This window comes from Streptomyces sp. L-9-10, assembly GCF_004151105.1.
Lineage (GTDB): Bacteria > Actinomycetota > Actinomycetes > Streptomycetales > Streptomycetaceae > Streptomyces.
In genome coordinates, this window is sequence record NZ_PHRF01000005.1 from 377,040 (window position 1) to 426,826 (window position 49,787).

Genomic DNA, 49,787 nt, shown 5'->3' on the forward strand with positions numbered 1-49,787 from the left:
CGGCCTGATCCAAACGAAAGACCCTAGGGCCTTTCAAGCGGCTGCGGCGGATTCCGCACGTCCCGCCCGTCGGCGGAAGCAGGTCCCATCCCAGGGGACGCCCGCGCGGGCAGGACAGAGCCAACCACAACAAAGTGGATCGCCCGGCCCGGCCACCACGGTCACCCCGGGTCTCACGCCGCGTCGGGCATCGCCTCGGTCCTGCCCCGGAAGGCCGGGTGGTCGCCGAGGCGGCGTACGTAGTCACGGAGCCGGGGGTACGAGCCGAGGGTGCCGGCCGGGCCGAGATGGACGAGCGCCACCCACAGGTCCACGTCCGCAGCCGTCAGATCTCCGCCCAACACGTAGGGATGCGTGGTGAGTTGACGGTCCAGCAGGCCCAGTGCCGCCGATCGTCCCGAGGACTGGGCAGCCGGGGTGATATCCCGGTCCAGCAGGTCGCGGAGGGCGTCGATGTCCGGAGCGAGGGCCGGCGGGCCGAGGGGGGAGGGGCGGGCTTCGTCGTGGCCGGAGAACAGGCTCGCGAGGTCGCGGAGGATACCGTCGGTGTCGTTGCTGACGATGCGTCCGCTCCAGCGGTCGCGCAGCGCGGGCGCTGTCAGCGGCCCGTCGTAGTGGTGCACCGTGGCCTCGTACGCGCCGCGCAGCGAGGCGAAGGCGTCGGGCGTCTCGGTGGGGTGTGTCAGGAGTGTGGTGCCGACCGTGTCCTTCAGGCCGAGCAGGTCGAGGGTGATCGAGATGCGCAGTGAGCGGGGACAGCACGCCGACAGGTAGAGATCGTAGCGGTGCGGCGCCGGGTAGAAGCCGCCGGCGAGACCGACGCCGATCCGGCTGTGGAAGCGGTGCGGGCGGGGCGACGCGGTGGCTCCCCTGGGGCGAAGCCTCGAAGCGGACGAACTCTGGTGACAGCCACCGGAGGTGGCCGTGCTGGAACTGCGCAAAGCTGTCTCGGGCATGACTCTCCCTTGGGGAACGAGGAAGCCACCGCCGCCTTGTGGGCACCAGCGGCCGGATGCGGAGCGACTGCGCCTTTCGCACGGGTCCGGATCGCACAGGTCCGGGATCGTACGGATCCGGATCGCACGGACCGTCGGCGGATCAGTAAGCGCTGGAGACACGCAGCAGATCGATGTGCAGGCGCCTCGTCAAGCCGTTCCTGGGCATTGCCACCCGTTCCCACCTCCGGGGCTCGCGAGACGCGAGACCGCGCTTGCCCCGCCGCGCCGGCGGGACCCGGTCGTCACCCGGAGCACCCCGTCGCGGTGGAAGGGTTGCCTGTCGGCGGGCCGGGGCCGATGACCACATGAGCGGGCGAACCCGCGCCGTGGCGCTGACAATCGTGACCGTCCACATCAGTCTCGGTGCGCTCCGTGACGCCGTCAAGAAAGCCGGGCGCGCGGTCTCACCTGATGGTCACTCGCATGGACACGCGGCAGGCCGACGGAGCGGTCCTTACCCACCCCGACCACCCATGGGCGCGGCCCGGGACGGAGAAGAAGAACGGAGAAGAAAACCCGACGGCCGGAAGAAAGGGAATAGCCGCGCCGTTGTCGTTGTTCCGTTCCGTGCGGCGTGCCCTGAGGGAGCCGCGAGCGTGAGGCCGACAAGGCCCCGGGGCCCTGGGGCCGCCGGGCCGGAAGGGCGGAGGTGAGGTACATGCGTCCCGTGTCCCGCCGCCGTGCCGTGAAACCCGCCCTGCCCCGCCGTCTGCATCTGTACTCCCGGACACACATCGACCTGCTGCGCGTGGCCGGCGCGCTCTGTTGCTCGTGACCTGTTGTCCTCCAGCCGCACCCTGAGTACGGGTGCCGGCTCCCTCGTACGGCTGATCAGGAAGGCGTCACTCCCTTGTCCTCGTCACCCTCCCCGCTGCACCTCGCCGTTGCCCTCGACGGTGCCGGCTGGCACCCGGCCGCCTGGCGCGAGCCCGTCGCCCGCCCCGGTGAACTGCTCACCGCCGCCTACTGGACCGACCTCGTGACCGAGGCCGAGCGCGGTCTGCTCGACTTCGTGACCATCGAGGACGCGCTCGGCCTCCAGTCCTCGTCCTTCACCGAACCCGACGGCCGCACCGACCAGGTCCGCGGCCGCCTGGACGCCGTCCTCATCGCCGCGCGGGTCGCCCCGCTCACCCACCACATCGGTGTGGTGCCGACCGTCGTGGCCACCCACACGGAGCCGTTCCACATCTCCAAGGCGATCGCCACCCTCGACTATGTGAGCACCGGCCGCGCGGGCCTGCGCGTACAGATCACGGCACGCCAGAACGAGGCCGCGCACTTCGGACGCCGTACGTTCCCGCCGTTCCGCCGGGAGGACTACGACACGCCCGTTGTGCGTGAAGTCGTGGACGATGCCTTCGACGAGGCAGCGGACTACGTCGAGGTCGTGCGCCGGCTCTGGGACAGCTGGGAGGACGACGCGGAGATCCGGGACGTCGCCACCGGCCGCTTCATCGACCGGGCCAAGCTGCACTACATCGACTTCGAGGGCAGGCACTTCAGCGTCAAGGGTCCCTCCATCACGCCCCGCCCGCCCCAGGGCCAGCCGCTCGTCAGCGCCCTGGCCCACGCGACCGGCACCTACCGGCTGGTGGCACGGGCCGCCGACATCGGATACGTCACCCCGTCCGACGCCGGCCAGGCCCGAGCCGTCGTCGAGGAGATCCGCGCCGAGCAGACCGCGGCCGGCCGCGCCCACGAGATCCTGCACGTCTTCGGCGACCTGGTGGTCTTCCTCGACGACGATCCCGCCGAGGCCGCGGCCCGCCGGGAGCGCCTGGACGCCCTCGCGGGATCCCCGTACACCAGCGACGCCCGGATCTTCACCGGCACCGCCGCCCAACTCGCCGATCTGCTACAGGAACTGGAGTCGGCGGGGCTGTCCGGCTTCCGGCTGCGTCCCGCCGTCGCCGGTCACGACCTTCCGGCGATCACCCAGGGCCTGGTCCCCGAACTCCAGCGCCGGGGCGCCTTCCGCCGCGCGTACGAGGCCGACACCCTGCGCGGGCTGCTCGGGCTCTCCCGCCCGGCCAACCGCTACGCCGTCGCCACGACCGCCTGAGCCCGAAGGAGCCTCCTCCCATGAGCAAGCCGCTCAAGCAGATCCATCTCGCGGCCCATTTCCCCGGCGTCAACAACACCACCGTGTGGAGCGACCCCGAGGCCGGCAGCCACATCGAGTTCAGTTCCTTCGCGCACCTCGCGAAAACCGCCGAACGCGCCAAGTTCGACTTCCTGTTCCTCGCCGAGGGGCTGCGGCTGCGCGAACAGGGCGGAAAGATATACGACTTGGACGTCGTCGGCCGCCCCGACACCTTCACCGTCCTCGCCGCGCTGGCCGCCGTCACCGAACACCTCGGCCTGACCGGCACCATCAACTCCACCTTCAACGAGCCCTACGAGGTGGCCCGCCAGTTCGCCAGCCTCGACCACCTCTCGGGCGGACGGGCCGCCTGGAACGTGGTCACCTCCTGGGACGCCTTCACCGGCGAGAACTTCCGGCGCGGCGGCTTCCTCCCGCAGGAGGAGCGCTACTCGCGTGCGAAGGAGTTCCTCTCCACCGCCAACGAACTCTTCGACTCCTGGCACGGGGACGAGATCGTCGCCGACGCGGAGACCGGCACCTTCCTGCGGGACGCGCGGGCCGGAGCCTTCGTCCACCAGGGCCGGCACTTCGACATCCGGGGGCAGTTCAACGTCCCGCGCAGCCCGCAGGGCCGTCCGGTGATCTTCCAGGCCGGGGACTCCGAGGAGGGACGCGAGTTCGCCGCGTCGGGCGCCGACGCCATCTTCAGCCGGTACGCCACCCTCAAGGAGGGGCAGGCGTTCTACGCCGACGTCAAGGGCCGCCTGGCCCGGTACGGCCGCGGCCACGACCAGCTGCTGATCCTGCCCGCCGCGAGCTTCGTGCTCGGCGACACCGACGCCGAGGCGGAGGAACTGGCCCGGGTGGTGCGCCGCCAGCAGGTGAGCGGGGCCACGGCCATCAAGCACCTGGAGTTCGTCTGGAACCGGGACCTGTCCGCGTACGACCCGGACGGCCCGCTGCCCGACATCGACCCCGACCTCGGCGAGCACACCATCGCCCGCGGGCGCGCCCAGGTACGGATGTACCGCGACCCGCTGGCCACGGCCCGCGAGTGGCGCGAGCTCGCCGCCGCCAACAAGTGGTCGATCCGTGACCTGGTCATCGAGACCGGCAACCGGCAGAGCTTCGTCGGCTCCCCGGCCACCGTCGCCGAGTCCGTCAACGACTTGGTCCAGGCCGATGCCGGCGACGGCTTCATCCTCGTCCCGCACATCACCCCCGGCGGCCTCGACTCCTTCGCCGACCAGGTCGTCCCCCTGCTCCAGGAACGCGGTGTGTACCGCACGGAGTACGAGGGCACCACGCTGCGCGAGCACCTCGGCCTGGCCCACCCGGACGAGGTGCGCGACGAGCGTGCGGCGTCATGAAATTCCTCGCCATCACCCTGATCGTGCACGCCCCGCACCCGGTGACGGGCGTACGGAAATCCACCCAGGAGCGCTTCCGCGAGGTGCTCGACAACGCGCTCCTCGCCGAGGAGCTCGGCTTCGACGGATTCGGCGTGGGGGAGCGGCACGAGCGGCCCTTCATCTCCTCGTCGCCGCCCGTCGTCCTCAGCCACATCGCCGCCCTCACCTCCCGGATCCGGCTGTTCACCGCGGTCACCACGCTCAGCCTGCTGGACCCGGTGCGGGCGTACGAGGACTACGCGACCCTGGACCATCTCTCCGGCGGACGCCTTGAGCTGATCATCGGCAAGGGCAACGGGGCCGCCCAGCGGGACCTGTTCCGGGTCACCCCCGAGGACCAGTGGGACCGCAATGCCGAGAGCTACGAGGTGTTCCGCACGATCTGGCGCCAGGACAAGGTGACCGCCGCGACCCGCTTCCGCCCGGGACTCACGGACGCCGAGGTGTGGCCCCGGCCGTTCCAGCAGCCGATCCGGGTCTGGCACGGCAGCGCCACCAGCGAGGAGTCGGTCGATCTGGCCGCCCGCTACGGCGACCCGCTCTTCTCCGCCAACGTCACCAACCCCATAGAGCCCTACGCCGAGTTGATCCGCTACTACCGCGAGCGCTGGGAGCACTACGGCCACGATCCGGCGGCCCTCGCGGTCGGTGCGGGGACGGCCGGCTTCTACGCGGCCCGTACGTCCCAGGAGGCGATCGCCGCCTACCGGCCCGTGTTCGAGGGGAACCTGGCGTTCCAGAAGCGGCTGGGCCTGGAGCCGGTGTTCCCGACCCTGGAGGACTTCGTGGAGCGCAGCTCGGCGCTGATCGGCAGCCCCCAGCAGATCATCGAGAAGGTACGGCGCTACCACGAACGGTTCGGGCACACCGTGCTGCATCTGCACGCGGACGCAGGAGGACTGACGGACCGTCAGCATCGCGACTCCCTCGAACTCTTCCAGTCGGACATCGCTCCGGTACTGCGCCGTGAGATCCCCGATCCGCCGTTCTCCTGGGGACCGGTCCTCGCGGAGCCCGTCGCCGTCTCCGCGCCCGCCGAGCACTGAGGAGCCTCGCACATGTCCGACATACCCCTCGGCGTCCTCGACCTGGTCCCGGTCTCGTCCGGTTCCACCGCCACCGAGGCGCTGCGCAACTCCATCGACCTGGCCCGGCGGACCGAGAGCTTCGGCTACGCCCGCTACTGGTACGCCGAGCACCACCTCAACCCGGGCGTGGCCGGTACCTCGCCCGCGGTCGTCCTCGCCCTGACCGCCTCCGCGACCTCGACCATCCGGCTCGGCTCCGGCGCCGTGCAACTCGGCCACCGCACCGCCCTGTCCACGGTCGAGGAGTTCGGTCTGATCGACGCGCTGCACCCCGGGCGCCTCGACCTGGGCCTCGGGCGCTCCGGCGGCCGGCCGCCCGGCGGGCCCGTCACTCCGCCGCCGACCGCGACCCCCGTGGTCGACGGCCGTACCCCGGGCGGCCTGCGCATTCCCGCCCGCTTCTCCTTCGAGGGCCTGCTCGGCTCACCGCGTATCGCGCTCCAGCGGAAGCTGCTCCTTCTGCCGAACGCCGAGTCGCAGGCATACGGCGAGCAGGTCGACGACATCCTGGCGCTGCTGGCGGGCACGTACCGCTCCGGGGACGGCGTCGAGGCGCATGTCGTGCCGGGAGAGGGCGCCGACATCGAGATCTGGATCCTGGGCAGCAGCGGCGGCGAGAGCGCCGAGGCCGCGGGCCGGGGCGGTCTGCGGTTCGCGGCGAACTACCACGTCAGTCCGGCCACGGTGCTGGAGGCGGTGGAGGGCTACCGCGCCGCGTTCAAGCCTTCCGACGTCCTCGACAAGCCGTACGTCAGTGTGTCCGCGGACGTCGTGGTCGCCCAGGACGACGAGACCGCCCGCGAACTCGCCACCGGCTACGGCCTGTGGGTCCGCAGCATCCGTACGGCCGAGGGCGCGATCCCGTTCCCCACGCCCGACGAGGCACGCGCCCACGCATGGTCCGACGCGGACCGGGCGCTGGTCCAGGACCGTGTGGACACCCAGTTCGCCGGCTCCCCGGGCCGCGTCGCCGACCAGCTGGCCCGGCTCCAGGAGGCCACCGGCGCCGACGAGTTGCTGATCACCACGATCACCCACGGCCACGCGGACCGGGTGCGGTCCTACGAGCTGCTGGCCGAGGAGTGGCGCACGAGGTAAGCGGGCGCCGGACGGACCGTGTCGGGCACCGCGTCACCGCGCGGTGCCCGCGCACCGCTCACGGCCTCACCGGTGGACCATCATGTGGGACGCCCGGTCACCCGCCGCGCACACTTCGCTGCGCTGGGGTGTGGATTCGCGAGAGCGTACGGTCTCTCGCGAATCTGCACACCGGTCACGCGGGCGGCACATCATCTCCCGGTGGGCTTCGCGCTCCGGTCCGGAAGTCCGCGTGTTGGTATGGAATGTCTCGTTCCGTCGCCGAGGGGGAGCCCAGTTCGCGGGACATCACGCCCGCGAAGACGTGGGGATGCTGCCACCACTTCATGAACACGCCTGCACACCAGACCGTTTCGGCGCCGCGATACGTCGCGATCGGGAACGATGCGATTGGCAAGGCGGCGCGACCCCGTGCTTTCATCCTTCGCACCGCGGCAACCGCACAGACGGAAGGCCCCGTTCCGGGGCCCGACGGAGCGCGTGACCGCTGTGGAAATTCCGAGATATCAGCGCGAAGGGAAGCAAACATCATGTCCTTCACCCCGCAGGTCGAGACCCAGGAAATCTCCGACAGCGACCTGGACAACGTGTCCGGTGGCCTCGTCGACGGTCTGGTCGGCACCGTCATCTCCACCGCTGACTCCGTCGCCCCCGTCTCGGAGATCGTCGGAACCGCCACCGGTGTTGTCGGCGGCCTCACGGCCGGCCTCCCGGTCGGCGTCGGCGTCAACCTCTGAGTCGGTGAAGTGCCGCTGAGCGGCACGGCCTCGCGTGGTGACAGCCACGCGCGGTGACCACGGCGCGTCGGCTTTCCCCGGCCGACGGACCGCGCCCTATGCCCCGGTGCCGCTCCAGGTTCCGGGGCATACGGCCGCCCGAGACCCGACCGAGACCCGACCGAGACCCGGCCAGGACCCAACGGCCGGGAAGGAAGAACGGCCCGGAAGGGAGGAGTGTGTCGTGCAGTTCCGCCAGCAGGCGCTCGCCAAGCTGCGGTCGCCGGAGGAAATAGACCTGCCGGTGCGCTTCGCCCGGCCCCAGGGCTGTCTGGTCCTCGCCGTGACGGTCGTGGTCATGGCCGCCGCCACCGTCTGGGCGGTGACCGGCTCCCTGTCGTCCACCGTCGGCGCCGCCGGAATCCTCACCCACGGGCAGGGCAGCTACGTCCTGCAGAGCCCGGTCGCGGGCCAGGTCACCGAGGTGCTCGTCGAGGAGGGCAAGCGCGTTCCCGCCAACACACCGCTTCTGAAGGTCCGTACAGCGGGCGGGACCGCCGTCGTCCGCACGCTCGCCGCGGGCCGGGTGACGACACTCGTCGCGACGATCGGCTCCGTGGTCACCACCGGCACGGACGTCGCGGCCGTGGAGCGGATCGACGGCCCGGACGATCCGCTCATGGCGATGTTGTACCTGCCGGCCGACAACGGTTCCGAGATCGCGGTGGGAGCCTCGGTCGATCTCACCGTCCAGTCCGTGCCGGCCAAGCGGTACGGCGTTCTGCGCGGTGAGGTGACGTCGGTGGGACGGACCGGACTGACGGCCCAGCGGATCGCCGGCGCCCTCGGCAGCAACCAGCTGGGCGAACACTTCTCGAAGGACGGACAGCCCGTCCCCGTCCTCGTACAGCTGGACCGCTCCTCGTCCACCACGTCCGGATTCACCTGGTCGACTTCGGACGGTCCGCCGTACGCGGTCGACTCCATGACGCTCGCCGACGGCACCATCCACCTGGCCGAGCAGCGTCCGATCGATTGGCTGCTGCCGTGACCGTACCGAACACCTCGGCGACGCCGGACGAGCGACCCGGATCACGGGAACGGCCCGCGCCGGCCGGGCACGGCCGGCACCGCCCCGGGCCCGCCCGGCCTCCGCGGCCCGGACGGACCGCCAAGCCCGCCAAGCCCGCCGAGTCCGCCGAGTCCCCCAGGCCCTCGAAGTCCGGCAGGGCCGCCAAGCCCCCGAAGCGCTCCCGGGGCGCCAGGTCCGCCGCGACCAAGCAGCCGAAGGCCGTACGCACGCCCACCATCCTCCAGATGGAGGCCGTGGAGTGCGGCGCCGCCTCGCTCGCCATGGTGCTCGCCCACTACGGGCGCCACGTCCCGCTCGAAGAGCTGCGCATCGCGTGCGGTGTGTCCCGCGACGGCTCCCGCGCGAGCAACCTGCTGAAGGCCGCGCGGAGTTACGGTCTCCAGGCCAAGGGCATGCAGATGGAACCGGCGGCGCTCGCCGGGGTGCGGCCACCGGCCATCCTCTTCTGGGAGTTCAACCACTACGTCGTCTACGACGGCACGGGACACAAACTGGGCCGTCGAGGGGTATACGTCAACGACCCCGGCAAGGGCCGCCGTTTCGTCTCCCCCGAGGACTTCGACACCAGTTTCACCGGGGTCGCGCTCGTCTTCGAGCCGTCGGCCGACTTCCGCGAGGGCGGCCGCAAGCAGGGCGTGCTGGGCGCGGTACCGGCGCGGCTGCGCGGCACGACCGGCACGCTCCTGGCCGCCCTGTTCGCCAGCCTGCTCCTGGTCGGAGTCGGCGCGGTGGTGCCCGCGCTGAGCCGTACGTACATCGACATGTTCCTGATCGGCAAGCAGACCTCGCTGCTCGGGCCTCTGTTCGCGGCGATGGCGGCGATGGTGATGCTCACCGCCACACTGACCGGACTGCAGCAGGCCAATCTGCTGCGCGGACGCATCATCTCGTCGACGCTGAGCAGCGCCCGGTTCCTGCGCCACCTGCTCCGGCTGCCGGTCACCTTCTTCGCCCAGCGCGGCCCCGCCGATCTGGTCCAGCGGCTCCAGTCGAACGACACGGTCGCCGAAACACTGGCACGGGACCTCGCGGCGGCCGGCGTGGACGGGGTGGTGGTGATCCTCTACGCCGTCCTGCTGTGGACGTACGACCCACAGCTCACCGTCGTCGGAGTGCTGATCGCGCTGCTCAACGTGGTCGCGATGCGGATCGTCATCCGGCTGCGCGCCACCCACACCCAGAAACTGCGTGCGGACAGTGCCCGGCTGACCAACACCTCGTACACCGGCCTCCAGCTGATCGAGACCCTGAAGGCCACCGGCGGCGAGAACGGCTACTTCCGCCGCTGGGCCGGCCAGCACGCCACCACACTGGAGGTGCAGCAGCGCCTCGGCGTACCCACCGCCGCCCTCGCCGTCGTCGCACCGGCCCTCGCGACACTCAACAGCGCGCTGATCCTCTGGATCGGCGGACTGCGCGCGGTCGAGGGCCATATCTCCATCGGCCTGCTCGTCGCGTTCCAGGCCCTCGTCACGCGCTTCACCGCGCCGATCACCCGGCTGAACGGAGTCGCCGGCCGGGTCCAGGACTTCGCCGCCGACGTGGCCAGGCTGAAGGACGTCGAGAGCTTCCCGGCCGACGAGCTGTACACGCGCCCGACGCCGGACGACCCGAACACCCGCAGACTGACGGGCCATGTGCGCCTGGAGAACATCACCTTCGGCTACAGCCCGCTGGACGCGCCGCTGCTCAAGGACTTCTCCCTCACGGTCGGCCCCGGACGGCAGGTGGCGCTCGTCGGCGGCTCCGGCAGTGGCAAATCGACGGTGTCCAGGCTGATTTCGGGACTCTACCGGCCCTGGGAGGGGACGGTCCGTATCGATGGGCAGCGGCTGGAGGACATCTCCCGCGGCGCGCTGGCCGCCTCGGTCTCCTTCGTCGACCAGGACGTCTTCCTCTTCGAAGGGACCGTCCGCGACAACGTGGCCCTGTGGGATCCGTCCATACCGGACGACGCCGTTGTCGAGGCGCTCAAGGACGCCGCGCTGTACGACGTGGTCGTCCGGCGCCCCGGAGGCGTCCACAGCCGGGTCGAGCAGGACGGACGCAACTTCTCCGGCGGGCAGCGGCAGCGTCTGGAGATCGCCAGGGCACTCGTCAGGCGACCGAGCATCCTCGTTCTCGACGAGGTCACCAGCGCTCTGGACGCGCGGACCGAGCGGCTGGTCATCGACAATCTGCGACGGCGGGGCTGTGCGTGCGTGGTGATCGCCCACCGGCTGAGCACGGTGCGGGACAGCGACGAGATCGTGGTGCTCGACCACGGGGCGATCGCCGAGCGGGGGCGGCACGAAGACCTCGTCGCGGCCCGCGGTCCGTACGCCGAACTCGTCAAGGAGCACTGAGATGGCGTCCGTTCCCCCGCCCGCGGACGGCACCGGCGCGGTGATCCACGCCCTCGGCGCCCTCGGCGCGCCACTCGACCACACCGGTCTCGGCAGCGTGCCGCTGGAAGGGCCGCATGTGCTGTGGCTCGTCATGGACGGGACGCTGGACCTCTTCGCCGTCGACGCGGCCGAGCAGGGCCACTGGCACTATCTCGGCCGCCTCGAAGCGGGTGCGCTGCTGCTCGGCCCGGTCGACGGCGCACAGCACACCCTGGCGGGCAAGCCCTCGCAGGAGTGCCTGCTGCGCCGGATCCCGCTGCGCGAGCTGTACCGCGCGGAGTACGAGCAGCGGTACGACCCGTACGCCCAGTACGACCCGTACGAGCGGCAGTACGACCGGTACGGGCAGCATGACCCGCAGCAGGATCAGCGACAGTCCGGGCCGTACGCGCAGCCGGGCGCGGACGGGACCTGGCCACCGGCACCGACTCCGCTGGAGCACGCGTTCGCGCTCGGTATCGGCCGCGGTCTGGGTGTCCTGCTGGAAGCGCCGTTGGACGGCCGCCCCGGTGGCGACGACGCTCTGACCGACGATGACGACCTGCTGTGGATGCAGGTCCCGCCGGGCAGCGTGGCGTACGGCGCCGCGTACAGCGCCGAGGCGGCCGGTGACCTGCTGGTCGACGGCGCGCTGTGGCAGCGGATGGTCAACCAGCAGCACCGGCTGCTGTCCGCGGTCGACCGGTGGATCGAGCGGCTGGAGAACGCCCACGCCGATCGGACCGCGGCCGGTATCAAGGCAGGTGAGGCGGTACGCGCACAGGCGGACCAGGCGTTGATCGCCTCCATCGACGGGCCCGCCAGAACCGGTCGGAGCGCGACGGGAAAGCCCGGGACGGGCGGTGACGAAGCCGCCTTCGCCATCTGCCAGGTGGTCGCCGAAGCCGGTGGCATCACCCTCTCGGGACCGCCGAGGAGCGGTCCGGTCAACGATCGCGTCGGTCCCGTCGAACGTATCGCCGTCGCCGCCCGGATCCGTACCCGTGCGGTCCGGCTCGACGGGAACTGGTGGCGTACGGACGCCGGCCCGCTGGTGGGCCACTGGGCCAAGTCCGGCGCGCCGGTCGCGCTGCTGTGGCGGCGCGGCCGGTACGAGGCGGTCAACCCGGCCTCGGGGCTGCGGATGCGGCTCGGCCCGCACAACGCCGGGGAACTGGAGCCGCGTGCCGTCATGTTCTACCGGCCGCTGCCCGACCGGCCCATGACACCGGTGCGGCTCATGCGCTTCGGACTGCGCGGCAGCGGCGCCGACGCCCGGAATCTCGTGCTGAGCGGGCTGGTCACGGTCGGCCTCGGCGCGCTGGTACCGATCGCGACCGGACAGGTGCTGGGGGTCTTCGTACCGAACGCCGAGACGAGCCTCATCGCGCAGGTCTCGCTGGCCGTCATGATCACCAGCGTGGTCGCCGCCGCGTTCGCGCTGCTCCAGAACCTGACCCTGCTTCGTCTGGAGGGCCGGATCGAGAGCGTGCTTCAGCCCGCCGTCTGGGACCGGCTGCTGCGGTTGCCCGCGAGGTTCTTCACCGGCCGTTCCACCGGCGAACTGGCCAGTGCGGCCATGGGGATCAGCGCCATCCGCCGGGTGCTCTCCGGCGTCGGCCCGGTGGCCGTGCAGGCGGGCACGGTCGGCGCGATGAATCTCGTACTGCTGCTGTGGTTCAGCGTGCCGCTGGCGCTGGCGGCGATCGCCATGCTGATCGTCATCGCGGCCGTGTTCCTCGGGATGGGACTGTGGCAGGTGCGCTGGCAGCGACGGCTCGTGGAGCTGAGCAACAAGCTCAACAACCAGGCGTTCCAGACCCTGCGCGGGCTGCCCAAGCTGAGGGTCGCGGCGGCGGAGAGTTTCGCGTACGCGGCGTGGGCCGACGAGTTCGCCCGCTCCCGCGAACTGCAGCAGCGTACGGGCCGGATCAGAAACCTGACCACGGTCCTCGACGCGGTCTATCTGCCGCTCTGTTCCCTCGCCATGTTCATGCTCTTGGCGGGTCCGGCGCGCGACAGCATGTCGGCGGCCGAATTCCTCACCTTCAACACCTCCATGACGATGCTGCTGACCTCCGTCACCCAGCTGACCGGGGCGTTCGTCTCGACGGCAGCCGCACTGCCGATGTTCGAACAGATCACGCCGGTACTGGACGAGCCCCCCGAGGTCCGCTCCGCCAGCACCCAGCCCGGTGTCCTGTCCGGCGCGATCGAGGCCCGGAACCTCTCCTTCCGCTATTCCGCCGGTGGTCCGCTGATTCTGGACGACGTGTCACTGGAGATCCGGCCGGGCGAGTTCGTGGCGATCGTCGGCCCGAGCGGCTGCGGAAAGTCCACCCTGCTCCGGCTCCTCATCGGCTTCGACCAGCCGCTCTCGGGCAGTGTGCTGTACGACGGCCAGGACCTGGCCGCTCTCGACCAGGCGGCCGTGCGCCGACAGTGCGGGGTCGTCCTGCAGAACGCGCAGCCGTTCACCGGGTCGATCCTGGACTGCGTCAGCGGCGCCGAGACGTTCTCCCAGGAGGAGGTGTGGGAAGCCGCGGAGATGGCCGGTCTCGCCGACGACATCAAACGCATGCCCATGGGCCTGCACACCCTGATCTCCGGCGGCGGCGCGATCTCCGGCGGGCAGCGCCAGCGCCTGATGATCGCCCAGGCCCTGATCCGCCGTCCCCGCATCCTGTTCTTCGACGAGGCCACCAGCGCCCTGGACAACGCGACGCAGCGCGTCGTGACCGAGAGCACGCGCAGACTCCGTGCCAGCCGCCTCGTGATCGCCCATCGGCTGTCCACCGTCATGGACGCCGACCGCGTCTTCGTCATGGCGGACGGCCGCGTCGTGGAACAGGGGCCGCCGGCCGACCTGCTCGCCGACACGAACGGCCGGCTTCACGAGCTGGTACGGCGCCAGCTCACCCATTGACCGCCACGTCAGCGGCGGGGGCCGACGGCCGTTCAGCGGCTTCGCCACGCCACGGGGCTTCGCGGGGCGTGGTCAGTCCCGCGCCTCGGCGGTGTCGTTCACCGGCCGGAGATGGCGAAGGAAACCGTCGACCCGGTCGCCGAGGCGGACGCCGTCGCGGGCTGTCCAGTGGCGGCGCAGTACGCGGACACCCACGCACGTATTGACCGTCGTCACCTCGGGGAAGGCCCCGAGATCCGTGGTGATGAAGCGGGCCAGGTCCTCCTCGTCACGGAAGACGCCGTAATGGATCACCGACGAGGAGCCGGCCACCATCGACACATAGCGGGCGGAGGGATGGCTGCCCAGGGTGTCGAGCAGGCCCGGGATGGCCTGGGGGAGGACCGTCAACGACATCAGGGCGTTGAGCGGGAAGCCCAGCAGGGTGGGTTCGATCTCCACCCGGGGCCAGAGGGCACCGCACTCCAGAAGTGACTGCGAGGTGCGGTACGCCGTCGAGCGGCTGACGTCCAGCGCGCGGGCGATGTCGGCGGCCGGGATCCGCCCGTTGGCCACCATCAGCTCCGCCGTGCGCCGTTCCAGCTCCGACAACTGCTCCGGCGAGGTCCGCCGTTCCTGCGTGACCTGTACGGCGTGCTCGTGGAGCCGCTCGCTCTGCTCGCCCGTGAGCCGGTGAAGCCGCCAGGTCTGGCCCATGGTGTGGGCGCGCAGGACCAGCTGGGACTCCGTGGAGACGATGCCCGGTATACCGGGCAGGCGGTTGGTCAGCAGATCGAAGATATCGGTCCCGAGCAGCGGGTAGACGCTGCAATAGATGTCGGCGTTGCCGGTCGTCAGCAGCAGCGTCTGCACCTCGGCCAGCTCCAGGATGCGCCGCGCGACCTCCTGGGAGCGTCCCGGTTCGCATGTGATCCACACCTGACGCGGGTTCTCCGTGGTGATCAGTGGCCAGTCCAGTCGGCCGACCACCCGCAGCAGCCGCTCCGTGCGCAGCCGCGACAGACGGCGGGCGACGGTGCTGGGCGAGCTGTCGAGCACCTCGGCGAGCGCGTTGACCGGGGTGCGGGGCGCTATCTGGAGCGCCGCGACCAGATCGAGGTCGACGTCATCGAGCAACCGTTCCTCCGGGCGCGCGGATGACCGTCGCATGGTGACGGTGGGCGAGGGCATGCCTTGATCCTAATCTCTTCACTGTCAGAAAGTTACACGGTCGAAACAGCTGATAATCAAGGGTTCATTGACACATTCACCCACCATGGGATCCCATGGCGAATCAATCCGCCACGCAGGAAGGGGTCGATGTGGTGACCAAGACGACGGTGGAGCGCCCGGCGGGGTCCGTGGCGTTCACGCTGCGGACGCTCGGCGTCATAGAGCGCGTCGGCAACAGGCTGCCGCATCCGTTCTGGCTGTTCGTGATACTCAGCGCGGCCCTGGTCGTCCTGAGCTGGGGGCTGAACGGCCTCGGAGTCTCCGCCGAATCGCCCACGGACGGGGCGACGGTCGTGGTGCGCAGCCTGGTCTCGGACGCCGGCGTGACCATGATGCTCGACGGCCTGATCGACAACTACGCGACGTTCCCGCCGCTCGGGGTCGTCCTCGTCGTCATGCTCGGCGTATCGGTCGCCGACCGGGCCGGGCTCCTCACCGCAATGCTGCGGGCCGCGCTGGCGAAGGTCCCGCTGAGGGCGGTCACCTTCATGATCGCGTTCACGGGGATGGTCGCCCATATCGCCTCCGACGCGGCGTTCGTCGTCATGATCCCGCTGGGTGCGATCGCCTACCGTTCCGTCGGACGCAATCCCGTACTGGGCGCGGTGGTCGCCTTCGTCGCGGTCTCCGGCGGACACGCCGCCAGCCCGCTGGTCACACCGTCGGACGCCACACTGGCCGCGCTGACGACGGCGGCGGCGCACACCATAGATCCCTCGTACACGGTCACACCGGTGGCCAACTACTTCTTCTCGCTCGCCTCATCCGTCATCCTGGCGTTGGTCATCACCCTGGTCGCCGAAACGCTGCTGACCCGCCGGCTGGCGATGATGGCGGCCGACGACACCGCGGAGCCGGAGGCCGCGACCGGGGGCGAGGACGGGACACCGGCGGAGACCGAGGAACTCCCGGACCTGTCGCTGACGGACGACGAACGCCGGGGGCTGCGCGCCGCCGCGTTCACCGCCCTCGCGCTGGTGGTCGCCATCGCCGCGGCCGCGCTGCCGGCCGGCTCACCCCTGCGCGGAGAGCACGGCGCCGTCATCGACTCGCCGCTCGTCCACAACATCGCCGTCTTCCTCTCCCTGCTCTTCTTCGCCACCGGAGTGGCATACGGCCGGGCGGTGGGGGTGGTCCGCGACGCCAAGGACATCCCCGACATGATGGCTCGGGGGCTGCGCGAACTCACCCCCATCCTGGTGCTGTTCTTCGCGATCTCGCAGTTCCTCGCCTACTTCAAGTGGACCGCCATCGGTGAGGTCATGGCCATCACCGGGGCGGGGCTGCTGGATTCCTCCGGGGTGCCGCTCACGGTCATCTTCGTCGGGGTCATCCTCGTCGTCAGTGTGATGAACCTGCTCCTCACCAGCGGCTCCGCCATGTGGGCGCTGATCGGCCCGGTGTTCGTGCCGATGCTGATGCTGCTGAAGGTCGCCCCGGAGACCACCTGGGCGCTGTTCCGGATCGCCGACTCCTGCACCAACGCCATCACCCCCATGAGCCCGTACTTCGTGCTCTGCCTCGGTTTCGTCCGCCGGTACCGTCCCGGCGCGGGCATCGGCACCCTGATGTCGCTGACGCTTCCGGTGGCGCTGGCGATGCTTGTCGTATGGACGCTGCTCTTCATCGCCTGGTACTCCGTGGGCCTTCCGTTCGGCCTTGGAGCCCCGACGAACTGACGCGTCGTACTGCTCCCACATCTTTCAGAGACCCAGACCCAGACCCAGACCCAGACCCAGACCCAGACCCAGACCCAGAGACCCCAGAGAAACAGGAGAAACACGGAGAACATGTCGGCACCCGCATCCGCACCCGCGCCCCTGCCCGTTCCTGACGGCGACGTGCTGTCCCGTATCGCGTCCTGGTGCCGCGAACAGGACCACCGGAACAGCTACCTCGCCGATCTGCGCCGACTGGTCGAACAGGAGTCGCCGAGCGACGACAAGCCACTCCTCGACGCCATCGCCGATCTGCTTCAGGAACTGCTGTCCGAGCGGCTGGGCGAGCCGAGCCGTACCGTACGCCACCGCGAACCTGAGCTCGGCGACGTCATCGAGGCCGAGTACGACGGCACCGCCGACGGCGCCACGGTGACCGTCGTCGGCCACTACGACACGGTGTGGCCGGCCGGGACCATCGCTGAATGGCCGTTCACCCTCACCGACGGGACGGTCTCGGGCCCGGGAGCCTTCGACATGAAGGCCGGTCTGGCGCAGGGGATGTGGGCTCTGCGCGCCCTGCGTGAACTCGGTCTGCCGCGGCCCACCGTGCGTTTCGTGTTCAACGGCGACGAGGAAACCGGCAGCGTCGTGTCCCGGCCGCTCATCGAACGGGCCACCGACGGCGCAGCGGCCACGCTGGTGCTGGAGCCGGGCGGCGAGTGGGGGATCAAGGCGGGCCGCAAGGGCGTCGGCATCTTCACCCTGACCGCGACGGGCCTCGAAGCCCATGCCGGCCTCGACCCGGCGAAGGGTGCCAGCGCCATCCACGCACTGGCCGACGTCATCCGGGACCTGGTCGCCGCCGCCGCTCCGGCACGGGGGACGACCGTCAACATCGGCCGTATCAGCGGCGGTACGGCCCGCAACGTCATCGCCGGCGAGGCGACGTGCCTCGTGGACGTCCGCGTCAGCACGCAGGAGGAGATCGAGCGGGTGGACCGGGTGCTGGCCGGTCTGGTCGCCGCCGACCCCCGGGTCACCATCACCGTGGCCGGCGACTGGAACCGTCCGCCGATGCAGCCCGGCCCCGGCGGCCGCCGTCTCTTCGCGCTGGCCGACGGTGTCGCGACGCACATCCGGGCGCCCCTGGCCGAACTGTTCGTCGGCGGCGGCAGCGACGCCAACTTCGTCGCCGCCCTCGGCCGCCCGGTCCTGTGCGGCATGGGCGCCACCGGCGACGGGGCGCATGCCCGGCACGAACACGTCCTCGTCGCCGACCTCCCCGACCGCGTCGCCCTCACCGCCGGGACGCTGCTGGGCCTGGCGGGAGAACAGGGGGCGGCTCGCGGGTAGTCGCCGCGGCCGACAGGCGGCTCGCCCCCTGGAACAGGTGGCGTCGCCGCTGTGGGGGCCCGCCCGCCGGGCACGGGCGGGCCGATGGCGCCACCGCTACTCCTGGAGCTTCTCCCGGATCGCGGTCAGCGCGGCGGACACGTGCTCCTCGGTACGCGTCTTGTCGATGCCGAGCCCGCTGAGCACGCCCTTGCCGTCCTCCTGTTCCAGCAGCGCCAGCAACAGATGCTCCGTGCCGATGTAGTTGTGGCCCAGCCGCAGGGCCTCCCGGAAGGTGAGCTCAAGGGCCTTCTTCGCCCGTGCGTCGAAGGGTACGAGGTCGGGCACGGGCTCACCGGAGGGCTCCGGCAGCGCCTCGGTCACGGCCTCCGCGACCGTCGCCAGCTGTACGCCCTGGGCGACGAGCACTTGTGAGGCCAGTCCCGCCGGGTCGTCGAGCAGGCCCAGTACGAGATGCCCCGTGCCGATCTGCGTGTGACCGCCTTCGCGGGCCTTGTTCTGGGACGCGACGACGACGCTCCTGGCCCGCGGGGTGAACCTGCCGAAGTCCTGGTTCGCGTCGGGCGTCTGTTCGTCCTTCGTCACAAACCGCTTCTGGACGGCCTGCCGCGTGACGCCCATGGACTTGCCGATCTCGGTCCATGACGCGCCGGAGCGGCGGGCCTGGTCGACGAAGTGGCCGATGAGGTGGTCGGCCACGTCGCCGAGATGGTCAGCGGCGACGACAGCGCTCTGGAGCTGATCGAGAGCGTCGCCGTGCACCTTCTTGATGGCCTCGATGAGGTCGTCGAGGCGGACTGGATTATTTATCTGCGTCGGTTCCACCATGAGGCAACCTTAGGTTGACAGTTCCTCGGGTGTCAACCCGTGGTTGACACCCGTCATGGTGGACACGAGGCCGGTGAGCGGGCCGACAGGCACGGCCGGGATCTTTGACGGGACACCCCTCAGCTCAGATGCTTGGCGATCTCCCAACTGACCGCCAGTTCGACATCACCGTTGATGCGTACGTCGACCACGACAGGGCCCTCCTCGACGGCCAGCGCCCTGTCGATCTCGCCGAGGTCGTCCGGCGTCCGCACCGTGAAGCCCTTGGCTCCGAAGCCGGCCGCCAGTTTCGCGAAGTCGGGCTGCGGCATGTCGGCGTAGGACGGGTTCAGCTTCTTGTGGATCAGATCATGCTTTTCCTGGCCCAGCGCGTTGTCGTTGAACACCATCACCGTGAGCGGCAGCTTGTGGCGCACCGCTGTCTGGAAATCGGCGACGTTCATCATGAACGAGCCGTCCGCGGTCACATGCGTCACGCGCTCGCCAGGGCGCGCGAAGCAGGCACCGATCGCGATGGCCAGTCCCTGGCCGACGGCGCCGAAATCCCAGCCGATGCTCCAGTTCTCCGCGCGCGGCGCGGTGAGGGCCTTCGTACAGACCATGGCCGCGTGGCCACCGTCCAGCACCAGGATGCGGTCGTCCTTCGGCAGCGCGTCCTCCAGGTAGAGGGCCGCCCGGCGCGGATCCGTCGCGTCTCCGTCGGTGAACCGCACGCTCCGCAGCTTCCTGTCCTGCTCCTGGATCCGCTGCGCGAGCCCGGCGTCGGGCTGGCGGGCGGCCATGGTCTCGCCGAGCCGGTCCGCCAGGGCCGCCACGGCTGTTCCGGCATCCGCCGCCATGCCGATGGCGACGCGGGCGAACCAGCCGAAGGCATCGGGCCGGTCATCGATCTGGATGATCCTCTTCCCGTTCTCCAGGATCTTTCCGAAGTGGGTCGTCCATTCGTTCAGGCTGGCGCCCACGACCACCATCACATCGCTCTCGGTGAGGGTGTTCACCGTCAGATCCGAACCCAGTCCGCCACTGATTCCCAGATACTGCGGATAGTCCGCACAGAATCCGGCGGCGAGAACGGTGACGGCGACGGGCGCACCGAGATGCTCGGCCAGTCTGCGGATCTCGGACTCCGCCTGGGCGTTTCTCGCGCCGAGTCCGCAGAGAATGGTCGGGCGTTTGGCCGCCGCGAGCAGCTTGGCCGCCTCTTCGACATCCTCTGTACGCGGCGGCTGGAGGGAATGGGGACAGTACATGGGGCGGTATGACCAGCTGGGGTCCGGCATTTCCGTCTGCTGGATGTCCTGGGGCAGGTTCAGGATGAACGGCCCTTTCCTTACCTTGATCTGACGGAATGCCTCACCGAGGCAGTAGTCCACGTTATGGACGGAATCCAGTCGAACGTTGGCTTCGGTGGTGAGCCTGGCCAGCGCCGACTGGTCCACCATGCCCTGCGGGTTGTACGGATCACGCAGGGAGGTATGTCCGGCGACCACCATCAGGGGTGTGCGGTGGAGTCTCGCGGCCACCAGCGAGGTCGTGGCGTTGGTGTAGCCGGGGCCTTGGGTGACCGACGCGAGACCGGGCCTGCCACTGAACCGCGCGTAACCGTCGGCCATGCCGACGGCGCCGGCTTCATGATGTGCGTGCACGAAGGTCGTGCCATGCCGTTCGCCCAGATCCACGATCACGTCCTGATTCGCGTCCCCCATCACGGCAAACAAGTGGTCGAGCCCCTCCGTGGCGATCGCTTCGGTGACGGCCTGGAATGCCTTCATGGGGGTTTCCCTTTCCGTTCGATTCATGTGAACCAACGGCCGCACTGCTTTCGGGCTGTTGGTCCGTCAGCGTCCTGATCGACCACGGTGTTCGCTGGCGGACCGCGGTACCGGAGGTATTTACTCGCCGAGTGATTCGCCGCACCGTCGCCGGAGAGCCAGAGGGTAATACGCACCCTGACCTCGAACCCGGACGACAGGGGCAGTGGCTTCCCGCAGTCCTGACCTGGTACCGAATCGGCGTAACCGCGCGAGCCGCTCCGACGGCCGGCTGAGCCTCCTCGGGCCGGCCGTACCATTGGGCGGGCCCCAGGGCACCTGCCCGAGTGCGGTGGGGCGCCGCGGTTCCGGAGTGGTCAGAGTCCTGCGCCGGCGTCGCCGATCGCCTGGTCCAGAATCGTCAGGCCGAGCGAAAGCTCGTCCTCGGTGGCGGTCAGCGGCGGTGCGATCCGCATGACCCCGCCCATGCCGGGGAGCTGGACGATGTTCGTGTGCAGACCGAGTTCGAGGCACCGTCGGGTGACCCGTGCGCCCAGCTCGTCCGAGGTCCGCTTCGTCTCGCGGTCGACGACGAGTTCGAGCCCGGCCAGCATGCCCCGGCCCCGGACATCGCCGACGACCGTGTGGCGGTCGGCGATGTCCGCCAGGCCGTCGCGGAGAAACGCGCCGAGGGACCGCGCGCGCTCGTCGAGCTTGTCGTCGATCAGGACGTCGAGAACGGTATTGCCGACCGCGGCCACCAGCGGATCGGCGACGTGCGTGGTGAAGAACAGGAACCCGCGCTTGTGCGCCTCCTGCTCGATCTCGGCGCTGGTCACCACCGCCGCGAGGGGGAGTCCGGCGCCGAGTGTCTTGGACAGCGTGAGGATGTCGGGGACGACGCCGTCGCGTTCGAACGCGTACCAGGTCCCCGTGCGGCAGAGGCCCGTCTGGGCCTCGTCGAGGATCAACAGCATGTCGCGTTCCCGGCACTTCTCCCGCAGCGCGGCGAAATACCCGGGCGGCGGCTCGATGATTCCGCCCGAGCTCAGAATCGGTTCGACGAGGCACGCGGCCAGGCTGCCGGTCGACTGGGCGTCGATCAGGTCGAAGGCGAAGTCGAGCTGACGGCTCCAGTCCAGTGAGCCGTCATCCGTGGTGAAGTCGGGCCGGTACGCGTTCGGTACGGGGATGGCGAAATTGCCGGGTGCGGCCGGGCCGTACCCCTTGCGCCCCGTGCTGTAGGTGGCGGACGCGGCGGCCTGCGTCATACCGTGCCACGACCGTGCGAACGAGATGATCTCGTGTTTGCCGGTGACGAGCTTGGCCATCCGGATCGCGGCCTCGTTCGATTCGGCGCCGGTGGTCAGCAGCAGCGCCTTCTCCAGCGGCGCGGGCAGTGTCCCGGCGAGCCGTCGGGCGAGGTCGACCACCGGTCGGCTGAGCATGCCGCTGTAGAGGTGATCGAGGGCCGCCACCTGCCGCTGGACGGTCGCGACGATCGACGGGTGCGAGTGCCCGAGGAGCGCGCTCATCTGGCCGGAGGTGAAGTCGAGGATCTTCCGGCCGTCCGCGGTGAACAGGAAACTGCCGGCGGCGCGGTCGATGATCTCGCGGGTGAACTCGCCGCCGTAGCGGACGAGGTGCCTTTCGGCGTCGGCCCAGAAGCTTTCGGCGGACGGCGGGGAGGTCGAAGCAGCCATGCTCCCGACGGTAAGCCGCGCCGAGCGACGCGTCCATCTCGCAATGACGGCTTTCCTGTTCGGTGGAACCGCACAACAATATGAGCGTGATGAACCCGTGGAGGCTCAGGCTGCTGAGCCGGCTGGACACGCTGGGCACCATTCGGGCGGTCGCGAAAGCCGCCAATCTCAGCCCGTCGAACGTCTCGCAACAGCTCGCCCTGCTGGAGGCCGAGACACGCACACGACTCCTGGAACGAACGGGACGCCGGGTGCGACTCACCCCGGCCGGGCTGATCCTCGCGCGGCGGGCGCGGGCGATCCTCGATCACATGGACGCCGTCGAGGCGGAGCTGCGCGGATTCGACGAAGAGCCGGCCGGGCTGGTGAGGATGGGGGCGTTCCAGAGCGCGATTCACTCCATGACCGTGCCGGCGGTGACGCGCCTGGCGCGCGAGCACCCGGGTCTCACCGTCGAGTTGCTGCAAATGGAACCCCACGAAAGCATGCCCGCCCTGCGGGGAGGCGACGCGGACATCATCATCACGACCACGAACTTCGACGAGCTCCCCCTGGGACCGGACCTCGATCTCGTGCCGCTGGCCACGGATCCGATCTTGCTGGTGGTACCGCCGGGGCATCCCGCGACCGGACGCGGCACCGTGGACATCGCGGCCTACGCGGACGAGCCGTGGGCGTTCGACATGCCGCAGTCGTACATGGCGAATCTCGCGCTTCGCCTCTGCCGTCAGTCGAGGTTCGAGCCACGGGTGGTGTGCCGGTTCAGCAACTACCTGATGACTCTGCAGCACGTCGAGGCCGGACTGTCGATCGCGTTGCTGCCCGGCCTGGCGGTCGACCCCCGGTATCGCGTCGTCACCAGGGAACTCTCGACTCCCGTGACGCGCACGATCACGGCGGTGATCCGTCGTGGCGCACCACCTCGCGCGGCGGTGCGCGTCGTCCTGGACGCGTTGCGCCACCATCCCCACCCACCGCCGCCGGGCGGTGAGTGACTGTGCACGTGCCGCCACGAGGCTGCCGAGCGGTTGTCAGTACAGGCTGGGGTGGAGTTCCGGTGGTCCGCCCAGGGTGTGGCGCAGGGAGAGTGGGATGCCGCCGTCGATGTCGGTGATACCGAGGTGCGCCCCCAGTTCAGCGCCTATCAGCGCCCTGCCGGAGAGCCGCATGAGATCGTCGGACGCGTAGAGGGCCGCGATCACCCGGCCGGTGAACTGCGGGGATTCGCGCCTGTCGGTCGGTCTGGCCTCAGCGGGCAGTGCGGCGAAGTGTGCGCGTACGCGCTCGGTGTCCAGCCCGCCCATCCAGACCGACACGGCGGCGACGTTGTGCGGGCGTAGCTCCTTGGCCATGTCGGCGGCCATCTTGTCGGAGCCGGCTTTCTGGGCGCCGTAGGCGGGTCCCACGTGGTAGGCCACAGCACCGTAGTGACCTGTGTTGACGATCAGTCCCCGGCGATTGGCGATCAGCAGGGGCGCGGCGTGGAAGCTCGCGACGTAGTGCGACCGCAGGCCGACCGTTATGAGATCGGCTGCCTCCAGCGGCTGTTCCCAGAACCGCCCGGCGGGCGGGGCGTGGACCACCTGGGCCGCGTTGTTGACCAGGATGTCGAGTCGGCCGTGTTCGCGTCCTATCCGGGCGAACAGTTCCGCCACGGCCTCGTCGTCGGAATGGTCGACGGCCACCGCGACGCCCTTGCCGCCGGCTTCGTCGATGAGCGCAGCGGTCTCCGCGATCGTGCCACCGTAGGGAGAGTCGGACGATTGCCGGCTGCGTCCCGTCACGTAGACGGTCGCCCCCGACTGTCCGAGTGCCAGGGCGATGCCCTTGCCGGCTCCCCGGCTGGCCCCGGTGACCACCGCCACTCGCGGCCCGCTGATGATCGACGCTGACATGGCATGCCTCACTGGGTCGGAGAAGGATTGTGTTAGATGCAGATCGAACACTCATCACTGTACGATGGCGATCTAACATGTCAAGCCGAGGAGGGGGCCGCCATGGCCGAGCCGGTCGCGCGCCGTGCCAGAAACCTGGTCCACGCCGACCCGACGGAGGTGACCCTGCAGGAGGCACTCGATGCCCTCGCCGATCCGGTACGGCGTTCGATCCTGCGCGAGTGCGCCGGTGAGCCGGACTTCAGCCGGGCATGCGGGACGTTCGACCTGCCGGTGTCGAAAGCGACCGCAAGCCACCACTTCGCGGTACTGCGCGCCGCCGGACTGCTGGAGCAGGTGGACAAGGGGGCACGCAGGCTCAACCGGCTTCGGCGGTCCGAGTTCGACGCGCGGTTCCCCGGATTGCTGGGACTCGTTCTCACAGAAGGCGCGCCACCCGACCCACCCCAAGCCTGAGGGGTTGCCGGACGGCACGTGAGGACGAGACCGACCGGGACGGGACATCCCGCACGCCGGAGTCGACCCGCGACGCCGCTGTCGGCCGGCAGTCGGCCGCCGCTCCTCAGGCGAGGTGGTTGGTGGTGTCGGTGTCGTCTTCGGCGGTGGGCAGCTCGCGGTGTCCTTCGGAGTGGTGGTTGACCCAGCCGCACACCCCGCAGCTGTAGCGGCCGTCCAGGCCGGCGATGTGCGTGCCGCACTGCCGGCACTCGGCATGAGTGATCTGCGGACCGTCATTGGGCGACGGGGCTGGCGCGGGCCCGCCTTCCTCCGGGGGCCAGTTGCTCCGTGCGCTCATGCGCCCAGGCTACCGCTGACCGGGAACGGGAAGGGGTCACGCCTGACAACCCCTGTTCCTGCGCGGTCCGTACGAGGCGCGCGGCCCACCCCGAGCGTTCGGTGTCCGCCGACCCGGGGCGGCGGCCAACCGCCCCGATGCCTCTCGGGCTTGGTAGGCGACGCGGCCATGGCGGTTTCTGCCAGGATGCGGTGATGAAGACGACACCGGACGGACGCCCCGTCCCGCCCGCGCATGCCGATGAGCGCGCCATGCTGGAAGCATGGCTTGACTTCCACCGTGCGACTCTCGCCCTCAAATGCTCGGGTCTCAACGATGATCAAGTGCGGCTGGCCTCGGCGGCACCATCGGCGATGACGCTGCTGGGCCTTGTCCAGCACATGGCGGAGGTGGAGCGCAACTGGTTCCAGCGTGTGTTCGCCGGTCAGGATGTGCCCTTGGTCTTCGGGGAGAACAACAGAGACGGTTTCGCCCTTCGTCCGGACCAGGGACTCGATGAGGCAATGGCCCGCTGGCAGGCGGAAGTCGCTCAAGGCCGTGAGCTCACCGCGGCCGCGTCACTGGCCGACTCGGGTCGCCTGTCCGAGCAGGATGCCGGCCAGATAGGCGATCATGGGGTGTCCCTTCGCTGGATCATGGTTCACATGATCGAGGAATACGCACGTCACAACGGCCACGCCGATCTGCTCCGAGAACGCATCGATGGAGTCTCCGGGGCCTGAGATGGTCCGGCGCTGTCTTTGAAATCACCACGCGAGCGTCGTAACAGGTCTGCCTTCTCGATACGGGGGCACACGCATACCAACCGCCGAAGAGGCCGGTCACGCAGGGACAGCCGCAACCGACGCTGACCCGACCGCCCCTTCGGCCGGACGGACACCCGCACCTCCGCACGGTGAGGGCGGGCGCACGCGACGACCGCGATTCCGTCTCGGGACAGCCCTGTTGAAGGAGACATCATGATGACCTCGCTCACGACGACCGCAGCCGCCGACGCTTCCGCCGCCCCCGCGTGGTTACACGTGCTGGTGATGGCCGCGGCTGTGCTGGTCCTCGTCTACAGCCTCACGCGACGCAGTAGCTGACCTGAAGCGAGCCGATTTCCGTCGGTGGTGAGAGCGGCGCCGTGCCAGCGGCCGGCACAACCGGGCTATCCGTGGTGGATCCGGTGGTCACGCAAGCTTCGGAAGAATGTTCTTACGTCGCCGACCAGCAGGTCCGGCTGCTCCATGGCCGCGAAGTGCCCGCCCCGGTCGTAACTCGTCCATTGCACGATGTTGTTCGTCCGCTCCGCGATGTGGCGCAGTGGAATGAAGTTGTCGCGTGGGAAGTCGGCCAGCGCGGTCGGCGTCGTCGAGGGCTCGGGCGGCGTGCCCCAGTAGTCGGCATGCGCGCGTTCGTAGTAGATGCGGGCGGACGAGCCCGCCGTGCCGGTCAGCCAGTACAGCATCACGTTGGTGAGCATCTGGTCGCGGTCGACGGCGTCTTCCGGACGGTCGCGGGAGTCGGTCCACTCCTTGAACTTCTCGACGATCCAGGCCAGTTGGCCCACGGGTGAGTCGGTGAGACCGTAGGCCAGGGTCTGCGGCCGAGTGGACTGGATGTCGGCGTAACCCTGGCGGTCACGGCTCCATTCCCGGGTGCGTTCCCAGGAGGCCAGCGTGCGCTCGCGCTCGGCGGGGTCAAGAGCGTCCAGGTCTTCCGCGCTGGGGGCCTGTGTCGCCGCGGAGTTCGGCAGCAGGTTGAGGTGTACACCGATGACATGCTCGGGCCGTGTCCGGCCGAGCTCCCGGGAAATGGCCGCTCCCCAGTCACCGCCCTGCACCCCGTACCGCTCGTAGCCGAGACGCTCCATCAGCTCGGCGAACGCTCCGGCCACCCGCTTGAACTCCCAGCCTCTGTCCGTCGTGGGCCCGGACAGCCCGAACCCCGGAATGCCCGGCAGCACCAGGTGGAACGCGTCGGCAGGGTCGCCGCCGTGGGCTCGCGGGTCGGTGAGCGGACCGGCGGCCTCGGCGAACTCGACGATCGAACCCGGCCAGCCGTGCGTCATGACCAGCGGGGTCGCATCGGGCTCGGGCGAACGGAGATGGGCGAAGTGGATATTCGCCCCGTCGATCACGGTGGTGAACTGCGGCCACCGGTTCAACCGGGCCTCCGCGGCACGCCAGTCGTACTCGTGCCGCCAGTACCTCACGAGGTCCTTGAGGTAGTCCCGCGGAACACCGTATGCCCAGCCCACTCCGGGCAGTTCGTCCGGCCAACGGGTGCGGTCGAGGCGCTCGTGGAGATCATCCACCTCGTCCTGACGGACGTCGATACGGAACGGGTGGATGCTCTGGTCAGCCAACATCGTCATACCTGCACATGCTACGTACGGATGCCCCCGGCAACTTCGGCGAACCACCTCCGACTCGGACACAGTCCCGACGCTCGCGGTGCGCTCCGCCTTCGAACCGGCGTGGACGGCGCACGACGGGGTGGACACGGCGTGGGCCACGATCCGTTCGGACTCCGCACGCCCTACCGATGGTCACGGGGCGCCGCAATGATGAGCGGACCGCAAGTGATCCAGATGCCTCCGCGCACCCGCCCCCGGCGGGTGGACACGCGGTGGAAGGAGTCCACGTTGTTGCTTCTCATCTCCCCGGACAGCGTCGAGGAGGCCCTCGACTGCGCGAAGGCGGCGGAGTACCTCGACATCGTCGATGTCAAGAAGCCCGACGAGGGCTCGCTCGGCGCGAACTACCCGTGGGTCATCCGGGAGATCCGCGAAGCCGTCCCGGCGGACAAGCCGGTGTCCGCCACCGTGGGAGACGTTCCGTACAAGCCCGGCACGGTGGCCCAGGCGGCGCTCGGTGCGGCCGTCTCCGGAGCCACGTACATCAAGGTCGGCCTCTACGGGTGCACCACGCCCGAACAGGCCATCGATGTCATGCGAGGGGTCGTCCGGGCGGTGAAGGACTACCGGCCGGACGCTCTCGTCGTCGCCTCCGGTTACGCCGACGCCCACCGGATCGGCTGCGTCAACCCGCTCGCACTGCCCGACATCGCCCTCCGCTCCGGCTCCGACGCGGCCATGCTCGACACCGCGATCAAGGACGGGACACGGCTGTTCGACCACGTTCCGCCGGACGTCTGCGCGGAGTTCGTCCGGCTGGCCCACGAGGCCGGTCTGCTCGCGGCCCTCGCGGGCAGTGTCAAGGGGGCAGATCTCGGCGAGCTGACCCGCATCGGCACGGACATCGTGGGCGTGCGCGGGGCGGTCTGCGAAGGGGGCGATCGCAACGCAGGAAGGATTCAGCCGAGCCTGGTGGCCGCCTTCCGGGCGGAGATGGACCAGCATGCCCGGGAGTACGCGGCTGCCGCCGCCGCGAGCTGACCGCAGGCATGCCGACACGTCAGCACCCACAGGCGCCCGGGACCCGCGGCCGGAGCTTCGCCGTCCTGGATCCGGCAACGGGCGAGGCCTTCGACGACGCTCCCGACCAGCGGCCGGACGAGCTGGACGCCGTCGTCGACCGGGCCCACGAGGCCTGGCGCGGCTGGCGGGCCGACCGCGTCACCCGCGCCACCGCGTTGCTCGCGGCAGCCGACGCCGTGGAGGCGGCCGGGGCCGAGCTCGCTCCGCTGCTCACCCGCGAACAGGGCAAGCCCCTGGCCGAGTCGTACGCGGAGATCGCCCGCACGGCGGCCCGGCTGCGCTACTTCGCGGAGCTGGACCCCGGATCCCGGCCGATCACGGACGGACGCCCGGTACGCAGCGAGATCCGCTGGCGATCGCTCGGGCCCGTCGCCGCGATCGTCCCGTGGAACTTTCCCCTCCAGCTCGCCTCGGCGAAGTTCGCGCCCGCACTCGCCGCGGGCAACACGGTGGTGCTCAAGCCCTCCCCGTTCACACCCCTCGCCACACGGTTGCTGGGGTCCGTCCTCTCCACCGCCCTTCCCGAGGGCGTACTGACGATCGTCACCGGCCGCGAACCTCTCGGCGCCCGACTCGCGTCCCATCCGGGGATACGCCATGTGACCTTCACCGGTTCGATTCCCACCGGACGGGCCGTCGCGGAGGTCGCGGCGGCCTCGCTCTCCCGGGTCACCCTGGAGCTGGGCGGTAACGACGCCGCCATCCTGCTGGAGGACGTGGATGTGGAGAGGATCGCGGACCGGCTGTTCTGGGCGGCCTTCCGCAACTGCGGGCAGGTCTGCATGGCGGTCAAGCGCGTCTACGCCCCGGTCCGGCTCTACTCCCAGGTGGCCGAGGCGCTCGCACAGCGTGCGAAGAGCGCCGTTGTCGGAGCCGGGATCGACCCGGACTCGCGGCTGGGGCCGGTCAACAACGCCCCCCAACTGGCCCGGGTCGAGCGATACACGGCGCGGGCCCTGGCCGACGGCGCCCGAGCCGTGACCGGTGGCCACCGGCTGGACCGGCCGGGCTACTTCTTCGCCCCGACGATCCTGGCCGATGTCCCACCCCACAGTCCGGTGGTCACTGAGGAGCAATTCGGTCCGGTCCTGCCGGTGCTGCCGTACGGGAGCCTCGACGAAGCGATCGAGGCGGCCAACGGCACCGGCTTCGGGCTGGGCGGCTCGGTATGGGGGACCGACCTGGACCGTGCCGAGGCGGTGGCCGACCGGCTGGAGTGCGGGACGGCATGGATCAACCACCATGCCGAACTGTCCCTCGCCCAGCCGTTCGCGGGCATCAAGGAGAGCGGCGTCGGCGTCGCGGGCGGACCGTGGGGGCTCTACGGGAACCTCAGACCGTTCGTCGTGCACCGTCCGGAGGAGGCGGGCCCATGAGGTTCGGCGCGGCGGTACTGCGCTCGTACGAGAGCCGATTCACCGTCGAGGAGGTGATCCTGGCCGCGGGGCCGGCCGACGGCGAGATCCTGGTCAGGATCGCGGGCTGCGGGCTGTGCCGGACCGATCTCGCGGTCCGGCGTTCGGCGGGCCGCTCACCACTGCCGGCGGTACTCGGCCACGAGGGGGCCGGGGTCGTGGTGGAGACGGGTGGCCCGGACACCGGCCTGAGCGTCGGCGACCATGTCGTGCTGAGCTTCGACTCCTGCGGACACTGCCGGAACTGCATGGGTGCGGCTCCCGCCTACTGTGACTCCTTCGCCTCGCTCAACCTCTTCGGAGGGCGCGGGGAGAACGCGGCGCGGTTCACCGACGCGGCCGGGGGAGCGCTGGCCCCCCGGTGGTTCGGTCAGTCCTCGTTCGCCGAGTACGCGATGGTCCTGGCCCGCAACGCCGTCCGGGTCGACCCCGAGCTGCCCATCGAACTGCTCGGACCGCTCGGCTGTGGCTTCCTCACCGGAGCCGGAGCGGTGCTGAACTCCTTCGGTGCCGGCCCCGGCGACACCGTCGCCGTGTTCGGCGCGGGGGCGGTGGGCCTGGCCGCGGTGATGGCCGCCACCGCCGCCGGGGCGGTGACCGTGGCCGTCGACCGGCACCCCGAACGCCTGTCCCTCGCCGAGCGGTTCCACGCCATCCCGTTGCACGCCGACTCGGCCGGCCTGCCCGACCGCATCCGGCGACTGACCGACGGCGGCGCGCGGTACGCGCTGGACACCACGGGTTCCGCCCAGCTGATCAACGACGCGCTGCGGGCCCTGCGCCCGACCGGTCACCTCGGCCTGGTGGCACGGCTCCACACCGCGCTGCCGCTCGAACCGGGAGCACTGGACCGGGGCCGGCGGATCTCCCACATCTGCGAGGGGGACGCGGTGCCGGGACTGCTGATCCCACGGCTGACAGCACTGTGGCAGGCCGGGCGGTTCCCCTTCGACCAGCTGATCCGTACGTACCCGCTCGCGGACATAAACGAGGCCGAACGCGACTGCGACGCGGGCCGCGTGGTCAAACCCATCCTGGTTCCGGAGGGGAGGAACCGATGAGCGGGGCTTTCCACGCCGCTGCCTGTCTGGTCGACCGCGCCACCGCCGTCTGACGACCGGCCACGGACACCGCACGGCCGTGGCCGTGGCCGACCCTCCCGCGATGTTCGTCGGTGCGCTCCCGTCCCGGCGGGGGAGACGTACCGGCGGGGGAGACGCCCCGGCCCTCGGCCGATGGCGGCGTTACGGCCGTGGCTTGTTCGCGAACACCCACCGGTTGCCCGCCAGCGCGTCGTTCTCCTCGGGCAGCGGGCCGCGTCCGTGCCGACGGGTGAAGTCGAAGGGGGTGTGGACCGATGTGGACCAGCCCTTGCCCGTCAGAGCACCCGTGGAGTCGGGCCGCGGCTCTCTGGCGAACAGATCGAGCAGGTCGATACCGATCTGGTGTTTCGTCGAGGTGTAGAGCGGACTGTCTCGGTATGCCAGCAGGTCCGCCTCAAGCTTGACCTCGAACGCCAGGGCGCTTCCCCCTGCGCTCAACCGGTCCACCGAGTCGATGAGCGCTGTCTCGGCGGCGTTGGGCAGGTAGAACAGCACCCCTTCGGCCAGCCAGACGCTCGGTGCGGCCGTGTCGAATCCGGCGTCGGCCAGTGCTCCGACCCAGTCGTCGCGCAGATCGATCGGGATCGGTACGCGGGCCGCCCTCGGCGTGGCCGACAGCCCGCCGAGCACCTCGTGCTTGAACGCCAGCACGCCTTCCGTGTCGATCTCGAAGATCACGCAGCCGGGAGGCCAGTCGAGTCGGAACGCCCGCGAGTCCAACCCCGCCCCGAGCAGGACCACTTGGCGGGCGCCCGCGCGGACCGACTCGAGGAGGAAGTCGTCGAGGACCCTCGTCCGCAGTCCGAAATAGCGGGCGAACCTTCCCCACAGCGGGTTCGCGTCCCCGTCCGGAGCCTGTTGCACGCGAACCGGCCAGCCCGCGGAAGCCGGTGCGGCCAGCACGAAGTGTTCCGCGTAGATGTCCCGTGCCAGGCTGTCATGACGGTGAGTCTCGATCGCCCGCGCCGCGGCGACCATGAGGGCGGTCAGACCGACACCCTCTTCCACGCCTTCCACACCGGTGTTCCTATGTGCTGTGCCGACCATGTGTCCTCCCCTGGGGCGAGCTGAGACCACGAGCAGTGCGGAAAGCGAAAAAAGCGACGAATGCGAGGGACGGATCCGCGGTGAACGTACGAGCCGGTTCCGTACGTGTGCGATGTCGTGCCGGCGGCTCAGGATGGCGCGAGGAGAATTCGGGAATGATCGGCCACCGCATTCCCGACCTGAATCCGAACCCGGAGATCGTGCGGCGTCCTCACTATCCAGCCGACGACCGTCCGCCGCGCGAAACTCCGGTCCCGTTCACCTGAACGGGTGAATATCGCCCGCTGCTCGATGATAGCACCGCCGACGTCCAGCGGGCCGTGACGCAGGAGATTCGTCGAGGGCTTGGCGCTGTTGCTGAGTCCTGGTGGTGCTTTCTTCGGGCTCATGCGGGATTCGGGCTGAGGTCAGGCCGACGGCGACGGGGTGGAGGCGCCGGGGACGCCGGTGGGCGTAAGCGCGATGACGGGGATGATCCGCTCGGTCTTGTTCTGGTAGCCGGCGAAGCCGGGGTAGCGGCTCGCCTGTTCCGCGAAGGCCGCGTCGCGCTCATCCCGCTCCAGTACGGAGGCATGCACGGTAAGGATCTCGTCGCCGACCTCGATCTGTACATCGGGATGAGCGAGCAGGTTGTGGTACCAGTCGGGGTTTCGGTCGGAGCCGGCTTTGGAGGCGAACACGAGGTAGCGTTCCCGGTCCGGCAGGTACATCACGGGATTGATCCGCTGGGCGCCGGACCGGGCGCCGACGGTGTGCAGCAGGAGCAGCGGCACTCCGGCGAAACTTCCGCCGACCTGCCCATGGTTGGCACGGAACTCGGCGATGGTGCGTGCGTTGATCGAGTCTGCGTCGGACATCGTTCCTCCGTCTTGGTTCTCGGGGCCGTGGGTTCCGTGGCGGGGAAGCGGGAGTCAGGAAGCAGGAACGAGAAAGGCCTCGCGACGAATCCTGCCGGTTGTGCTGAGTTCGTGCGCGGACGCGGCCTCCGACAGCGAATGACCGGGCACGTCCAGGGCGTGCGGCGTCATCTGCTGGAGTCCGCAAGCCCCGGACAGCCGCGCGGCTCGTAAGCCCCGGGAAACGGGCCGGTCAGCGCGGCGGGCCCACGATGACGTTGCCGTACTTGTCGGCGAGGGCGGGATCGGGCGTCACCTGGAAGCCGGGCGGACGTGGTGTGGACTTGTCACGACCGGTCTCCCGGAACATCCCCTCGATGCCGGCCGGCGTGTTGATCATCAGCAGGTCGGCCTTCTTGGAGGTGACGCGGTAGCCGTGCGGGATCTGCTTCGGCAGGAACACGACGCCGCCCTTGGCGAGTTCGTGCTCGTGGTCGTCGCACCACACCAGGGCGGTGCCTTTGAGCAGCAGGAAGACCTCGTCCTCAAGAGTGTGCTTGTGATAGGGCGGCGCCTCGCCCTCTGCGACGTCGAAGCGTCCGATCATGAGCTGACCGTCGGTGGCCTTGCCGTCGAGCAGCATCGCCAGTGTGCCGCCGTCGAGCCATTCGAGTTGCTGCTGCTGTTCGGGTTGCGCGAGATAGACCATGCTCACGGCAGGCTCCGTTCAGGCGCGGGGACGCTCGTGCGGGCGAAGCGTCCCAGGCCGACGTGCACCGGAAGCTCGGCTCGTTGCTGTGCAGAGGCCGGCAGGACGGCACGATCCGGCACGACGTGCGCACGGCCGACCTCGTGATCTTCGGCGCGCTGATGGCGCAGCGACTCCCGCACGTCTCCGGCTGGAACCAGACCGCGCAGCGCCTCGTGGACATCTACATCGCCGGCATGGCGCCGACGACCCGGCCGCTCAGGGACCGCGGCTGAGCGCCGAGGGCGTCCTTCGCCATTGAGCCGGTCCGGGGGCTCGCCCGGATGGCGGACCGGGCGGCAACGTCCCACGCGGCGCTTCTGCCCCGCCCCGACGTACCCCCGGTCGTGTTCAACCGTCGGCGCGGCCCCGGCTCGTGGCCGGGCCGGCCTGCGCTCCGGCCGGGGCGGGGCCGTCGTGTTCCACCGCCGCCGCGAGCCGTCCGAGCATGCCACGGTGCCGGACCTGCAAGAACGCGTCCAGGACGAGGTTGTGGGCCGCACCGGCGAAGCCGCGCAGGGGATGCTCGTCGACGATCACCAGGGTCTCGTCACCCCAGGGCCGGATGTCGAGGGCGACGCGCGCCGTGCCGAGCGGCCCGCTGTGTGCCTCCAACTCCAGCCACCGCGGGGGCTCATGACGCCGGACGACGGTGTATCCCCGCAGTTCCTTGGAGCCCAGCCGCACCGTATAGGTGAGGGAGGAACCGACCTCGGGCCAGCGGCCCTCTCCGGGGAAGGAACGTGCCGTGCCGACCACCCAGTCGGCGTACCGCGCCGGGTCCGAGAGGACCCGCCAGACAGCGGCCGGCTCGCGGGCGATGAGGTGGTGTCGTACGGCCATGTGCCCTCCCTGACGAATCGCTGTGAGCCGTGGTGAGTGCGGGTCCGAGTCCCGGAGGTCACATGGCCTTCGGGAGGGTGCCGCCGTACGCCGATGAAAGCACCACGCCTGGATTCGCGTGAGCGCACATGCCGCGCATCGGCACGCCCTTGCTGATACCCCAGAGCCGCTCTCCGCTTACCTCTGCCTATCGGTCACCAATAGTGGCGCCTGCCGCCTACGCCATGCCCAACAGCCCCCAGTACCCAGAGGATGGCGCCGATGACGGCGAGGACAATCCCGATGGTCCACAGGACCGAGATGCCGGTGACGAAACCGACCACAAGCAAGATGACGCCGATGAGGATCATCGCGTGCCCCAATCGTCCGCAATTTTCACCAGTCTGCGCCCTCTTGGCTCCCCTCGCGACACGCAAGCGGTGGGTGAACGTGGGCCGCGGCCGTGTATCGACGCATGGGAAACCGGTCAGTCGCACGGCATCACACCCGATGGGCGGGAGGGCGTCGGAGCGATCCGCGCGTTCCGTACGGGGAGGGATGCACCGGGTTTCCCGCTGGTACGCCCATCGCTTCATGCCGGCGATGACGACCGGGCTCTCGCTGAGCACGCCGCCGGCCCGGACGCTCCACCGGGCCCGCCGTGATCGAAGGCCGGCGGTGACGAGGCGTCGAGGTCCTGGCGGCGCGTCACCGGGTGTGCCACGCCCCGCATGGCACACCCGCTGGTCTGACGGCGGGCCGGCAGCGACTGCTGGGGCGGGGCCGCAGGGATCTCTATTCGGGCTGCGTCACCGTCAGGGCCCACCGGATGCTTTCCTGTGAGGCATCGATTCCCACGGTGAAGGATCCCTGCTGTACGACACCCGCATCCATGGTCACCGAGCCCACGCCCGCACTGCCGGCAGGGCAGTCCACCGTGAATTCGGCCACCCGCAGCTGCTGTGACTCCATCGTCACCACCACACTGCCTCCGCCCTCACAGGCAACGGTGAGCACGGTCGGCAATTCTTCCCACGCGCCCCCCGACGCGGCTCCACCGTCTCCCGTCATCTCCTCCACCCACACCAGACCCTCCGGCCCGGGGTGAGGAAGAAGACCTCCGGCCGCCGCGGCGGGCACGACTCCCGCTCCCGTCAGGCCGAACGCGGCCACCATCGCCGCGGTCACCATGCTCCTCGCACGCATCACGCCTGCCCCTCCCCATGATTTGTCATGTAACAGACAGTATGGAGGGAGGGAGGTTCGCATGCATGAGTACAGGCACTCATGACGTTCGCGCGTTGCGGCCCGGGGCGGCGAGGGCGGCGAGGGCGGCGAGGGGCGTGCGGGGCGTACGGGGGCCGGGCTTCGCCCGGCCTGGTGTGTCCTGACCGCGGCGGTCTGTCTACGCCGCTTCCGCACCCCGGCCGTGCGGTCGGACCAGCTCCGGCGTCCATTCGACGTACTCGACCTCGGCACCGTCGGCGTGGCGGGCGTACAGGAACCGCCCCGTCGGGCCGCTCGTCACGGGAGTGGTGATGGTGGCGCCGGCGGCCTCCAGCGTCGCTTTCACGGCGTCGAGGTCCTCGACGACCACGGTGGCGGAGGCGTGCGCGTATGCCGCGCGGTCTTCGGCCGGGCCCGCGATGACGAGGAAGTCGCCGATGGCGGCCAGTTCGACGGTGTGGAACGCCATCCGCAGGTGGGGCTCGGCGCCGGTGAGATCCTTGAGCAGCGGCAGCGCGTGATCGAGGTCGTCGGTCCACAGCCGGGCGTATGTCCTCAGAATGGGCACGTGTGGCTCCTTGCCAGGTCGGCGGCGGCAGGCATGCCAGGGCCGCCTTCGGTTTCTTCCGGATACTTGGAAACCGTAGGTGAGTATCCTCTGACGTGGAAGAACGTACTTTTCGGTGAGAGGGGAACCTCTTGGTGACCGAACAGGTCAGCCGTATGCCCGAGGACGCCGATGTGATGCGCGCCGACTCCCTGGCCCGCGAGATCTACGCCGGTGTGGCCAACAAATGGGCGCTTGTCGTCATCAACGCCCTGGAGGTCCGCACTCTGCGCTTCAACGAGTTGCGGACCGCGGTGGACGGCATCAGCCACAAGATGCTCACCCAGACCCTGCGCGGGCTCGAACGTGACGGTCTGGTGGACAGGACGGTGTACGCCACCGTGCCGCCTCGTGTCGAGTACCGCCTCACCGAAGCGGGCCTGGCGCTGCGGGACACGGTCAACGGCATGTGCTCCGTGACCCGCCGGTACCTCGGCGAGATCGAGGCGGCCCGCCACCTCTATGACACACGCGGTGACACCCCGCGCTGACCCGCGGCCCTGGCCTCCCCGCGTCGGGTGCTTCCGCGCCGAGGTCAGCCGTCGGCGCGCATCGTGGCGTAGAGGGTCGGGTCGTGGGCGCAGATGATGGCCAGGCCGGGGTCCGCGCGCTGACGCAGCTCCGCGAGGCGGGCGTGGTTGTCCCGGACCCTTCTCAGGTCGAACGCGACCAGGTTTTCCATGCCGCGCAGGGCCGCGGGTACGCGGGAGCGGCCGTCGACGGTGCCGGGGTGGTAGAAGGCGTCGCCCGCGTGGAGGATCCAGCGGGTGCCGGTGTCGACCGCGAAGCAGGCGTGTCCGCGGGTGTGGCCGGGAAGGGAGATCAGGACGATACCGGGGGCGATGTCCACGAGTTCTTCGGCCGCGGGGAAGCCTTGCCATGGTTCGCCGCACGGGCTGTGCTCGACGATCTTCGGCTGGTGCGCCCATTGGGCCGAGCGGTAGCGGATCCTCTCGCGCCGCGACGGCGAGATCATCGACCCGAGTTTTTCGGCCGCCGTGACGTGGACGGTGGCGTGCGGGAAGTCCGACAGGCCGCCGATGTGGTCGGCGTCGAAGTGCGTGATGAGGATGTCGCGTACGTCTTCCCGGCGGAAGCCGAGTCCCTCGACCTGGCGGGCGGCGGTTTCCTCCGGGGCGAACGCGGGTCTGACGATGTGGCGGGCCGGGCCGACCCGGCGTGCTGGTTCGGCGATGTCGTCGAGTCCGTAGCCGGTGTCCACGAGAACGAGGCCGGTGCCGGTCTCGATGAGCAGCACGTGGCAGACCAGGTGGGTGGAGAGGTACCGCATGGTTCCGCAGTTGAGGTGGTGGACCTTCACGGGCGGGGTTCCTTGGGGGTGGGGGGCCGCGGGCCGGCTCGGTCGGCGAGGGCGGGAGGCGTGGTGTCGACGAGAGAGGGGTGGGGCTCGCCGCCGGACATCTTCAGAAGGCCCTTGAGGCAGCGCGCGGCCAGAATCCAGTTCCTGGGGTTCTTCATGTTCAGGCCGCCGATGAGCTGCCGGAGCATGGTGAGGGTGTCGAAGTAGACGCGCTCGCAGACCAGTTGTTCGTGTTCGTCGAAGATGAAGTACGCCGTCATACGCACCCGGAAGCGGCTGCCCGTGGGCGGAATGGCGCCGAGGGGGCCACGGTGGGTGCCGAGCAGCCAGAACTCGGCGATCACGGCGTCGTCGCTGTGGCGCAGGGCGATGATCTCGTGATCCTGGTCGGGGAAGGCGACGCGGGTGTCGTGGTAGTAACCGCGGACGGCACGGTCGCCGTCATGAACGGTCATCGTGGAGATCAGCTCGTAGTGGGGGTGCGGGAACGTCGACAGGACGTCGTCCCACTCCTGGCGGACCTCGTCGTGAAAGTGATCGAGGACGAGCTTCTGACGCGCCGCGCGCACTTCTTCGGTGATCATGATCGTTCCGGCTTCTGCTCGGCCATGCTGTGGGGGTGGGGGAAGGAGCCGCGGGTCGGTTCGGGACCGGTCGCCGGAGGGCGTGTAATGGTCTCAACTGACGTGCGGTGCAAGTCTTTTCGTTCGGGACCGTGACGCTAGACTTGCGCCGCAAGTGATGTCAAGTGCATGGCGAGATCGTGTGGTCGGAAGCCGCCGCGAGCGAGGGAGGACAACGCATGACGGTTCGAGGCACCGGCAGGGGCAGGCGACTCGGTCTGACGCGGGAGAAGGTGATCGCCGCGGCCGTGACGATGATCGACCGTGACGGACCCGACTCCTTCTCCCTCAGGAAGCTGGCCGCCGAACTCGACATCGAGAACATGTCGCTCTACAGCCATGTGCCCAACAAGGACGCCTTGCTGGACGGTGTGGCCGAGGTACTGCTCGCCCGGATCGAGTTCCCCCGCACCGACAGCGACCCCGACACCGGCAGCGGCAGTGACAACGGCACCTGGCAGGACCGTATCCGGGCACATGCCACCGCGTTCCGCGCCGCAGCCAAGCGCCACCCCAAGGCATTCCCCCTGGTACTCACCAGGCCGACCCAGTCGCCCGCGGCCCTCGAAGCCATCGGTTCAACACTGGCCACCATCACCGAACTCGGCCTCTCGCCCGAGGAGATGGTCCACGTACTGCGCAGCTACACCGCCTTCATCGTCGGCACGCTCATGCGCGAGCTGGGCTACGCCCTCCACCTGGGCACCACGGACCCGGACGAGATCCAGCAGCGCGTCGACGCCATCACGAGCACGGGCGCCCCTCTCCTCGCCGACGTCGCGCCCTACCTCGCCACGAGCGATCACGACGCCGAGTTCCACTACGGGCTGGAGCTTCTGATCGCCGGACTGGCGGCGCGGACCGGAGTGCCCTACGACGGCGGCCCTCCGAACCCCCGGCCGCAGACCGGCCTCGGCGGAGACCGCGCCGAGCCCGCGTCCTGACGGAATCGCCCGACGGCAGGTCACGCGATGCGCATTGTCCTGCGGGTCAGGCACCTGTCACCACGGCACCGAACCTGCCACCCCGGCGCCGATCAGGGGCGGTTCACATCGACACACGGGCCGGAGAGATCCTCAAGGCTTCGACGGTACGTCAGACCTGGCCGGCCTGAGAGTCGTGTCTCGCCGGTGACGGTGAACCCCGTACGTGCCAGCACAGCTCGGGACGCCGCGTTGTCGAGGGTGGTGGCGGCCCGCAGGGCGGTCAACCCGTACCTGTCGGCGGCAAGGCCGCACACCTCCCGCACGGCCGAGGTGGCCAGCCCCCGACCCGCGGCCCGCTCCGCGATCCGATACCCGAGATCGGCAGCACCATCCGCCACGTCCACCAGGTTGACCCGCCCCAGCACTTCGCCCGCAGCGCCGATCAGCAGGTGGAAATAGCAGACCCCGGCCTCCTGCTCGGCGAGCAGGTCACGGTGTCGCTCGTCGAACCGGGTGAAGTACTCCTCGCCCCGATCAGGAATGGACGCTGCGAAGTAGGCCCGATTCTCCCGTTCGAAGGCGAGGAGCGCCGGGGCATGATCCGGACGAAGCAGCTGCGGCTCAGGCACGGGGGGACTGTATAGACCCCGCCGTCCGCCCGCCACACGATTACGACGAAGCACCGGCCCTGGCGATGAACCCTCGGGGCTGATGAGGACGCGGAAGAGTTGCCGACCACCCGTCCGACCACCCGTCCGCCCGGTCGGATTCACGGACGACGGCGACACCCTGAGCAGCCGTCGTCGTGGCCTCGCTCAGACGGCCGTTTCGTCGGTTTCGAGGACGGCTTCGATGTCCACCACGACGTCGACCATGGCGCTGACGACCACTCCGCCCCGGTCGACCACGTCGTTCCAGCTCACACTGAAGTCATGGCGATTGATGCGGGTGGTTGCGAGGAAACCGGCGCGGCGCCTCGGGCCGAGGTCGCGGCCGCCCTCCCACCACGGGGTGTCCCACTGTCCCAAGTAGGTGACGTCGAAGGTTACGGAACGCGTCACCCCGCGTACGGTGAGATCTCCGGTGATCTCGAACTCGGTCGCGCTCACCTGACGCATGCGCGACCCGGCGAATGTCCATGTCGGGTGGTGCTCGACATCGAAGAAGTCGGCACTGCGCAGGTGGGCGTCGCGCTCGGGCTGGCCGGTGTACACCTGGGTCGCGTCGATCGTTGCCTCGACGCGGGCCTTCTCCGGCTCGTCGGGATCGACCTCCAGCAAGCCGTGTACGTTTTTGAGCTGCCCGCGCACGTAGGTGATCATCATGTGCCTGGCGCGGAACTCCGCACCGGTATGGCTGGGCTCGAAGAACCATGTGGTCGTGGCCATGGCGGCTCCCTGGCACTGTCGGCCCCCTTCAGTCAGGATAGGACGACAGGGGGCCACCGGCCTCCGGACGTCGCGCGACGACGACGAACTCCCGGCCCGGTCGGTCGGGCGCGTCGCGAACGTCCTCCACCACATAGCCGTGAGCGGTCAGGTCCCTTTCCACTTCCCGCCGCTCACGGAAGCGCAGCATCGAATCCGACGTCAGCACCTGGCCGTCCTCGGCGAACACGTACGTCCCCCGGAATGTCACCAGCGGCCGGCGCACCTCGATCAGCTGGATCCAGCTCTCGACGGCGCCGAATCCTGGAATCTCCGTCACTCGGTAAGAGCTCTCGCTGTTCCACTCCTCCCAGGCACGTCGCGCCGGATCCCGGGTCTCGAACACCAGGTGCCCGCCAGGCCGCAGTGCGTCGTAGGCTCCCCGCAGCGTCTTCCGCCAGGTCCGCGGATCAACGATGGCCTGGGCTACGTTCGCCGTCATCGTCGCGAGGTCAACCCGCAGAGAAGGAAGGGCTGTCGCATCACCGCAGATCCAACGGGCCCGCTCGCTGCCTGATTTGGCCCGCGCGACATCGATGGACGCCCGGGCGGGATCGACGCCGACGACCTCGATCCCGCGACCGGCCAGGAGGAGGGCGAACACCCCTGTCCCGCAACCGATGTCCAGCACTCGGCTTGCCCCGAACTCGTCCGCGATCCGCACGTATGCGTCGAGATCACCGCGGTCGGGGTCGAGCGGGTCATAGATCGCGGCGAGCCGTGGATGCCCGAAGCACTCGTCAGCCATGCCGCCGAACGTATGCGGAGCCGGTCCTGGATGACCAGTGAGTTTCGGCGTGCCGCCGCCACGGGCGCACCCCGCCGCAGAGCCCTGTACGACGCCGACCGGGGCCCGAGGGGGACACCGCTGCCTGGGCGCGGACGTCCGCCGGGTGACGGCGGCCGGCGGGTGGGCCGTCGTCACCCGGCGGGTTGTCCGTCACCGGTACAGGTTCCGGCTACTGGCTCAGCCGGGCGTCGGCGTAGGCGGCCATCGCGTCGCGCTGGTACTCGGCCAGGCCTGGTGTGACCCGCTCGTAGGTCACCGTGAACCGCTCGTCGTCGACATACATCTGGCCGAGGTTGCGATAGGCCGCCGCGTCGGGGGTCCAGAAGTTGCAGAGCCAGCGGTACTGCCGGTCGACCTCGTCCAGTACGGCTGGATCGTCCGCCGGGACGCCGGCGACCAGGAACTCGGCCATCCGGATCATCGCCGCCGTCCCCTCCTTCTGTAGCCGCTCGGTGTCCTCCGGTGTCAGCGTCGCGGCGAACTCCTGGGCCTTGTCGTAGTTCTGCGGCCAGCGTTCGCGCGCCTCGGCGTCGTACTGCGTGGAGTCGAAGCCCTCGAACAGGTTCTCGGCACGGTTGATGGCGGCCATGGCCGGCCCTCCTTGCGTCGCTTCGAGTTCGGAGACGGTGCGCGTGACCGTCGCGATGACCGCGCCGAGCCGGTCCTGCTCGACGAGCAGCCGCTTGAGGTGACCACGCAACGCCGCGACCGGGTCGGTCTGCCGGTCGAGGACCTCGGCGATCTGAGGCAGCCCGAGGTCGAGCCTGCGCAGGATCAGGATCTGCTGCAGCCGCAGCAGTTGGTCCACCTCGTAGTAGCGGTAGCCGTTCGTCCCGACATGGTCGGGGGTGAGCAGGCCGATCTCGTCGTAGTGCCGCAGTGTCCGGGAGGTGACCCCGGACATCCGGGCGACTTCTGCGATCGACCAGGTCATGGCGCGTTCCGTCCCGCTCTCGTGGCCGGTCTCTCCGGCCCGTGTCTTCGACGGTAGAAGTTGACGTTGCGGAAAGGTCAAGCCGGTGGCGCCCAGGATCTTCCGGCAGGTGGGAACCCCGGCCCCGGTCCGGCGCCGGGTGTGTTCCGGACCCGGCGCCTCGTGTCCGTCACCTGCGGGTCAGGAGATGACGCGGGCGAGGAACGCGCGGATGCGGTCGGTGATCTCCTCCAGATGGCTTTCCAGGGCGAAGTGCCCGGACTCCAGGAGGTGGATCTCCGCCTCCGGCAGGTCGCGTTGGAAGGCGTGGGCTCCGTCGGGACCGAAGATCTCGTCGTTGGCTCCCCACACGGCCAGCAGCGGCACCTGGCTGTCGCGGAAGTACTGCTGCAGCTGGGGGTAGAGAGCGGCGTTGCCCGGATAGTCGCGGAACAGCGCGAGCTGAATGGCGTCGTTGCCCGGTCGGTCGAGCAGCGACTGGTCGATGGTCCAGGTGTCCGGGCTGACGAGGCTCGGATCCGCGACCCCGTTCAGGTACTGCCAGCGGGTCAGTTCGAGCGTCAGGACACCGCGGAGAGGGGCTTCGGTCTCGGGCGTCGGGTTCTCGGCGTAGGCGAACAGCCCGTCCCAGAACGTCTTGACGAACCCGTCGGTGTAGGCGTTTCCGCTCTGCGTGATGATCGCGGTGATGCGCCCCGGAGACCGCGTGGCGAGCCGCCAGGCGACGGGCGCTCCATAGTCGTGCACGTACACCGCGAACCGGTCGACACCGAGCTGCTCCAGCAGCCCGGCGGTCACATCGGTGAGGGAGTCGAAGGTGTAGTCGAACTCGTCGACCGTCGGCATGGCCGACTGCCCGAATCCGATCATGTCGGGCGCGACGACGCGGTAGGTGTCGGCGAGAGCGGGAATCAGATTGCGGAACATGTGCGAGCTCGACGGGAAGCCGTGAAGCAGGACGAGTGCCGGTGCCCGCGGGTCTCCGGCCTCCCGGTAGAAGACATCCATGCCGTTGACGGTGGCGGTGCGGTGATGCACAACGCTGTTCATTCCAACCTCCAGTATTGCTGTGAACGGTTCGTGGCTGTTCGCGGTCCGGTGATCCGGCGGTCCGGTCCGACTCGGTCCGACCGACTCGGTCCGACTTGGTCCGGGGGTCCGGTCCCGTCACCTCACAGGTCGAGAAGCACATCGGTGGTGGGGATGCTGCAGCACGGCAGCACGTCACCCGACTCGGGATCCTCCAGGGGTTGCGTCGTGTACTGGACCTGGCCGGTGAGCAGGGGAGTGGTGCAGGTGTGGCACACCCCGGTACGGCAGGACCAGCGCGTCGGGATGTCGCATCCCTCCGCCAGCTCCAGCAGCGTCGCGTACTGGTCCGACCAGTGGGTGGACAGTCCGCTGCGGGCGAAGGTGACGGAGGGGCCTGTGCCTTGGGGGCCGGGCGGCTGGTGGGGACGTCCGGTCCCTGGAGAGGTGACGCCGGGGTTGATGGCGGCCGGCGCTCCGAAGACTTCGGTGTGGATGTTCGAGCCGCTCAGCCCCGCCAGCTGGAGAGCGGAGGTCACATCCGACATGAAGCCCGTGGGACCGCACAGGTAGGCGTGCGCGTCGGTGGGCACGCCCAGTTCCCGGACGGCTCCGCTGGTCATGCGTCCGTGAATCACACACGGCCCCCCGGTGGCCTCGGGATCCGGGACGGTGTGTTCCGGGACCGTGTCATCCGGGGCGGTGTAGTAGATGAAGGAACGGGCGTGGGGCAGCCGCGTGACCAGTTGCCGGGCTTCTTCCGCGAAGGCGTGCTGTCCGGGGTCGCGCGCGGTGTGCACCCACCACACGGCACGGGAGCTGTGCTCGCGGGCCAGTTGGTGCAGCATCGCCAGAACGGGGGTGACGCCGATGCCCGCCGAGAACAGCGCCACGGGCGTGCGTTCATCGGCCAGCACGAACGCCCCGCGTGGGGCGGCCGCTTCGATGACGTCGCCTCTGTTCAGATGAGTGTGGAGGTAGGTGCTCGCCGCGCCGCGTTCCTCGCGTTTGACGCTGATCCGGTACTCGGTGGCATCGGGAGCGGAGGACAGCGAATACGAACGCACCAGAGCGGGTTGGCCCTCTCTCGGGATCCGCAGGCTCAGATACTGGCCGGGCATGGCGGTGGGCAGCGGCTGGGAGTCCGCGGACCGCAGGTAGAACGAGGAGACCACCGGGGTCTCGTGGACGACCTGGCTCACGCGCAGCCGCTTGAAGCCCTTCCATCCCGGTGCGACGGGCGCGGGGCCGGGCGGCTGGTCGAGCCGGCGGCTCATGTCCCGGAAGGACTGCTGCCATCCGGGGCTGAGCGCCTCGATGTTCAGGGCGGCACGCAGCTTGGCCGGATCGGCCCCCGGGAGGTAGAGAAGGGCATCGGTGTCGGCGACGGTGAGCGCTCCCTTGCCGGTGCGGGTCCTGGTGATCCGGTCTCCCGCCCGGACCTGGCCCTCGGTGATGACGCGGAGGTAGAAGCCGGGGCGGTGGTGGGCGACCAGCAGGGAGGCCATGCGCGGTTCGTTGAGCCGCATGCCGACCCGGTAACACGTGACACGTGGCTGGGTGACCTCGAATTCGGCTTCGCCGATGAGGTATCGGTCGCCGATGCACACCTCGTCGTCCGCGAGTCCGTCGACGGTGAAGTTCTCCCCGAACTGGCCGAAGTCGAGATCGTCACGCTCAAGAACCTTGCGCCAGTACGCGTAGGACTGCGTCTGGTAGACGAGGACGGCCCTCTGCTCCCCGCCGTGGCCCTGAAGGTCTCCCTGGCCGTCTCCGTCGATATTGAGGCGGCGCACCATCCGAGGGCCGCCGGCGGGATACTTCCACGCTCCCGTGTGTACCGTTCTGCCCTGCCAGGGCACGTCCGTCGGCAGTCCCACGTTGACTGACAGCAGGGTCGCCATGTCATCCTCCCAGCGCGGTGCCGCCGCACGGTGAAGCTGGTCGCCTGATGTTGCTCGAATCGATCGGGCGTCTTGGCGCGACCGGATGTGTTGGCCCGAGTTGACCGGACGTCTCGGCCGAGAGGGGGCCGCCGTCCACCAGATCATCAAGTTTAGTGGTCCGGTGTATCAGCGCCCGGCTTCGCAGCCGAACCGTGGATGCCTGGGAACCTTGGATGTCCCGGGCTCCGTGCGTCGCGCCGTCCGGGGCTGTCCTTCGCCACGAGAGGCAAAGAGACTCACCGAAAGGTACAAAGGTTATGTGAGCAAGAATCCCGAAACCCCTCGCAGCATGGAGGAGTGGGCCGACCGGATCCGGACGGTCTCGTCGGCGGACGACCCCCAGGCCGCCCGTAAGCTGGCGGGCGACATCTACCGTGCCGCGCAGCAGGACCTCGATACCGAGCGCGCCCGCGCTGAGCTCGAACGCGAGGAATAGCCCGTCCTCCTTCGGCACCGGCGATCCCGCCGTGGCCCGGGGCGCGGGTACGTCCTGGCTCCGCGCACTGCCACGCCGGCCCGGGGCTCCGGCGAGGGCCCCGACCCCGCCGGGGACGACAGGACCCGGCCGCTCACACAAGCGGCTGCCCTCCGTCGACCGCCAGGCTGACGCCCGTCATGAACGTATTGGTCATGGCGAAGACCACGGCCTGGGCGATGTCCTCGGGCGTGCCGAGCCGGCGTGCGGGGTTGGCCGCGGACAGCTTTTCCAGGAAGGCGCCTTTCTTCTCGCCCAGCCCGTCCCACGCTCCGGTGTCGACGGTCCCCGGGGAGATGGCGTTCACCCGCAGTGGGGCCAGTTCCACGGCCAGTGAACGGATCACCACGTTCACCGAGCCGTTCGTCGCCGCCACCCCGAGAAATCCGGGATCCGGCTCAAGAGCGGCCACCCCGGAGAAGAACACGAGCGACCCTGTCCTCGGCATCTCGGGCGCGAAGTGCTTGGCCAGCATGATCGGACCCACGACCTTCGTGTGGAAGGACAGCAGGATCGCCTCCGGGCTCAACTCCCCGAGGGCGCCGCGGGCCCTCGCCGAGGCGGTGGACACCACGTGATGGACGCTGCCCACGTCGTCGGCCAGAGCCGCGATCGAGGCCTCGTCCGTAAGGTCGACACCCTTCACGGACACGGACGTGCCCTTGTACGCGGACTCAAGTGCCTCGCGGTTACGTCCCGCGGCGACCACCTGGGCCCCCTCGGCCGCTGCCGCGCCGACAATGGCCCGCGCGATGCCGCTCCCGCGCCCGACCACAAGAACCGTCTCGCCCTGCAGAGAACCAGTCATCATGCGCTCCTTCGCTTGGGTGAGGACCTCGTCTTCAGCGGGTGAGGACCTCTTCGGTTCCCAGACCCCGGTCGGCCCCGTGGGGCACCACCTGCTGGCCCGGCTCAAGGCGCAGCCGCTCACCGTCGAGGTGGACCTCGACCTTGTCGGGCTCGAACGAGACCAGGTCGCCGACCCGCCCGACCTCGGCGTAGGCATCGCGGTACGACCACGCCGCCCGCTTGGACTCACCGATGTCGTAGTAGTCGGCCAGCCCCTTGTAGGGGCAGAACGTCCGGCCCTCGACCGGGGTCAGTTCCTTCTCCTGGATGTCCTCGCGCGGCACGTACCACCGCGGTGCGAACCCTGATTCGTACAGCACCACGGGCCGGGTGGTCCGCGCGATCGGCGTGTCCCCCGAGCGCACCTCCATGGTGCGGGACGTGTCGCGGATGTCGATGCGGTGGTACGGGTCCGCCGCGTGCCCGAGGATCCGCTCGTCCTCCTCGTAGAAGGCGTCCATGGCCGGCCACGCGAAGGCGGCACGCCCCTCCAACTCGCCGGCGTACGCGGGGAGCCCCGTGAACTGCCACGCCGCGCGTTCAGCGCGATGGCCCGCGGCGTTCGCGGTGAACCAGGACGTCTCGCCGAGCTCGCGGTGCCGGGTGATGTGCCCGTCGGCCACCAGCACGCCGGGGCGCACCGACGACAGCGGGAAGTAGGCGACCGGATACCGTCCCGGCTCGTGCAGCACGACGACGTCCTCGCTGTCCGCGATCCACTCCCCGCCGAATCTCACCCTCATGCGGCGGCGCAGCCGCTCCGCGAAGAGCAGCCTCTCCGGCAGGGGCTCGGGGGTGAGGAACCTCCCGAGCGCGGTGGGGGAGTGCGGTCCCTGTTGCCATGCGAGTCCCATGACCGGTTCCTTTCGTCGGAGGCCCCTACTACGAGCTCGCGATTAACGGATAAATCAACCGTAGAACCATTAGGCGTGCCTCGCAAGGAGAGGCATGCGGACCCGTTCTGACTCAGGGTGCTCGTCCAGGTACCCCTGGTGCCCTGTCGGGGGCTCATGGATGGCTAATGGATACAGTGGCAGCGTGAGCATTCGAGTGGGTGTGGATGAGCTACAGGGCGCGGGGTTCCCGATGGGCGGCGAACCACTCGTCGCGCTGGACCTGGCCGACACATTGATGACGGTCACGGAACCGGCCACAGACCTCATCGGCACCCGGGACGCCTCCGCGACCTGGTGGGCGCTGCAATCCGGAAGCCTGCCGCCCGGCCCTGTTCCCGACGCCGCGGCCACACGCCGGCTGCGCGCCGCGATCCGCGACGTCCTGGACTCCCATCTGGAGGCCCGCGACGCCCGGCCCCATTCGGTGGACGACCTCAACGCCGCCGCGTCCGCGGCTCCCATGAGCCCTCGGCTGGTCGTGACGGCGGATGGCATCCACCGCGAGGAGCGCTGGCACACCGAATACGGCGGGAACGCGGCGCTGGCCGCCATCGCCGCGGAGGCCATCGGGCTGCTCGCCGACCCCGAACGGCTCCGGCTCCTGCGCCGCTGCGCCGATCCGGCCTGCTCGATGCTCTTCCTCGCCGGGAACAAGCGGCGCAAGTGGTGCACCAGCAACATCTGCGGCAACCGCGCGCGGGTCGCCCGCCACTATGAACGCACACACGGCGACCGATCCGTGTAGGCAGGTCTGCCACCGGCGGGGCACCACCCATGCCGCGTTCGCAAGCACCGGGCGCCTGCCGGACCGAGCGGTTGGACCAGACAGAACTCGTTTCCCGAGCGCGTCGTGGGCCGGCTGGCACACCTCGCTGACATACGCGGCGAAGCCACGGAATCCGCAACCGCCGGGACCTCCCTGCTTCCCGCACCGCCCGACACTCCCGGCCGCTTGTGGTTTCGGCCCGTCGGCTGTCACCAAGTGGTGAGGTCAACTGCGTGGACACAGTGGGGATCGGCCTTGTCCGCCACCCAGCGTTCCTTCTCGCACACGAGCGCCGGGAGCGCGGCCAGCAGGGCCGTCAGCGCGCCGGTGAGCCGTACGTCCGCCGCGATCAGACCGTCGGCTTCCTCGACCGCGAGGTAGAGCCGCATGCTGTCCGGGCCGGTGAAGAGGAAACCGCACAGCGCCGGGTCCGGCGGGGTCTCGACGAACGGCCAAGCCAGTGCGCGCAGGACGCGCAGCGCCCGGTCCGTGCGAGCCGGCGGGGCGGGTTCAACCTCGGCGGTGTCCACGCGGACCAGGGCCATGCCCATCACGGACCTGTCCGAACGGGGGAGACCGCCGGACGCGAGCGCTCGTGTCCAGCCCAGTACCAGGGGAGCGGTGACCGGCTCGTCATCGTCGTCCGACAGCGGGATCTCGTACGCGACCAGTTCCCGCGCCGCTTCGGCGTCGGCGGCGCCGGTCACGATCCGGACCGCCTCACGCGTCGGCAGGACGCCGCGCAGGAAGGTCCGGCCGGCAAGGGGCATCACCGTGTAGTCGAGAAGGAAGCGTGTGATGTGCGCCTGCTGCTCGACCGTCTCCCCGCACAGACCGCTCACTCGTTGATCCAGTTCGGGCACTTGTTGACGCCTTTGCAGTAGGCCGTGATGACACCGATCTTCTTGCCCTTGCCCGCGTCGTATTCACCATCGGCTGTGCGGCGGGCGTACTGCACGACGACCACGATGTCGACCCGCTTTCCGTTGTTGAGGGCGACACCGTGGTATTCGAGGCGCCCCCCGTTCTTCTTGTCCACTTTCCCGGCCAAGGCGGCGTCAACGATCCTGCATTTCTTGATGTTGTGCTTGCCGGAGAAGTGGTTCCAGCCGAGGTCGCCGTTGCCGTGGCGGGTGGGGATCACCCGTCCGTCGGGATCGGTCTCCTCGCACTTCACCTTCTTGTTCCAGTACCGCTCCGCCGACGCGTCGGACACCGGCACGGCAACGAGTACGGCAGCGACGACTGTCGCGGCCACGACGCTCATCATCCTCATGTCCGGACCGTGCCACACCCGGGGCGGCCATATGTCTTCCTCGTCGGCAGATTCGTTTCTCTGCTCCCCGGACGGATGATTCAGGTATCCGCACATGGACGACGACCCAGACGACATAGATGACGACACAGACGACGGAGGCTTGTCGCTGTCGTTCACGCGACAAGGGCGCGATCAGCCGGCAAAGCGCCCCGGCAGGCCCCACGGAGACATCGCGCCTAGGGTCTTTCGTTTGGATCAGGCCGGATCAGGGAGCGGGGTCTGGTGGAGGGGGTCCCTCCCGTGCCGTTCAGGCTACGGGGGAGGATCGCAAGG

Annotated in this window: 50 protein-coding genes and 1 riboswitch; of the genes, 23 read left to right on the forward strand and 27 right to left on the reverse strand. The window is 69.6% G+C overall.

Annotated features, from left to right (window positions below):
* Window positions 1-173: 173 nt before the first annotated feature.
* On the reverse strand, window positions 174-956 hold the full coding sequence (locus tag CU044_RS01615; protein WP_129766550.1) for a glutathione S-transferase C-terminal domain-containing protein: 783 nt from the start codon (window positions 954-956) through the stop codon (window positions 174-176).
* A 245-nt stretch (window positions 957-1,201) separates the two neighbouring features.
* A riboswitch (SAM riboswitch) is annotated at window positions 1,202-1,309 on the reverse strand.
* Window positions 1,310-1,656: 347 nt separating this feature from the next.
* Here CU044_RS01615 and CU044_RS40140 point away from each other — a divergent pair.
* The 9 genes from CU044_RS40140 to CU044_RS01660 all read left to right on the forward strand — a co-directional run bounded on the left by CU044_RS40140 (window position 1,657) and on the right by CU044_RS01660 (window position 13,786).
* On the forward strand, window positions 1,657-1,773 hold the full coding sequence (locus CU044_RS40140; protein WP_345790109.1) for a putative leader peptide: 117 nt from the start codon (window positions 1,657-1,659) through the stop codon (window positions 1,771-1,773).
* A 75-nt stretch (window positions 1,774-1,848) separates the two neighbouring features.
* Window positions 1,849-3,063 (forward strand): LLM class flavin-dependent oxidoreductase, encoded by a 1,215-nt coding sequence (locus CU044_RS01620; RefSeq protein ID WP_129766552.1) that lies wholly within the window; start codon window positions 1,849-1,851, stop codon window positions 3,061-3,063.
* Window positions 3,064-3,083: 20 nt separating this feature from the next.
* Window positions 3,084-4,457, forward strand: a complete 1,374-nt coding sequence (locus CU044_RS01625; RefSeq protein ID WP_129766554.1) for an NtaA/DmoA family FMN-dependent monooxygenase — start codon at window positions 3,084-3,086, stop codon at window positions 4,455-4,457.
* On the forward strand, window positions 4,454-5,545 hold the full coding sequence (locus CU044_RS01630; protein ID WP_129766556.1) for an LLM class flavin-dependent oxidoreductase: 1,092 nt from the start codon (window positions 4,454-4,456) through the stop codon (window positions 5,543-5,545). Before CU044_RS01625 ends, CU044_RS01630 begins: the two co-directional genes overlap by 4 nt.
* 12 nt (window positions 5,546-5,557) lie before the next feature.
* A complete protein-coding gene (locus tag CU044_RS01635; protein ID WP_129766558.1) occupies window positions 5,558-6,685 on the forward strand; it encodes an LLM class flavin-dependent oxidoreductase in 1,128 nt (375 codons plus the stop codon).
* Between the two features lie 530 nt (window positions 6,686-7,215).
* A complete protein-coding gene (locus tag CU044_RS01640) occupies window positions 7,216-7,422 on the forward strand; it encodes a type A2 lantipeptide (RefSeq protein ID WP_129766560.1) in 207 nt (68 codons plus the stop codon).
* Window positions 7,423-7,645: 223 nt separating this feature from the next.
* Window positions 7,646-8,452: an HlyD family efflux transporter periplasmic adaptor subunit gene (locus tag CU044_RS01645; RefSeq protein ID WP_129766561.1), complete on the forward strand. Its 807-nt coding sequence runs from the start codon at window positions 7,646-7,648 to the stop codon at window positions 8,450-8,452.
* A 257-nt stretch (window positions 8,453-8,709) separates the two neighbouring features.
* The gene (locus tag CU044_RS01655) at window positions 8,710-10,839 is read left to right on the forward strand and encodes an NHLP family bacteriocin export ABC transporter peptidase/permease/ATPase subunit (protein WP_129766674.1); all 2,130 of its coding nucleotides are present in this window, start codon (window positions 8,710-8,712) and stop codon (window positions 10,837-10,839) included.
* Window position 10,840: 1 nt separating this feature from the next.
* Window positions 10,841-13,786 carry an NHLP bacteriocin export ABC transporter permease/ATPase subunit gene (locus CU044_RS01660; protein WP_129766563.1) on the forward strand — a complete coding sequence of 982 codons (2,946 nt, stop codon included), beginning with the start codon at window positions 10,841-10,843 and terminating at the stop codon, window positions 13,784-13,786.
* Between the two features lie 72 nt (window positions 13,787-13,858).
* On the opposite strand, the gene CU044_RS01665 is transcribed toward CU044_RS01660, so the two are convergent.
* The gene (locus CU044_RS01665; RefSeq protein WP_240045264.1) at window positions 13,859-14,956 is read right to left on the reverse strand and encodes an Lrp/AsnC family transcriptional regulator; all 1,098 of its coding nucleotides are present in this window, start codon (window positions 14,954-14,956) and stop codon (window positions 13,859-13,861) included.
* A 95-nt stretch (window positions 14,957-15,051) separates the two neighbouring features.
* On the opposite strand from CU044_RS01665, the gene CU044_RS01670 reads away from it, so the two are divergent.
* Window positions 15,052-16,677 (forward strand): AbgT family transporter, encoded by a 1,626-nt coding sequence (locus CU044_RS01670; RefSeq protein WP_129766565.1) that lies wholly within the window; start codon window positions 15,052-15,054, stop codon window positions 16,675-16,677.
* A 111-nt stretch (window positions 16,678-16,788) separates the two neighbouring features.
* Window positions 16,789-18,012 carry a M20 family metallopeptidase gene (locus CU044_RS01680; protein ID WP_129766567.1) on the forward strand — a complete coding sequence of 408 codons (1,224 nt, stop codon included), beginning with the start codon at window positions 16,789-16,791 and terminating at the stop codon, window positions 18,010-18,012.
* 96 nt (window positions 18,013-18,108) lie between these two features.
* On the opposite strand, the gene CU044_RS01685 is transcribed toward CU044_RS01680, so the two are convergent.
* From CU044_RS01685 to CU044_RS01695, 3 genes are all read right to left on the reverse strand, one after another.
* Window positions 18,109-18,840, reverse strand: a complete 732-nt coding sequence (locus tag CU044_RS01685) for a Clp protease N-terminal domain-containing protein (protein ID WP_129766569.1) — start codon at window positions 18,838-18,840, stop codon at window positions 18,109-18,111.
* 119 nt (window positions 18,841-18,959) lie between these two features.
* A complete protein-coding gene (locus CU044_RS01690) occupies window positions 18,960-20,612 on the reverse strand; it encodes a thiamine pyrophosphate-binding protein (RefSeq protein ID WP_165371744.1) in 1,653 nt (550 codons plus the stop codon).
* A gap of 356 nt (window positions 20,613-20,968) precedes the next feature.
* Window positions 20,969-22,294 carry an aspartate aminotransferase family protein gene (locus tag CU044_RS01695; RefSeq protein WP_129766573.1) on the reverse strand — a complete coding sequence of 442 codons (1,326 nt, stop codon included), beginning with the start codon at window positions 22,292-22,294 and terminating at the stop codon, window positions 20,969-20,971.
* Between the two features lie 89 nt (window positions 22,295-22,383).
* Between CU044_RS01695 and CU044_RS01700 the strand changes: the two genes are divergently transcribed.
* Window positions 22,384-23,289, forward strand: a complete 906-nt coding sequence (locus tag CU044_RS01700) for a LysR substrate-binding domain-containing protein (protein ID WP_205124047.1) — start codon at window positions 22,384-22,386, stop codon at window positions 23,287-23,289.
* Between the two features lie 36 nt (window positions 23,290-23,325).
* Here CU044_RS01700 and CU044_RS01705 read toward each other — a convergent pair whose 3' ends face one another.
* On the reverse strand, window positions 23,326-24,189 hold the full coding sequence (locus tag CU044_RS01705; RefSeq protein ID WP_129766577.1) for an SDR family NAD(P)-dependent oxidoreductase: 864 nt from the start codon (window positions 24,187-24,189) through the stop codon (window positions 23,326-23,328).
* A 102-nt stretch (window positions 24,190-24,291) separates the two neighbouring features.
* Here CU044_RS01705 and CU044_RS01710 point away from each other — a divergent pair, with 102 nt between their 5' ends.
* Window positions 24,292-24,645, forward strand: coding sequence for a helix-turn-helix domain-containing protein (locus tag CU044_RS01710; RefSeq protein ID WP_129766676.1), 354 nt, complete (start codon window positions 24,292-24,294; stop codon window positions 24,643-24,645).
* Between the two features lie 106 nt (window positions 24,646-24,751).
* Here the strand turns inward: CU044_RS01710 and CU044_RS01715 are convergent, their stop codons facing one another.
* A complete protein-coding gene (locus tag CU044_RS01715) occupies window positions 24,752-24,985 on the reverse strand; it encodes a hypothetical protein (protein WP_129766579.1) in 234 nt (77 codons plus the stop codon).
* A 194-nt stretch (window positions 24,986-25,179) separates the two neighbouring features.
* Between CU044_RS01715 and CU044_RS01720 the strand changes: the two genes are divergently transcribed.
* Together CU044_RS01720 and CU044_RS39980 are read left to right on the forward strand one after the other, a co-directional pair.
* Window positions 25,180-25,707: a DinB family protein gene (locus tag CU044_RS01720; RefSeq protein ID WP_129766580.1), complete on the forward strand. Its 528-nt coding sequence runs from the start codon at window positions 25,180-25,182 to the stop codon at window positions 25,705-25,707.
* A 237-nt stretch (window positions 25,708-25,944) separates the two neighbouring features.
* A complete protein-coding gene (locus CU044_RS39980; RefSeq protein ID WP_275670168.1) occupies window positions 25,945-26,070 on the forward strand; it encodes a hypothetical protein in 126 nt (41 codons plus the stop codon).
* Window positions 26,071-26,135: 65 nt separating this feature from the next.
* Here CU044_RS39980 and CU044_RS01725 read toward each other — a convergent pair whose 3' ends face one another.
* Window positions 26,136-27,338 (reverse strand): epoxide hydrolase family protein, encoded by a 1,203-nt coding sequence (locus CU044_RS01725; RefSeq protein ID WP_129766677.1) that lies wholly within the window; start codon window positions 27,336-27,338, stop codon window positions 26,136-26,138.
* A gap of 222 nt (window positions 27,339-27,560) precedes the next feature.
* Between CU044_RS01725 and CU044_RS01730 the strand changes: the two genes are divergently transcribed.
* Genes CU044_RS01730 through CU044_RS01740 form a run of 3 tightly spaced genes read left to right on the forward strand, consistent with a single transcriptional unit; the run spans window position 27,561 to window position 30,885 of the window.
* On the forward strand, window positions 27,561-28,367 hold the full coding sequence (locus CU044_RS01730; protein WP_129766678.1) for a (5-formylfuran-3-yl)methyl phosphate synthase: 807 nt from the start codon (window positions 27,561-27,563) through the stop codon (window positions 28,365-28,367).
* Window positions 28,368-28,375: 8 nt separating this feature from the next.
* Window positions 28,376-29,785 carry an aldehyde dehydrogenase family protein gene (locus tag CU044_RS01735; protein WP_129766582.1) on the forward strand — a complete coding sequence of 470 codons (1,410 nt, stop codon included), beginning with the start codon at window positions 28,376-28,378 and terminating at the stop codon, window positions 29,783-29,785.
* Complete coding sequence (locus CU044_RS01740; protein ID WP_129766583.1) at window positions 29,782-30,885, forward strand: NAD(P)-dependent alcohol dehydrogenase; 1,104 nt, start codon at window positions 29,782-29,784, stop codon at window positions 30,883-30,885. Before CU044_RS01735 ends, CU044_RS01740 begins: the two co-directional genes overlap by 4 nt.
* A gap of 183 nt (window positions 30,886-31,068) precedes the next feature.
* On the opposite strand, the gene CU044_RS01745 is transcribed toward CU044_RS01740, so the two are convergent.
* From CU044_RS01745 to CU044_RS01755, 3 genes are all read right to left on the reverse strand, one after another.
* Window positions 31,069-31,974 (reverse strand): class I SAM-dependent methyltransferase, encoded by a 906-nt coding sequence (locus CU044_RS01745; RefSeq protein WP_129766585.1) that lies wholly within the window; start codon window positions 31,972-31,974, stop codon window positions 31,069-31,071.
* Between the two features lie 407 nt (window positions 31,975-32,381).
* Complete coding sequence (locus CU044_RS01750; RefSeq protein WP_129766586.1) at window positions 32,382-32,831, reverse strand: nitroreductase family deazaflavin-dependent oxidoreductase; 450 nt, start codon at window positions 32,829-32,831, stop codon at window positions 32,382-32,384.
* Window positions 32,832-33,063: 232 nt separating this feature from the next.
* Window positions 33,064-33,519: a cupin domain-containing protein gene (locus CU044_RS01755; RefSeq protein WP_240045278.1), complete on the reverse strand. Its 456-nt coding sequence runs from the start codon at window positions 33,517-33,519 to the stop codon at window positions 33,064-33,066.
* Between CU044_RS01755 and CU044_RS40145 the strand changes: the two genes are divergently transcribed.
* Entirely contained in the window at window positions 33,459-33,794 is a 336-nt protein-coding gene (locus tag CU044_RS40145) for a hypothetical protein (RefSeq protein ID WP_345790110.1), read from the forward strand. The genes CU044_RS01755 and CU044_RS40145 overlap by 61 nt on opposite strands.
* Before the next feature lie 115 nt (window positions 33,795-33,909).
* On the opposite strand, the gene CU044_RS01765 is transcribed toward CU044_RS40145, so the two are convergent.
* From CU044_RS01765 to CU044_RS01775, 4 genes are all read right to left on the reverse strand, one after another.
* Window positions 33,910-34,401: an SRPBCC family protein gene (locus CU044_RS01765; RefSeq protein ID WP_129766592.1), complete on the reverse strand. Its 492-nt coding sequence runs from the start codon at window positions 34,399-34,401 to the stop codon at window positions 33,910-33,912.
* 194 nt (window positions 34,402-34,595) lie between these two features.
* A complete protein-coding gene (locus CU044_RS38285; RefSeq protein WP_165371745.1) occupies window positions 34,596-34,751 on the reverse strand; it encodes a DUF6131 family protein in 156 nt (51 codons plus the stop codon).
* Between the two features lie 424 nt (window positions 34,752-35,175).
* Window positions 35,176-35,571, reverse strand: a complete 396-nt coding sequence (locus tag CU044_RS01770) for a hypothetical protein (RefSeq protein ID WP_240045265.1) — start codon at window positions 35,569-35,571, stop codon at window positions 35,176-35,178.
* A gap of 214 nt (window positions 35,572-35,785) precedes the next feature.
* Complete coding sequence (locus CU044_RS01775) at window positions 35,786-36,175, reverse strand: VOC family protein (protein ID WP_129766594.1); 390 nt, start codon at window positions 36,173-36,175, stop codon at window positions 35,786-35,788.
* A gap of 131 nt (window positions 36,176-36,306) precedes the next feature.
* Between CU044_RS01775 and CU044_RS01780 the strand changes: the two genes are divergently transcribed.
* Window positions 36,307-36,705, forward strand: coding sequence for a helix-turn-helix domain-containing protein (locus CU044_RS01780; RefSeq protein WP_129766596.1), 399 nt, complete (start codon window positions 36,307-36,309; stop codon window positions 36,703-36,705).
* A 44-nt stretch (window positions 36,706-36,749) separates the two neighbouring features.
* Here CU044_RS01780 and CU044_RS01785 read toward each other — a convergent pair whose 3' ends face one another.
* Entirely contained in the window at window positions 36,750-37,535 is a 786-nt protein-coding gene (locus tag CU044_RS01785) for an MBL fold metallo-hydrolase (RefSeq protein WP_129766598.1), read from the reverse strand.
* Window positions 37,532-38,119 (reverse strand): ester cyclase, encoded by a 588-nt coding sequence (locus tag CU044_RS01790; RefSeq protein WP_129766600.1) that lies wholly within the window; start codon window positions 38,117-38,119, stop codon window positions 37,532-37,534. The genes CU044_RS01785 and CU044_RS01790 overlap by 4 nt, the downstream gene beginning before the upstream one ends.
* Before the next feature lie 218 nt (window positions 38,120-38,337).
* Here CU044_RS01790 and CU044_RS01795 point away from each other — a divergent pair, with 218 nt between their 5' ends.
* Complete coding sequence (locus CU044_RS01795; protein WP_129766602.1) at window positions 38,338-39,102, forward strand: TetR/AcrR family transcriptional regulator C-terminal domain-containing protein; 765 nt, start codon at window positions 38,338-38,340, stop codon at window positions 39,100-39,102.
* Between the two features lie 92 nt (window positions 39,103-39,194).
* Here CU044_RS01795 and CU044_RS01800 read toward each other — a convergent pair whose 3' ends face one another.
* From CU044_RS01800 to CU044_RS01825, 6 genes are all read right to left on the reverse strand, one after another.
* Window positions 39,195-39,713 (reverse strand): GNAT family N-acetyltransferase, encoded by a 519-nt coding sequence (locus CU044_RS01800; RefSeq protein WP_129766604.1) that lies wholly within the window; start codon window positions 39,711-39,713, stop codon window positions 39,195-39,197.
* 186 nt (window positions 39,714-39,899) lie between these two features.
* Window positions 39,900-40,472, reverse strand: coding sequence for a YceI family protein (locus CU044_RS01805; RefSeq protein WP_129766606.1), 573 nt, complete (start codon window positions 40,470-40,472; stop codon window positions 39,900-39,902).
* 28 nt (window positions 40,473-40,500) lie between these two features.
* Window positions 40,501-41,259 carry a class I SAM-dependent methyltransferase gene (locus CU044_RS01810; protein ID WP_129766608.1) on the reverse strand — a complete coding sequence of 253 codons (759 nt, stop codon included), beginning with the start codon at window positions 41,257-41,259 and terminating at the stop codon, window positions 40,501-40,503.
* Window positions 41,260-41,470: 211 nt separating this feature from the next.
* Window positions 41,471-42,235 (reverse strand): MerR family transcriptional regulator, encoded by a 765-nt coding sequence (locus CU044_RS01815; protein ID WP_129766610.1) that lies wholly within the window; start codon window positions 42,233-42,235, stop codon window positions 41,471-41,473.
* Window positions 42,236-42,415: 180 nt separating this feature from the next.
* A complete protein-coding gene (locus CU044_RS01820) occupies window positions 42,416-43,285 on the reverse strand; it encodes an alpha/beta hydrolase (RefSeq protein ID WP_129766612.1) in 870 nt (289 codons plus the stop codon).
* 122 nt (window positions 43,286-43,407) lie between these two features.
* On the reverse strand, window positions 43,408-45,168 hold the full coding sequence (locus CU044_RS01825) for an MOSC and FAD-binding oxidoreductase domain-containing protein (RefSeq protein WP_129766613.1): 1,761 nt from the start codon (window positions 45,166-45,168) through the stop codon (window positions 43,408-43,410).
* Window positions 45,169-45,469: 301 nt separating this feature from the next.
* On the opposite strand from CU044_RS01825, the gene CU044_RS38290 reads away from it, so the two are divergent.
* Window positions 45,470-45,646, forward strand: a complete 177-nt coding sequence (locus CU044_RS38290; RefSeq protein ID WP_165371746.1) for a hypothetical protein — start codon at window positions 45,470-45,472, stop codon at window positions 45,644-45,646.
* 133 nt (window positions 45,647-45,779) lie between these two features.
* Here CU044_RS38290 and CU044_RS01830 read toward each other — a convergent pair whose 3' ends face one another.
* Together CU044_RS01830 and CU044_RS01835 are read right to left on the reverse strand one after the other, a co-directional pair.
* The gene (locus CU044_RS01830; RefSeq protein ID WP_129766614.1) at window positions 45,780-46,493 is read right to left on the reverse strand and encodes an SDR family oxidoreductase; all 714 of its coding nucleotides are present in this window, start codon (window positions 46,491-46,493) and stop codon (window positions 45,780-45,782) included.
* Between the two features lie 34 nt (window positions 46,494-46,527).
* A complete protein-coding gene (locus CU044_RS01835) occupies window positions 46,528-47,388 on the reverse strand; it encodes a DUF427 domain-containing protein (protein WP_129766615.1) in 861 nt (286 codons plus the stop codon).
* Between the two features lie 184 nt (window positions 47,389-47,572).
* Here CU044_RS01835 and CU044_RS01840 point away from each other — a divergent pair, with 184 nt between their 5' ends.
* Entirely contained in the window at window positions 47,573-48,175 is a 603-nt protein-coding gene (locus CU044_RS01840) for a CGNR zinc finger domain-containing protein (RefSeq protein ID WP_205124043.1), read from the forward strand.
* Window positions 48,176-48,405: 230 nt separating this feature from the next.
* On the opposite strand, the gene CU044_RS01845 is transcribed toward CU044_RS01840, so the two are convergent.
* Window positions 48,406-49,059 (reverse strand): hypothetical protein, encoded by a 654-nt coding sequence (locus CU044_RS01845; RefSeq protein WP_129766616.1) that lies wholly within the window; start codon window positions 49,057-49,059, stop codon window positions 48,406-48,408.
* Window positions 49,035-49,472, reverse strand: a complete 438-nt coding sequence (locus CU044_RS01850) for a hypothetical protein (protein WP_240045266.1) — start codon at window positions 49,470-49,472, stop codon at window positions 49,035-49,037. Before CU044_RS01850 ends, CU044_RS01845 begins: the two co-directional genes overlap by 25 nt.
* Window positions 49,473-49,787: the final 315 nt, after the last annotated feature.

Excerpts from the sequence above, each read along its gene's own strand:
- CU044_RS39980 (WP_275670168.1), top strand. The coding sequence starts at position 25,945 with ATGATGACCTCGCTCACGACGACCGCAGCCGCCGACGCTTCCGCCGCC.
- CU044_RS01795 (WP_129766602.1), top strand. The coding sequence starts at position 38,338 with ATGACGGTTCGAGGCACCGGCAGGGGCAGGCGACTCGGTCTGACGCGG.
- CU044_RS01665 (WP_240045264.1), bottom strand. The coding sequence starts at position 14,956 with ATGCCCTCGCCCACCGTCACCATGCGACGGTCATCCGCGCGCCCGGAG.
- CU044_RS01735 (WP_129766582.1), top strand. The coding sequence starts at position 28,376 with ATGCCGACACGTCAGCACCCACAGGCGCCCGGGACCCGCGGCCGGAGC.
- CU044_RS01755 (WP_240045278.1), bottom strand. The coding sequence starts at position 33,519 with ATGGTCTATCTCGCGCAACCCGAACAGCAGCAGCAACTCGAATGGCTC.
- CU044_RS01635 (WP_129766558.1), top strand. The coding sequence starts at position 5,558 with ATGTCCGACATACCCCTCGGCGTCCTCGACCTGGTCCCGGTCTCGTCC.
- CU044_RS01730 (WP_129766678.1), top strand. The coding sequence starts at position 27,561 with ATGCCTCCGCGCACCCGCCCCCGGCGGGTGGACACGCGGTGGAAGGAG.
- CU044_RS01765 (WP_129766592.1), bottom strand. The coding sequence starts at position 34,401 with ATGGCCGTACGACACCACCTCATCGCCCGCGAGCCGGCCGCTGTCTGG.
- CU044_RS01825 (WP_129766613.1), bottom strand. The coding sequence starts at position 45,168 with ATGGCGACCCTGCTGTCAGTCAACGTGGGACTGCCGACGGACGTGCCC.
- CU044_RS01770 (WP_240045265.1), bottom strand. The coding sequence starts at position 35,571 with ATGGTGACCGCGGCGATGGTGGCCGCGTTCGGCCTGACGGGAGCGGGA.
- CU044_RS01740 (WP_129766583.1), top strand. The coding sequence starts at position 29,782 with ATGAGGTTCGGCGCGGCGGTACTGCGCTCGTACGAGAGCCGATTCACC.
- CU044_RS01790 (WP_129766600.1), bottom strand. The coding sequence starts at position 38,119 with ATGATCACCGAAGAAGTGCGCGCGGCGCGTCAGAAGCTCGTCCTCGAT.
- CU044_RS01820 (WP_129766612.1), bottom strand. The coding sequence starts at position 43,285 with ATGAACAGCGTTGTGCATCACCGCACCGCCACCGTCAACGGCATGGAT.
- CU044_RS01625 (WP_129766554.1), top strand. The coding sequence starts at position 3,084 with ATGAGCAAGCCGCTCAAGCAGATCCATCTCGCGGCCCATTTCCCCGGC.
- CU044_RS01850 (WP_240045266.1), bottom strand. The coding sequence starts at position 49,472 with ATGAGGATGATGAGCGTCGTGGCCGCGACAGTCGTCGCTGCCGTACTC.
- CU044_RS01815 (WP_129766610.1), bottom strand. The coding sequence starts at position 42,235 with ATGACCTGGTCGATCGCAGAAGTCGCCCGGATGTCCGGGGTCACCTCC.
- CU044_RS01640 (WP_129766560.1), top strand. The coding sequence starts at position 7,216 with ATGTCCTTCACCCCGCAGGTCGAGACCCAGGAAATCTCCGACAGCGAC.
- CU044_RS01630 (WP_129766556.1), top strand. The coding sequence starts at position 4,454 with ATGAAATTCCTCGCCATCACCCTGATCGTGCACGCCCCGCACCCGGTG.
- CU044_RS01695 (WP_129766573.1), bottom strand. The coding sequence starts at position 22,294 with ATGGCTGCTTCGACCTCCCCGCCGTCCGCCGAAAGCTTCTGGGCCGAC.
- CU044_RS01670 (WP_129766565.1), top strand. The coding sequence starts at position 15,052 with ATGGCGAATCAATCCGCCACGCAGGAAGGGGTCGATGTGGTGACCAAG.
- CU044_RS01810 (WP_129766608.1), bottom strand. The coding sequence starts at position 41,259 with ATGGCTGACGAGTGCTTCGGGCATCCACGGCTCGCCGCGATCTATGAC.
- CU044_RS01700 (WP_205124047.1), top strand. The coding sequence starts at position 22,384 with ATGAACCCGTGGAGGCTCAGGCTGCTGAGCCGGCTGGACACGCTGGGC.
- CU044_RS01715 (WP_129766579.1), bottom strand. The coding sequence starts at position 24,985 with ATGAGCGCACGGAGCAACTGGCCCCCGGAGGAAGGCGGGCCCGCGCCA.
- CU044_RS01680 (WP_129766567.1), top strand. The coding sequence starts at position 16,789 with ATGTCGGCACCCGCATCCGCACCCGCGCCCCTGCCCGTTCCTGACGGC.
- CU044_RS01720 (WP_129766580.1), top strand. The coding sequence starts at position 25,180 with ATGAAGACGACACCGGACGGACGCCCCGTCCCGCCCGCGCATGCCGAT.
- CU044_RS01685 (WP_129766569.1), bottom strand. The coding sequence starts at position 18,840 with ATGGTGGAACCGACGCAGATAAATAATCCAGTCCGCCTCGACGACCTC.
- CU044_RS38285 (WP_165371745.1), bottom strand. The coding sequence starts at position 34,751 with ATGATCCTCATCGGCGTCATCTTGCTTGTGGTCGGTTTCGTCACCGGC.
- CU044_RS01750 (WP_129766586.1), bottom strand. The coding sequence starts at position 32,831 with ATGTCCGACGCAGACTCGATCAACGCACGCACCATCGCCGAGTTCCGT.
- CU044_RS01690 (WP_165371744.1), bottom strand. The coding sequence starts at position 20,612 with ATGAAGGCATTCCAGGCCGTCACCGAAGCGATCGCCACGGAGGGGCTC.
- CU044_RS01835 (WP_129766615.1), bottom strand. The coding sequence starts at position 47,388 with ATGGGACTCGCATGGCAACAGGGACCGCACTCCCCCACCGCGCTCGGG.
- CU044_RS01660 (WP_129766563.1), top strand. The coding sequence starts at position 10,841 with ATGGCGTCCGTTCCCCCGCCCGCGGACGGCACCGGCGCGGTGATCCAC.
- CU044_RS01725 (WP_129766677.1), bottom strand. The coding sequence starts at position 27,338 with ATGTTGGCTGACCAGAGCATCCACCCGTTCCGTATCGACGTCCGTCAG.
- CU044_RS01745 (WP_129766585.1), bottom strand. The coding sequence starts at position 31,974 with ATGGTCGGCACAGCACATAGGAACACCGGTGTGGAAGGCGTGGAAGAG.
- CU044_RS01830 (WP_129766614.1), bottom strand. The coding sequence starts at position 46,493 with ATGACTGGTTCTCTGCAGGGCGAGACGGTTCTTGTGGTCGGGCGCGGG.
- CU044_RS01705 (WP_129766577.1), bottom strand. The coding sequence starts at position 24,189 with ATGTCAGCGTCGATCATCAGCGGGCCGCGAGTGGCGGTGGTCACCGGG.
- CU044_RS01710 (WP_129766676.1), top strand. The coding sequence starts at position 24,292 with ATGGCCGAGCCGGTCGCGCGCCGTGCCAGAAACCTGGTCCACGCCGAC.
- CU044_RS40140 (WP_345790109.1), top strand. The coding sequence starts at position 1,657 with ATGCGTCCCGTGTCCCGCCGCCGTGCCGTGAAACCCGCCCTGCCCCGC.
- CU044_RS01615 (WP_129766550.1), bottom strand. The coding sequence starts at position 956 with ATGCCCGAGACAGCTTTGCGCAGTTCCAGCACGGCCACCTCCGGTGGC.
- CU044_RS01805 (WP_129766606.1), bottom strand. The coding sequence starts at position 40,472 with ATGGCCACGACCACATGGTTCTTCGAGCCCAGCCATACCGGTGCGGAG.